This window comes from Hymenobacter segetis (assembly GCF_054776495.1).
The window spans coordinates 288,358-346,028 of sequence record NZ_BAAHBV010000002.1; the positions used below are offsets into that span (position 1 = coordinate 288,358).

Below are 57,671 nucleotides of genomic sequence, written 5' to 3' on the forward strand. Positions count from 1 at the left end.
CGTGCGCTCTTCCCCGAAGCCACTCACCACGCCGGACTTGCCCCAATAGTCGGCGGCAAAGCTGGCGTAGCTGTTGTAGTTCTGGTTGTTGGGCGCAACGGCCCCCTGGCCGCCGGTGTAGTTGGCGGCGGTGATGGCCAGCGCCTGCGCCAGAATGGCATCGGGCTTCACGACCGTGGGAGCGTTGGGGTTTTCGTTGATGTCGATGAAGGTTGAGCAACCCCCAACGGCCAGTGCAAACGCCCCTGCTGCGAGTATCTTAAGTGCTGGTTTCATAAACATGAGCGGTTAGAAAGAGGCCGAAAGTGTGGCACCGTAAAACTTGGTGGGCGGCGTTTGGAGAATGTTGTTGATGCCCACGGCATTGCTCGTCGAGGTGAAGGAGCTGAATTCGGGGTCGGTGTAGATGTTCTCCTTGGGCACCCAGGTGTAGATGTTGCGGCCGTACACATTCAGCGAAAGCCCCTTCACAAAGCCGATTTTCGTGAGCATGGCCGCCGGCAGGGCGTACCCAAGCGAAACCTCCCGGATTTTGAAGAATTTGCCGGAGGTGACGTAGTTCTCGGCCACCGTCCGGTTCCAGGTTGAGTTCTGGGCCCAGAACTCGGCCCCGCCGGGCGTCAGGCCCGAGGTGTTGGGCACGTAGGTCACGCCGCCATCGTTCGAAATGGCCGAATTTGGATACACGAAATCCTGCCGGCCGTACTTAACGCTACGCGCGCCGCTGCCCGTGAAGTCGAGGTCCTCACCAATGGTATTGTACACCACGTAGCCGGTGCGCAGCTCGCCCTGGCCGGCCAGCGTGAAGCCCTTGTAGGCGATGCTGGCGTTCATGCCATACTTATATTTAGGCTGAGTGTTGCCAAAGGTTTGGTTGTCGGAAGCCTTCAGCGGGAAGTAGTAAGTAGTAGGGTCGGTCTTGTCGTAGGCATTTTTCGTGGTGCCCATCTTGACGAGGCCGTCGGCGGTGCGCTGGTAGTGCGAGCCTTGCAGCACCGGGAATGGCTGCCCCGGAATGGCGTAGAGCTGGGCATTGCCGCCGGTGGAAAGCGCCAGCTGTGTGAGACCACCCGGCAGCGAAATCACTTCGTTGTTATTATAGTTGAAGTTGCCGCCGACGGTCACGGTCAGGCCATCCTGGATGCGGACTGGTGTGATATTCAGGTCGGCTTCCAGGCCACGGTTCTGCACCTCGCCCGCGTTCAGCAGCAAGGCATTGTAGCCCGAAGCCGACGATATGCTGGTATTGACGGTTTGGCCGGTACTGCGCTGGGTGTAGTACGTGACGGCCCCCGCCACCCGGCGCTTCAGGAAACTGAGCTCAATGCCCGCTTCGATGGAGCGCGTAGTTTCCGGCAGCAGGCTGGCGTTTACCAAGCCATTATCAGCGGTGAAAGAGGCTGATGACCCGAAGGGGTAGCCCACGCCCAGGGAGTAGGTCGAGTTTAGCCGGTAAGCCCCGCCGGTCTGAAACACGCCGAAATTCACCCCGGCCGGCAGGCTGGCCGGGAGCACGGGCGCGTTGCCCAGGTTCACTTGGCTCACTTTGGTAATGCCGCCCCGGATTTTGCCGTAGTCCAAGAACGACACTTCCTTGAGCGCCGGGATGGCGTTGGTGAAGATGAACGACACATCGGCCCCCGGGTAGAAGAAGCTGCGGTTGGAGGCGCTGAGAATGGACGTATTATCGTAGCGGCCCGAGCCGTGCAGGTACAGGAAATCCCGGTAGCCCAGCGTCAGGTCGGCGTAGAAGGCATACAGGCGCGTGCGGGCCGAGCCATTGAAGCCGTTCAGGTTGCCGATGCGGTTCTGGAGGTTGAACAAGTCAGGCGTAGCCAGCGCCGTCGAGGCCACGTAGTTGAAGCGGCTGTCAAGCTGCTGCACATTATTCCCCAGAATGGCCTGCACCGAAATATCCCCGAAGGTCTTGTCCACGCTCGCAAACAGGTCCGAATTGAGCCGGGTGAGGACGCTGCCCACGTCCTGTACGAAGCCCGGGTCGCCGGTACCGCTTTTGTTGGTGTTGCCGGCACGCACGTAGGGACTGTAATCGAACCGGTTTTGCGTGTAGAGGGCCGTCTGGTTGATATTAGTCGTGCCCAGGCGGTACTGTATCCGCAGCCAGTCAAGCAGCTTGTACGACAGGTCGATGTTGCCCTGCACCGTGTTGCGCTTGTCTTTCAGACGGTTGTTATCGAGAATATAGTAGGGATTGAAATAGAAGGCGTTGGCGTAGCCGTTTGGATTGGCAAACTCGTTGTTGCGCCAGTCGCTGTAGGAAGTGAGCGGCGAAAGCACCGTCGTGTTGAAGACGTTCCAGTACACCGTATTATTCCGGTCGAGGTTGGAAGTCGCATCCACCACTTGCTGCGAGTACGACACATTGAATCCCACCGAGAGCCGGCCAATCTCATGCGAGGCATTGAGGCGGAAAGTATTGCGGTCGAACTTATCCTTCGGAATAATGCCGTTGTTGTGAACGTTCTGGTAGGAGGCAAAAAACTTGCTCTTCTCCGTACCCGCCGAAAACGTGACGCCGTTCTGCATCTGGTAGCCGTTGTTGAAGAACTTCCGCTTCTCGTTGGGGCGGGCTTCGTAGGTTATCATTTGCAGGTCGCCATTAGCCAGCTTTTCGCCAAAGGGCCGGAGGGAGCCATCGAAACGCGGGCCAAACTGCTGGTTCTCGTAGCCGGTGTAGGCGTATATTTCCTGGCTGTCTACGCTGTTGTCGGGGCTGAAGTCCGGCCGTGATTTGGTGCCCGGCCGGGGTCCGTTCCAAGAGTTGGCCCCCGGCCCGAACTCGCTCTGAAACTTGGGCAGAAACGCCAGCGACTCAAACTGCGAGGTTTGCGACAGCGTTACCTGGGGGGCGCCCCCCCCCTGCTTGGTTGTTACAATCAATGCCCCGTTCGAAGCCTGCGACCCGTAGAGGGCCGCCGCGTTGGCTCCCTTCAGCACCGATATCGAGGCGATGTCGTCGGGGTTGAGGGCCGTCAGCACATCGTTCGGCGATATCACCCCGTCGATTACGATGAGGGCTTCGTTGTTGCCCGTGAGCGAGCGCGACCCGCGCAACGTCACCCGCACGCTGGGGTTAATGCCCGCGTTCAGCGTCTGAATCTGCAAGCCCGACACCTTGCCGGCCAGCCCGTTGGTCACGTTCGTTACCCGGGCCTGGTTAATCTCCTTCGTGTCGAGCGTGGCCGTGGCGTAACCCACCTGGCCCGACTGCCGCTGGATGCCCAGCGCCCCGGTCACCACCACCTCACCCAGCTGCTTGGTATCGGAGGCCAGGGCCACGTTGAACGCCGAGTTGGTGCCAATGGGCTGCTCCACCGTGGTATATCCGATGGAACTAATGCTCAGGGTGGTGGCCGTAGGTGGCACACTGAGCGAGAACGAGCCATCGGCGTTGGTGGACGCGCCGATGGTGGTTCCTTTCACCAGGACCGTTACACCCGGCAATCCTTGCCCGGTAGTACGGTCCGTCACACGCCCCGAGATGACCCGGTCTTGCGCTACTGCCTGCTGCAACAGGCAGGTCATCACGAAGATGACCATGAAGTAAAAGCGTTTCATGTAAGGTTGGGAAATAGTGAATGGATGGTTAAAGAGTGGAGAAAAGGCCGCTTACGCCTAATGACTCAACCGTCTGCGGTAGAGCCAGCTATAGCATCAATAATTACAAATACATATTAAATATACATATTTAATATTTTATATATTAAAACACGAAAAATATGCTCCCGAAAACATTTGTGCGGGCGTGTGCAATGCGCAGGCATCGCGCATCAATTCGACGATTGCAACAGGCCGCGGCTTGGCTTCGGCGCAGTTAAAGAGCTGTTAAAGGGAAATATCGCGGCCCTACTGTGGGGAAATTTTCGGCAAATGCCGTACTTTCACCTTTTAAACTGCCACCCCCATACTGTTTTTCCCCTTTTTTCACACACCCACTTTTACAACTCGATGAAGAGAACCTTACTATTAAGCCTGCTCTTGCTGCTGACCCTGGCCGGGCGGAGCTGGGCGCAAACGCGGCAGGTAGCGGGCCGCGTGCTCGACAAAAGCAATAACGAAGGCCTGCCCGGGGTGAGCGTTATCGTGAAAGGCACCACCACGGGCACCGCCACCGATGCCGATGGCAAATTTGAGCTGAATGTCCCGGGCTCGGCGTCAACGCTGCAATTCAAGTACCTGGGCTACATCACTACTGAGCAGCCCATTGGCACCGGTGGGCCGGTGAATGTCTCGATGGCACTCGACAACAAGCAGTTGGACGAGGTTACGGTAACGGCCCTGGGCATCTCGCGCGAGAAGCGGGCGCTGGGCTTTGCCGTGTCCGAAGTGAAGGCGGAGCAGGTAGTGCAGAAGTCGGAGCCCGACATTTTGCGCACGCTCACCGGCAAAGTGCCGGGCGTGAACATCATCAGCTCCAGCGGGGTACCGGGCTCGTCGTCCCGTATCACCATCCGGGGCAACACGTCGCTGCTGGGCAGCAACGAGCCGCTCTTCATCGTGGACGGTGTGCCTTACGACAACTCCCAGACGGATTCGGAGAACTCGCTGGTGCACGGTGCCGGCTACTCCAGCCGGACTTCCGATGTAGACCCCAACAACATTGCCACCATCAACGTGCTGAAAGGTGCGGCTGCCGCCGCGCTCTACGGGTCGCGGGCAGCCGGTGGGGTTATCGTTATCACCACCAAAACCGGTGGTGGTGGCCAGCGCGGTGCCAAAGGCGTGCAGCTGGGCTACACCACGGGCTACTCGATTGAGAAAATCGCGGCCCTGCCCGTGTACCAGAACAGCTACGGCGCAGGTGCCAACTTCGTGCAGACGAACGTGAACGGCTCGTGGGGCCCGCAGTTTGGCAGCTCTTTCGCGCCAGCTACTATTACTCATCCGCAGGCAGGTCTCGCCGATTTTCCCAACATTCCGGCGGGCACCCAGATTCCTTACCAGGCTTACCCCAACAACGTAAAGGACTTCTTCAAAACGGGCCACGTGTTTGAGAACTCGGTTTCGCTGAGCGGCAACAGCGACAACGCTTCGTTCACCACCATTATATCGCGGGCCGACCAGCAGGGCATCATCCCCTACTCGTCGTTCGTGCGCAACAACGTGAGTGCGGGCGGCTCGGGCCACTTCAAGAAGTTCACGGTGAGCGGCAACGTGGCCTACACCAACAGTGAGCAGCACGGCCCGCAACTGGGGGCCAACAACGCCGTCGGCAACAACTCGGCGTTTTCGCGCATCCTGTTCCTGACGCGCAGCCTCGACCTGCAGGGCCTGCCCTACATCAACCCCGTGACCAAGGCCTCGCAATTTGCCTGGCTGACGACGCAGGCCGACAACCCCATCTGGTCGGTAGAGAACAACAGCTACGTGTCGCGCGTCGACCGCGTGGTGGGCAGCGTGGGCCTGGCTTACGCCATCAAAGACTGGCTGACCGTGACCTACACCGGTGGCGTAAACACCTACACCGACTTCCGCCGCACCACCGTGCGACCGGGTTCGGTGGGCTACTCGGGCCTGGGCAACGTGTTGGAAGACAGCTTCCAGAACACTGAGCTGGAGCAGACTCTGCTCGTAAACGTGAACAAGAACCTGACCGAGGACATCAGCCTGACGGCCAGCTTTGGCCAGAACGTGAACCAGCGCAAGTTTGAGGGCCTGTCGTACGCCGGCGGTCCCATCATCGTGTTTGGCATCGATAACATCGAGAACACCGAGCAGAAGAGCACCAACGGCTACGCCTACAGCAAGCGCCGCCTCATGGGCCTGCTGGGCAACGTGACGGTGGGCTACAAAAACTGGGCGTTCCTGACCGCGACCGGCCGCAACGACTGGTCGTCGACGCTGAACAAGAACGGCGTATTCGGCCAGAGCGGCCGCTCGTTCTTCTACCCCAGCGTGAGTGGCTCGGTGGTGCTGAACGAGGCCCTGCAGTTCAACACCTCGTGGCTGGACCTGTTTAAGGTGCGCGCTGCTTACGGCCGCGTGGGCCGCGATGCCTCGCCCTACCAGTCGGGTGCTCCGCTCTACACCATCAACCCGACCTACGGCAACAATACCGGCAACAGCTCATTTCCCTTCAATGGCGTGCCGGGCCTGGCCCTGAGCAACGTTATCAACAACCCTGCCCTGACGCCGGAGTTCACCACGGAACTGGAAGTGGGAACGGAAATCACCCTTTTCCGCAACCGGGTTTCGCTGAATGCCACGTATTACGACAAGCGCACCACCAACCAGATTTTGCCGCAGTACATCGCCGCCTCCACCGGCTACAGCGCCCGGGTAACCAACTTCGGGGAAGTATCCAACAAAGGTGAGGAAATTGCTTTGACGGTAGTGCCGGTTGATAACCGCGGCTTCCGTTGGAGCAGCACGTTCAACTTTACGCACAACAAGAACATTGTGGAAAGCCTGGGGAGCGGCAGCGACAAAGTGACCCAGATTCCTTTTGGCACCAACTTTAACGGGGGGCCTTACTCGGTGCACATTGCCGGCCAGCCCTATGGCGTCATCTTCGGCTCGGTGGCTGCCCGCGACGATAAAGGCAACTACCTGATTGACCCCAACACGGGCCGCATGATTCAGGGCACCAGCCGGATTATCGGCAACCCGAACCCGCAGTTCATCATGGGCTTCATCAACCAGTTCACCTACAAGGGCATCACCCTGAACACGCTGATTGACTTCCGCAAGGGCGGCGACTTGTACTCTACCACCTTGCAGCAGGAGCTGGGCCGCGGCGTAACCAAAGACACCGAAGACCGCAACCGCCTGGTGATTATCAAAGGGGTGCAGGGCAGCCCGGTGACGAAGCAACCCCTCCACGATGCCAGCGGCAGCACCATTCCGAACACCACGGCCATCACCATGAACGACTTCTATTTCGGCTCGGGCTCGGCGGCAATCGGTGCTTTCGATGAGCAGTCGATTTATGATGCCACCACGGTGCGCCTGCGCGAAATCACCCTGGGCTACGACCTGCCCAAATCGCTGCTGGAAAAAACGCCCTTCGGCATCGTCAACTTCTCCGTATCGGGCCGCAACCTGTACTGGTACTCGCCCAACATTCCGAAGTATTCCAACTTCGACCCCGAAACCAGCACCTTCGGTGCCAGCAACCAGCAAGGCTTCGAATACACGAACGCGCCCACCACGCGCCGCTACGGCGTGAACATGCGGGTGACCTTCTAATCCACGACTTTTGGTTTCTTACCTATATGAAATTTCATAAATTACCCGGCACCCTCGCCTTGCTGAGCGTGCTGGCAGCCGCTCCGGGCTGCAAAGACTTCTACGACGTGAACGTGAGCCCCCTGGCTCCGACCAAAGCCGAACTGTTTTCGCTGCTCCCCGTGACGCAGGTGGCCATGGCCACCAGCCTGGGCGACAGCCCGTCGGGCATGAGCCAGTACACGATGGCCCTGATGCAGCAGCTGGCCAACAGCCGCAACATCGGCACTTTCAACCAGAACGGCGATGCTTTCTCCAACGAATGGTCGTCGCTGTACACTGATATGCTCATCAACAACCAGCAAATCATTACGCAGGGCACCACCGAGCAAAGCTGGACCTACGTGGGCATTGCCCAGATTCAGCGGGCCTTCGTGTTCAGCCAGATGGTGGACCTGTGGGGCAGTATCCCCTATTCGCAGGCCTTGCAGGGCGGCACCATTGCCACGCCCCGCTTCGACAGCGATGCGGCCATTTACAACGGCGGGGACGGCATTCAAAGCCTGTTTTCGCTCATTGACGAGGGCATTGGTAATCTGGCTAAGCCGGCCCCCAATACGGGCCTGGCGAGAGCGGACCTCATTTATGGTGGCAACAAAGTCAGTTGGACCCACTTCGGAAACAGCCTCAAGCTGAAGCTGTACAACCAAATCCGGAAAACCCGGAACGTGACCGCCGATGTTACTCCTTTGCTAGCCAACGGCAGTAACCTGATTCAACAGTTCAACGAGGACTTCGAGCTGAACTACGGCACAACCATCACGCCCGATAACCGCAACCTGGGCTTTATTGCCGATTACGCTACCCCTGGCCGCGAAAACCGCATCAATCCCAACTTCTATCTTGCCATGAGCGGTAACGCCGACCCACGGGTGCCGTATTACTTCTTCAACCAAGCATCCACCACCAACTCGTTTTCGGCCCTAACGCAGGATTATGCCCTAGGCAATTTCGTATCGGTGCGTTTTGGCAGCAATGGTCCCTACGCCAGCTCCTCCAACAGCACGATTATTACCCTACCCGGCCTTTACCCCGTGGGCGGACGCTATGATGATGGCAAGGGCGGAGTTGCCAGCGCCTCGTCCAGCATTCCGGGCACGGTAACGGGCAAAGGCGTTGTAGCCCAGCGACTACATACCTATTTCAGCCGCAAATTCACCGAAGCCGAACTGCAATTGACTGTGCTCAACGACAATGCCGCTGCTACCACCGCACTAAGATTAGCGATAAAGGCCTCCTTCGACAAGGTCGACTACGTTGCCGGCAAAGACGGTAGCCCCCTGATGGACCCGGCTCAGGTCGCGGCCTATATCAACACGGCCCTGGCATTGTTCAACCGGCCCGGTGCTACCCTCGATGACAAGCTGGAGGTGCTGATGTACGAGAAATACGTGGCCAGCTTTGGCTACGGCGTCGACATGTACACCGATTTCCGGCGTACCGGCCACCCGCGTATCAAAGTACCCGGCAATGCGGACCCCGCCCGGGGGGTCTTCGACGACAACGACCCCGTTACGGTATCGACCGGCGCATTCCCGCGCCGCCTGAACTACCCGCTGAACGACCTGCTGGTGAACCCCAATGGCCCGCAGACGCAGGATTCGAGTCCCCTTTTCTGGGATAAGTAACCTTGGTCGTTTCCCCCACCCCAACATCCGCCATTTCATGAAAAAGTTATTATTTAGCTTATTGCCCCTGGCCCTGTTAGCCGGGACCAGCAGCTGCCGCGACCAGGCCCGCATTCCGGAGCCGGTAGTGGACAGTGTTCCGCTTATTTTGCCGGAAATCAACCCCAAGAAATCTTATTTTGATGTGACTGCCAGCCGACTGTCCATCAATTCAGCCACGGCGAGCAACATCGCACGCCCGGTTTTCGAATTCGTGGTTAACCCCTCCAAAGGCCAGGCCGAGATTCAAACGGTTGAGCTTTACAAGAGCTACCTGCGGGGCTCGCGGCTGGGCCCGCGGGTGAAAGTGCGGGACCTCACGAGCTTCCCCGTTACCATCACCATGGACAGCCAAGAGGCCATTGCCGACTTGTACCCCAGCAGCCCCATCACCGGGCAGACCGCTCCGCTTCCCATCAAGGCAACCACCGCCTCGGCCATCAACCGGATTGAGCTGCCTACCATCGCGCAAAGTGCCATTGTCTTCACCTTCGAGTACGTGATGAAGGATGGGCGGCGCATCGTACTCACCCCTTTGTCTACCACCGAGGGCACGGTAGGCGCGCCCACCGGTACCATGGTCAATGCGCCGTACGCGGCCGTTGCCCTGTTTAAATAACGGTTGCGGGCCGCAGTATCCGTATCAAAAACCAATCAAAAGACTACCAACAACTTCTGAATGGATATTATATGGTCGGATTAAGCCCTGCTCTTGATAGCGCACTGTAAAATCACAGTTACCGTTTTAAGCGAAAAAGCGTGCCCGGAATTATATAATTCCGGGCACGCTTTTTCGCTTAAAACGGTAACACAAACATCTGGTTATCCGGAAACTACTCTATCAAACCCACCTGCACAATAGCATCACCTATAAGTAAAATGCAACAACCCACCAATCATTAATTTACTTGACAACCTGAATTATCTTCCGATTCTAGCCTAAAAGCCAGGCAAATTTTATCCCCTAATGTTGACCTTATGGCAACTGTATGGGAACAATGGCCTATTTTTGATAGTCTCAACCGTTCCCCCATTTTTTACCTTTTTTCAATTTCAACCTTTAGTCCATGAAAAAAATCTTACTCATGAGCATGCTGCTCATGTTTACACTTCTTCACGGAGCGATGGCGCAAACGCGCACCGTTTCTGGGAAGGTAACCGACCAAGCATCAGGCAACGGCCTGCCAGGCGTTACGGTGCTCCTTAAAGGCACCACCAACGGGGTATCTACCAATGCCGATGGGGCGTATAGCCTCACCGTGCCGGAGAATGGTGGCACACTGGTATTCAGCTCTGTTGGGATGGTATCGCAGGAGCGTGCCATTGGCAGCAACTCGCAGATAACGGTGGCGTTGGCCACGGATAACAAGCAGCTCAACGAAATTGTGGTGACCGGCTACGGCGGCTCGCAGGATGTGAAAGACATCACGGGCTCAGTGGCGCAGGTAAAGGAGGAGAAGCTGTTGCTTCAGCCTGTAACCAGCGTCGACCAGTCCCTGCAGGGCCGCATGGCCGGCGTAATCGTGAACACTACCAGCGGTACGCTGGGCGACCAGGCTGCTATCCGTATCCGGGGTGCTAACTCCATCAGCGGCAGCTCGCAGCCACTGGTTGTGCTCGATGGTGTTCCGCTCAATACTACCGACCAGGGCAACGTTCTCAGCACCCGCTACAACCCGCTGGCCGACATCAACCCCAACGATATTGCTTCGATTGATGTATTGAAGGATGCCTCGGCCGCGGCCATTTATGGCTCGCGTGCTTCGAACGGTGTATTGGTGATTACCACCAAGCGTGGCAAATCGGGCCAAAACCGGGTTGCTATCAACTCGTTTTATGGTTTCCAGCAGGCTATCAAGAAGCCGAAACTGCTGAACGGTGCTGAGTTCATGGATATCAGCAACGAGAAAGCGCTGAACAGCCGGAACGGCAGCACCAACGGCGTTATCAACACGGCAGTCCCCGCAGTTATCGCACGTCCGATTGACGTGAACGGCGACGGTGTGAACGATGAAACGGACTGGATTAAGGAGATTTTCCAGAACGGCACACAGCAAAACTACCAGGCGGCCCTTTCGGGTGGCAACGAGTTTGCTTCTTACTACGGTTCGGGCGACTGGAACGACCAGAAAGGCATCATCCTGAAAAACCGCCTGCGTCGTGGCTCGGCTCGTTTGAACGTAGACCTGACCCCGAAAAAATGGTTGAAATCCGGCGTTAGCCTCAGCTATGCCAAAACCTACAACCAGGGCATCAACGGTGAAACGGCGTTGGCCGGTGCTACCGTATCGGGCTACACCGCACCGCCAAACGTGCCGGCCTACAACCCGGACGGTTCTTATTACCTGAACTCCCTGGGCAACCTGGGCAATGGTAACAACAACATCCCCAACCCAACTTTCGCCCCCAACGCTTACTACCACATCCCGGCTACCTTGTCGTTGAACAAAAACGACAACACGTCGCAGCGTATCATCGGCAACGGCTACCTGACCGTTGAGCCCATCAAAGGCCTGCAGCTCACCACCAAGTACGGCATTGACTACAATACCAACTTTGAGGAGCAGTACAGCAGCGGTATCCTGGGTGGCCTGGGCCGTAGCGCCATTGGCCCCGGCCAATTGGGCCTGGTACAGGACTACAACACCGACCGTACCCAGTTCAACTGGCAGAACTACGCCAACTACGACCGCACCTTTGCTGAGAAGCATACCATTGGGGTAACGGGCGGCGTAGAATACCAGGAAACCCGCACCCGTCGTATCTACACGGTAGCCGGTGGTTTCTCCGACGACAAGTTCCAGTCCATCATCGACAACGTATTCACGTCGGTAGCATCGGGCGGTGGCCAGTTGTTCAACGTTGGCTTCCAGTCCTACTTTGGCCGTCTGAACTACAACTTCGGCAGCAAGTACTACGCTTCGTTCTCGCTGCGCTCGGATGCTTCTTCGATATTCGGTGTTGACAAGCAGCGTGGCTTGTTCCCCGGCGGCTCCATCGGCTGGCGTATCTCGGAGGAAAGCTTCCTGAAGAATTTCTCCGTTCTGAATGACTTGAAACTGCGTGCCAGCTACGGCCTGGTGGGTAACTCCAACGGTCTTAGCTCCTACGCTGCCCGTACCCTGGTGGGCGGTGGCCTGTATGCTGACCTGAACGGTTTCACACCAACTCAGATTGGCAACTCGCAGCTGCAGTGGGAGAAGTCGAAAAAACTGGACATCGGTTTTGACGCTAGCCTGGTTAAAAACCGCATCGGCATAACCTTCGACTTCTTTAACAACGACATCAGCGACCTGCTGCTGCTGGCTCCTACCCTGCGCACGACGGGTGTTCCGAACTCTACCATCAGCCGCAACATTGGCTCGATGTACAACCGCGGCATTGAGCTGACGCTGAACACGACCAACGTGAAGCTGGATAACGGCTTTACCTGGACTTCCTCGCTCAACGGCTCCATCATCAAGAACCGGGTAACGGCGCTTTCGACCCCCAACGACATTATTCAGGCCAACCAGCGCGCCAGCCTCGGCAGCAGCCTGGGCATCTACTACCTCCCCGAGTGGGCTGGTGTGAACCCGGCCAACGGCAATGCCCAGTTTTACGACAAAGACGGCAACATCAAACAATACGATGCTGCTTACGCAGTGCCCAACGCTACTGGCACGGCCTTCACGGCGGGCCGGTGGTTGAACGCCGCTGGCGAGCCAACGACGGCCATTGGTGCTGCTGACTTCAAATACCAGAGCAAAAGCGGTTATCCTACCTTCTTCGGCGGGTTTGACAACACGTTCTCCTTCAAAGGTGTTGACCTCGGTATCTTTCTGCAGTACAGCGGTGGCAACTACATCTACAACGGTTACCGCGCTGCCCTGCTGAGCACGAGCTTCCAGAACAACATCGTCGACATCAAGGACCGTTGGACGACTCCCGGCCAGAGCACGGACATCCAGAAACTGGTACTGCGCGACGTAGTATCGGGCCAGGCTTCCACGCGCTGGTTGGAGAAAGGCGACTTCCTGCGCCTGCGCCAGGTAAGCCTTGGCTACAATCTGCCGGACGGCTTTGTTAAGCGCCTTGGTTTGAACAACGCGCGGATTTATACCCTGGTACAGAACGTGTACACGTTCACCAAATACAAAGGCCTTGACCCGGAAGTTAACTCCAACGTCAACGCTGCCAACACCGGTGCCAACATTGCATTTGGTGTGGATGGCCGTTCGGTTCCCCCCACGCGGAGCTTCACCTTCGGTCTTAACTTGGGCATTTAATCTTGTTTTCTTATCGTAATTATGTTTCATAACTCCACTTTGCGGCGCCTCACGCTTTGCGGCCTGCTGCTCACGGCGGCCACTAGCTGCGACGTTCTGACCCAGGACGTGCCCACGGCCCTGACCAAGGAAGATGCTTTTGCCAACGCGACGAAGATTCAGCAAACGGCGATTGGTATGTACGACCAATTGCAAAATGCCGAATTCCTCGGGGGCCGCGCGCTGATTTACAGCGATATCCGCAGCGATGACACCAACCCGGCGTCTTTCTTCGGCAACATCGGCACGCTCAACCCCCTGGCGGGCGATGGCACGGTGCTCCTCGCCTGGACCGGCGGCTACCGCAGCCTGTACGGTGCCAATTTCTTCCTGCAGGAAATAGCTAAGAATTCGGGCAAAGTACCAGCTGCGCTGGAAGCCAACTACATCGGCGAAGCCAAATTCATCCGGGCTCTTATCTATTTCCACTTGGTGAACCTGTGGGCTCAGCCCTACAACTTCACGCCCGATGCCTCGCACCCTGGCGTGGTGTTGCAGCTCACCGCTCCCGACGCTGGCACTGCCTTCGACGACAGCCAGAGCAAGCCGCGCGCTACGGTGAAGCAAGTGTACACGCAGATGGAAACCGATTTGACGGATGCCATCGCGGCCTTGCCCGAAACGTACGCTACCGATTTTGAAAAGACCGGCCGCGCCACCAAGGATGCGGCTCGTACGCTGCTTTCGCGCATCTACCTCTACGAAGGACGCTACGCCGATGCCGCCGCCATGGCGGGCACGGTAATCAGCGGCGGTCGTCACAGCCTCGGTGCCTCGCCGGCAGTGCCATTCACGGCTGCTACGTTCAACAACCCGGAATCCATTTTCTCCGTGGCCATGAACGTAAATGACAACCCCAATACGAACAACGCATTGGGCCAGCATTACCTGAAGCGTGCCGACATCAGCGTAAACCCTTACGCTTTGATTCCGCTCAGCCAGTTCCCGTTGGCCGACCGTCGTCGGACGCTGTTGCTGTTGCCGACGGCCGTGCCTGCGTCGACTACGTCGCCGCTCATTTTCACGCAGAAATACAAAGAGGCCTCTGCTGACTATGTTCCCATCGCCCGCTACGCCGAAACCCTGCTCAACCGCGCAGAAGGCCTGGCTCAGACGGCTACCGGCGTGAGCCCCGAAGCCATCACATTGCTCAACCAAGTGCGTGACCGTTCGAAGCCTGCAACCTCGGCTTCGTACACCGTGGCTGACTTCGCGGACAAAAATGCCCTCATTGAGGCTATTTTGTTGGAGCGTCGCCTGGAGCTGGCGTTCGAAGGCCACCGTTACTACGACCTGATGCGCTACAAGCGTAACTCTAGCCGTGTGAACTACGGTGCTGACCGTGCGATTCTGCCGATTCCTCTGGTAGACATCCAGCAGAACTCCAGACTGGTACAGAACCCTGGTTACTAACCGGTCTTGTATAGCAAAAAAAAGCCCTGGCCAATATGGCCAGGGCTTTTTTTTGCGCTTGCTCCTCACAAAATGTATTGGCTCAGGTCGCGGTTTTTCACCATGCTATTCAGCCGCTCATCTACCAGGCCGGCGGTGATGAGGATGCGGGCATTGGCCCCAATCTTATCCGGCACGTCGTAGAGAATGTCGTTGAGCAGGCGGCTCATTACGGTGTGCAGGCGGCGGGCCCCAATATTCTCCACCTCAGCGTTGACCTCGAAGGCAATTTCGGCCACGCGCTCCAGCGCAGCGTCTTCGAAGGTTAGTTCTACTTCCTCGGCTTTCAGCAGGGCCTCGTATTGCTTGGTGAGGGCGTTTTTGGGGTCTTTGAGAATGCGGAAGAAGTCTTCCTTGGTCAGGCTTTGCAGCTCGACGCGGATAGGGAAGCGGCCTTGCAGCTCGGGGATGAGGTCGCTGGGCTTGGAGACGTGGAAGGCTCCGGCGGCGATGAACAGGATGTGGTCGGTGTTGACGATGCCGTACTTGGTGTTCACAGCCGAGCCTTCCACGATGGGCAGCAGGTCGCGCTGCACGCCCTGGCGGCTCACGTCGGGGCCACCGCCGCCGCTTTTGCCGCCGCTGCTGGCCACTTTGTCAATCTCATCGATGAAGATGATGCCGGCGTTTTCGCACTGGCGCACGGCTTCGTCCTTCACCTCGTCCAGGTCGATGAGCTTGGCGGCTTCTTCGTCGAGGAGGAGCTTGCGGGCTTCGGCCACGGTCACTTTGCGCTTGCGGGTTTTCTTGGGCATCATGTTGCCCAGCATATCCTGCAGGCCCGAGAGGGTGCCTTCGTCCATGCCGGGAGGCGCGCCCATCACCCCGATGCTGGGGCCGGGCTGCGCCACCTGGATTTCGATTTTGCGGTCTTCGAGCTCGCCGTTTTTAATTTTCTGGCGGAACCGCTCGCGGGTGCGCTCGTTGAGCTCGGCATCGGAATGGGGTACGTCATCCCCTCCCCCACTGCCGAAGCCGAGGCCGGTTTTAGCCCCAGTGGGCTGCGAGATGGCGGGAATGAGGGCGTCAAGAATCAACTCTTCCACGGCGTCGGCGGCCTGGGCTTTTACGGCTTCCTGGCGGCGGGCTTTCACGCGGTTGAAGGACTGCTCGGCGAGGTCGCGCACCATGCTTTCCACGTCGCGGCCTACGTAGCCTACTTCGGTGAATTTGCTGGCTTCGACTTTTACAAAAGGCGCATCGGCGAGGTGGGCCAGGCGACGGGCAATTTCGGTTTTGCCCACGCCGGTGGCCCCAATCATGAGGATGTTGTTGGGCACGATTTCGGCCTGCATATCCAGCGGGGCGTGGAGGCGGCGCCAGCGGTTGCGTAGTGCAATGGCCACGTGGCGCTTGGCCTCGTGCTGGCCGATGATGTACTTATCGAGTTCGGCCACGATTTGGGCCGGGGTCAGGAAATCTTGGTTGAGCATGGGCAGTGTACGGAAACGAGGTAATGAAAGAACGTCATGCAGAGCGCAGCGAAGCAGCTTGCCCGCAATAAGTAATCCAATCGGTGGGTTTACTTACGGCGGGCAAGCTGCTTCGCTGCGCTCTGCATGACGTTCTGGGAAAGCAAAAACTTACGCTTACTCCTTCTTCTTAAACAGTGAATTCAAATTGCGCGAAATGGTGAAATACTCGCTGGAGCCCGCCGCCTGCAAGGTGGCGTGAGTGTAGTCAATCTGAAACGTGCTAATCTTCAGCATCACGCCAAACGACAAGCCGGCGCTGCCGCTGGTGTTGTCGAGGCGCAGCTCGCGGCGCTGCAAGTGGTTATAGGCGGCCCGCAGCTGGAAGCCCTTGCCGAGGATAAGGGCGGCGCTGGCGGTGAAGTGCCGGGCCAGGTTGTCGCCGAAACTCTTGGTGGCCTTCTTCTCATTGCCGCTGGCATCGAGCTGGCCACGGGCGTTGGGGTCGAGGTACTGAATGTCCCACTGCTGCAGGTGGTGGGCCGTGAGCGAGAAGCGCAACGGCATGTGCTCGGGCTTCACAGTGGCCCCGATTTGCACGTCGAGCGGCAGCGGGCCGCGCTCGGTACCGGGGTAGGGCGAGAACTGATAGCCGGCATTTTTCACGGCCAGGCCCGCCGTGAAGTCGGCCGTGGGGTGCTTGTACACCACGCCGGCATCGGCCACGCCGGCCAGCGAGCGGCTGCCCGCAATGCTGGACACGGCCAGCTTGGTGGTGGCCCCAAACGTGAATTTGCCCTTGGTGTAGGAATCCGTCAGGCCCACGGTGTACTCATTCACGCTGAACGTGCCCAGGCTGTTGCCGGCCGGGTCGTAGCTCTCGAAGCTGCCGTAGTTGAGGTAGGTGACGCCCACGCCGAAGCGCCCGGCCTTCTCGGTATTGAAGACGTAGGCGGCGGTGCTCTGCTTGATATCGGCCAGGTAAGCCACGTAGCTCAGGGCCAAGCGGCCGTCCATGTCGGCATTGAGCAGGGCCGGGTTGCCGTAGAGCATGGTGGGGTCGTCGTTGCGGTCCGAGACGCTCATCCCTCCCAGAGCCGCCAGATGGGCGCTGGGCGGCAGGTCCAGAAACGGAAACACGGTGCGCCCGCCCAGCTGCTGGGCCGCCGCCGGCCGCAGCCCCATCACCCCCAACAAAAGGCCAAAACCGGCCACCCGGACAGCGGAAAAATGCTTCATATTGCTAAGATAAGGGGCACCCGCGCCCCCGTTGGCAGCCTAACGCTCCACCGGCCCGAATAAGTACCCCGGTAGCACATTTTACCCCTTCGGAAGGTCCAATAGGTGCTTCGGAAGAGGGTATATGTGCTTCCGAAGCACCAACACCACCTTCCGAAGCACCTATTGGACCTTCGGAAGCACATATAGGTCTTTCCGAAGCACCAATACCTCCTTCGGAAGGACATATATGTCAAAATTTTGACCTTTCCAGCCTCCTGATGCGGTTTTCGGCCCGGCTGCTACTGCACCTCCACGCTGGGGCCGGGGGCGGGCACGGGCTCGTCGCGCACGGGCAGCTTCTGGGGGTGCGGCACCAGCTCATCGAGCAAGGCCACGCGCAGCACGTCGTCCACGCGGTCGGCGTAGTGGATGGTGAGGCCTTTGAGGTAGTCTTCCTGAATTTCCTCAATGTCCTTGCGGTTTTTGGGGCAGAGGATGATGTCCTTCATGCCGGCGCGGCGGGCGGCCAGCAGCTTCTCCTTGATGCCGCCCACGGGCAGCACCTTGCCGCGCAGGGTGATTTCGCCGGTCATGGCCAGGTGAGCGCGCACCCGGCGCTGGGTGAAGGCCGAAGCCATGCTGGTGAAGATGGCAATGCCCGCGCTGGGGCCGTCCTTGGGCACCGCGCCTTCGGGGAAGTGAATGTGCAGGTCGTACTGCTCGAATAAGCGGTAATCGATGCCAATCTCATCGGCCCGCGAGCGCAGGTAGGAAAGCGCCGTAATGGCCGATTCCTTCATTACATCGCCGAGCTGGCCCGAGAGCGTGAGCTTGCCCCGGCCCCGGCTCAGCAGGCTTTCCACGAAGAGAATGTCGCCGCCCACCGAGGTCCAGGCCAAGCCGGTTACCACGCCGGCGGTGTCGTTGTCCTGGTACTGGTCGCGGTCGAAAATAGCCGCGCCGAGGATTTTGCGGATTTCGGCCGGCTCCATCGTGGCGGGCAGGGGCTCTTTGCCGGCCTTGCGGCGGGCCAGGTTGCGCGTCACGGCGGCCAGCTTGCGCTCCAGGCCGCGCACGCCCGATTCCCGGGTGTAGTCGTCGGCCACGCGGTGCAGGGCGGCATCGGTAATTTTCACTTCGTTCTCGCCCAGGCCGTGCTCTTTGAGCTGCTTGGGCCAGAGGTGCTTGCGGGCAATCTGCACCTTCTCCTCCTGCGTGTAGCCGGTGAGGTCGATGATTTCCATGCGGTCGCGCAAGGCGGGCTGGATGGTATCGAGCGAGTTTGCCGTGGCGATGAACAGGACCTTCGAGAGGTCGTATTCTACTTCCAGGTAGTTATCGGTGAAGGTGGCGTTTTGCTCCGGGTCCAGCACTTCCAGCAACGCCGACGACGGGTCGCCGCGAAAATCACTGCTCACCTTGTCAATCTCATCGAGAATGATGACCGGGTTCGAGGCCCCGGCCTTCTTAATCTGGGCGATGATGCGGCCGGGCATGGCCCCCACGTAGGTTTTGCGATGCCCACGAATTTCGGCTTCGTCGCGCACGCCGCCGAGGCTCATGCGCACGTATTTGCGGCCCAGAGCGGTGGCAATGCTGCGTCCCAGGCTGGTTTTGCCCACGCCGGGAGGCCCGTAGAGGCACAGAATGGGCGCTTTCAAATCCTGCTTCAGCTTGAGCACGGCCAGGTATTCGAGGATGCGCTCCTTCACTTTTTCGAGGCCGAAGTGGTCGGCGTCGAGGATTTTCTTGGTTTGCTTGAGGTTGAACTTGTCCTTGGTGTACTCGCCCCAGGGCAGGTCGAGCATGAACTCGACGTAGTTCATGTTCACCGAATAATCGGGGGCCATGGGATTGGTGCGGGTCAGCTTCTCCATCTCCTTTTTGAAGTGGAGCGCCACGGCCTCGGGCCATTTCTTGGTTTCGGCGCGGGCTTTCAGGCGGTGCACGTCTTCCTCGGAGCCGTCCTGGCCCAGCTCGTCCTGCAGGGTTTTGAGCTGCTGGCGCAGGAAATACTCGCGCTGCTGGGCATCGATGCCGGTGTGGGTTTTCGAGCGAATGTCCTGCTTAATTTCCAGCAGCTCGGCCTGGCTGAGCAGGGCTTCGAGGAGCAGGCGGGCTTGCTGCTCGGGGTCGGCCAATTCCAGCAGGCGCTGCTTGGCGGGCAGGTCGAGCTGCACGTTGCTGGACAGGAAGTGCGTGAGGAAGGCCGGCGACTGAATGCCGTCGAGCATGGCCCGGGCTTCCATCGGAATCTCGGGGGTGAGTTCCAATACCTTGGTTGCGGCCTCGCGCAGGGCCTGCAAAAGGCCGAATTCGCCGGGGATTTCGGGGTTCAGCGATACTTCGGGGAAGTAGCTGACGCGGGCCACCAGCGGCGTGAAGCTCAGCTGCTCCTCCACCTTGAAGCGCACCTGGCCTTGCAGGATGATGGTAATCTGGCCATCGGGCTGCTCCAGCAGCTTGAGAATGCGGGCCAGGGTGCCCACGGAGTGCAGCTCTTCGGCGGTGGGCTCGTCGGCATCGGGGTTAAGCTGGGCTACTACGCCGAGGAGCTTGTCATCGGCGTAGGCTTTGCGCACCAGCTTCACGCTTTTTTTGCGCGTCACGGTCACGGGCAGCACCACGCCGGGGAACAGCACGGTGTTGCGCACCGGCAGAATGGGCAGCGTGGACGGGGCGTCGTCGCCGTGGAGGAGGTGTTCGGGGTCGGCGGCCATAATGGCGATGGCTTCGGGTTGGGAGTTAGCGTCGCTAAGCGTGCGAACCGGAGCCGCAGCGGAAGTATAAAAGGAGGCCAGATTCATGAAAGGGGATAAAGCAGAAGCAACGGCCGCAGGTGCCAGATTGGCAGTTTTGGGCCTTTTGATTGGGAAGATACAAGGTACGCTTTCCCGACGCGTTTGGCCTTCAAGGGCCGTGCCAGCAGGCCAAAACCGCCAAAGCGGCGCACCAGCCCCGGCGGCGGGCACCAAATATGGCTAATTCCCTAAATTGTTGGCAACTTGCGCAATATTTCATGTCGAAAACTCTACCCATGTCGGCTTTATTGCGTCGAAGCTGGTTGCTTTTGTTGCTGAGCGTGGCCACCGGGCTGCTGGCCGCGCCTACCGCGCAGGCCCAGCGCCGGCCCGCCAAACGGATTCCCGCCGCCGCCTCCCCTTCCGCCGATACCACCAGCGGCGGGGCATCGGCCGCGCCCAAAAAGGCAGTTGGCGCGCCGGCCAAAGCCAAGCCGGCCATCGCGCCCGGGACCTACCGCGTGCGCGGCCTCAACAGCCGCGTGAGCCGCAAGCTACACCTGCGGCCGGATGGTACGCCCGACTTCATTTTCATCAACAAATACCCGTTTTTTGAGGATAAGAAGGCGCTGAAGGCCATTAACAAGGCCGAAAAACGGCGGCAGTATCACCAGACGCGCCTGCTGCTGGAAGACTATGTGGCCAAGTTCGGGCCGGTCAACTTTGAGAAGAACACCAACATGCTCTGGCGGCTGGGCCAACTGCTGGAGCGCGACAGCCAGACCGTGAAAGCCAAGGCGTACTACCGCCTGGCCCTGAAGCACAGCCGCGCTGATACCAAGCGCGTGCAGCTTTACTACGACTCACTGGAGCAGAAAAACACCGACCTGTACGTGCCCCTGAAAACGTACTACGACCTAGTGGAGTACCGCAAGAATCTCAACACCTTCCACCCGCCCAAGGGCGTGTACACGAGCATGGGCGACGCCATCAACAGCAAGGCCCCAGACTACGGGCCGGCGCTGGCGGGCAATGATTCGCTGATAATTTTCAGCAGCAAGCGTAAGCGGCGCGGGCTGACCGGCGTGGTGGACGAGGACCTCTACACCTCGCACCGCGAGGGCGTGAGCTGGTCCGATGCCGAGCCGCTGCCCAAGCCCATCAACTCGCCCAACAACGAGGGCTCGGCCTGCCTGAGCAAGGACGGGAAGACGATTTATTTTGCCCGCTGCGAGTGCGCCACCTGCCACGGCAACTGCGACCTCTACACCGCCACGCGCGGCAAAGACGGCAAATGGAGCGCGCCCAGAAGCCTGGGGCCGATGGTGAATTCATTGGGCTGGGACTCGCAGCCGACGCTGTCGCAGGGCGAGGACACGCTGTATTTCGCGTCGGACCGGCTGGGCGGGTTTGGGCTGTCGGACATTTATTATACCCGCAAGCTAAAAAACGGGCAGTGGAGCCCGGCCGAGAACGTGGGGCCGGTGGTGAACACCCGCGAGAACGAGGTGAGCCCGTTTTATCACCCGCTCTACCATGTGCTGTATTTCAGCTCGCGGGGGCAATTGCTGAATTTCGGCGACTTCGACATTTACAAAACCTACCGCGTAGGCGGGCGCTGGCAGGAGCCCAAGAACATCGGCCCGCTGGTGAACGGCAAGGGGTCGGAGTATTACTTCACCATTGATAGGGAGAGTAAAAACCTGTACTATGCCCGTTCGGAGGCGCAGGAGATTAATAATCTGGACCTGTATTCCTTCCCTTTGCCGATGGAGGCGCAGCCGCTGGCCACCACCCGGGTGGAGGGCACGCTGCTGGATTCGGTGAACAGCAAGCCGCTGAAGGGCATTGTGAGCATTATTGATACCGATAATGGCGTGGAGGTGGCCAGCAAGTTTATCCGGCCCGATGGCACGTTTGACTTTGAGCTGATTGAGGGCTCGCACTACGCGATGCTGATTCAGAGCAACGATTTTTTCTCGGTGGAAAAGCAGTTTGCGCTGAAGGGCGACACGGTGATGACGCTGCTCACGAACAGCATCGACTACAAGCTGCCGCTGATTTTCAAGAACCTGGAGTTTGAGGCGGGTAAGGCCAACGTGCTGCCCAGCATGCACGCCACGCTGGACCGCATTGCGCTGTTTTTGGTGGACCATCCCACGTTCCGGCTCAGCATTTCGGGCCACACCGACACCAGCGGCGACCCCGATGTGAACGAGAAGCTCTCGCAGGACCGGGCCGAGGAAATCCGGCGCTACATCGAGCGCAAGGGCAAGCTGGCTCCTAATCGCATCGAGAGTTTCGGCTACGGCTCCAGCCACCCGCTCAAGGACGAGGTGACCGAGGCCGATGCCAAGGTAAACCGCCGCGTGGAGTTCAAGCTGGTGAAGCCCGATGGCGACAAGCCGGCCGACGGCGGCGGGGCCTGGAAGTAGGAGCGGCTTCTTCGAGCACTATGAAAACGGGCTCAAAAACAGGTTTCAGCCGCTACTCGACAGCTAATACCCGCACCGTTTTACCATTGAAGGCGGCCTCCTGGCCGGCCCGCAACCCTTTCAGCGCCACGGCGACCGGCGCGGCGGGTGATATGGCGAATACATCCGTCCCATCCAGCTTGCCGGCGCTGATGCTGATGTAGAACCGGCCCAGGCTGGTATGCACGAGGGCCCCGGGGCGCACGGTGTCGCAGGGGGCATCGGGGCTGAGGCGGGCGAGCTCGGCTTGCAGCTGCTGGGCCTGCTGCATGTGAGCGGCGTTGCGGTCGCGCTCGGCGTTGGCCATTTCGCGGCCGGTTTCATACTTGTCGCCAGCGCTGCTCTTGGTTTCGGAGGAGGAGGATTCCTGGGCGGCCTGCATGGCGGTGCGGGCGGCGGCAATGCGCTGCTCGATGAAGGCGTGGCAAAGGGCGTGGAGGGCGGGTTTGGTCATTAATTCGGCTTAATCAATACCCAGGACACTTTGGCGCTGGGAGTAGCTATTTCGGATGGCTCAATTGAATCTCGGTCTTTACCCATTGGGCCCCGTTGGAAGATGTATTCCAAGCCGATGTGCTCTTCTGTGCCAGCCGATGCGATTTGCATATTCTCCACAAATTCGTGCGGAGCTACCCGCACTGCTGGCACGGCAGCTTTCAATTGGCCCGATGTAGAGCCAACGTGAATGCCTGCTGCGGTTTTATAGGTTGGATGCAATACGATAAAGCCACTGACTTTCTTGGTTTGCTCACTCAGAAAGTAGATGAATAGTTTCTGCCCCGCACTGCTTACTGTAATGGCATCGGGCTTGCCGTTGCTGCCATCGAAGCCGTATTTGGCGAGGTAGGTTGGGGTGAAGGAAAAGCCCTGATAGGTCTCTTTTAGCTTCGCAATGGGCATCCCAATCCGCGCCTTGCCCACGGAGGTTTCGGTAATAGTCGGCACATCAGGAAAGGCGGCGGGCGGCGCTTGACTGATGCTGCCGGAGAGTAGCAGCCAGCAGCTGAAGAGGCTAAGAAACTTGCGCATGGGGCTAAGTTAAACGGATAATAATCCCTCCGCCACCTTCCTATCATTCCCCAGGCGCGGCACCTTGTTCTGGCCGCCCAGCCGGCCCAGGCTTTTCATGTAGCGCTGGAAGGCCCCGGTGGGTAGCAACGTGAGCTGTAGCGGCACGAGGATGTTGCCCCGACGCAGGTCGTCGTAGTAAGTGTTGCGGCGGCGAAGGGCCGTATCCAGCGCGGCGGCGAAGGCGGCGGGGTCGTGCGGCTCACGCCCAAACTCCACCAGCCACTCGTGGCGCGAGGGCGTGGCGGGGTCGTCGCTCACGAGCGGGGCCACGGTGAATTCGGTGACTTCGACCTCGGGGGTTTGGGCCATCACTTCGCGCAGGGCCTGCTCCACCTCCTCCCCTATCACGTGCTCGCCGAAGGCCGAGAGGAAGTGCTTGATGCGGCCCGTGACTACCACGCGGTGCGGGCGCAGGCTCACGAAGCGCACCGTGTCGCCGAGGGAGTAGCCCCACAGGCCGGCGTTGGAGGTGAGGACCACGGCGTAGTTGCGGTCCAGCTCCACGTCGGCGATGGTGAGGCGGGGTGCGTCGGGCTCGAAGAACCGCTCAGCGGGGATGAATTCGTAGAAGATGCCGCTGTTCAGCAGCAGCAGCAGGCCGGGGTTGCCGGGCTCGTCCTGGAAGGCCAGGAAGCCCTCGGAGGCGGGGAACAGCTCGATGCTGTCCACCGGCCGGCCGATGCTTTCGAAGAGCTTGGCGCGGTAGGGCTCGAAATTGACGCCGCCGTAGACGAACAGGTTGAAATCGGGAAACAGGTCCTTGATGGGCCGGCCGGTGCGGGCCGTGAGGCGGTCGAAATACATCTGCACCCAAGGCGGAATGCCGGATATCAGGGTCATCCGCTGGCCTAGCGTTTCGTCCACGATGCGCTCCAGCTTGGTTTCCCAGTCCTCGATGATGTTGGTGGCGTAGCTGGGCAGCTGGTTGCGGCGCAGGTACGCCGGCACGTGGTGGTTGGCAATGCCCGAGAGCCGGCCCGTGCGGATGCCGTGGTGCATTTCCAGCTCCGGCGAACCCGACAGGAATATCAGCTTGCCATCGAGAAACCGGCTGCGGCCGGTGCGGTAGATGTAGTACAAAAGCGCATCCCGGGCCCCCTCGATGTGGTTGGGGATGCTGTCCTTCGTAATCGGGATGTACTTGGTGCCGGAAGTGGTGCCGCTAGTTTTGGCCAGATACAGCGGCCGGCCGGGCCAGAGCACGTTGGCCTCGCCGGCCTGCGTGCGGTCGAAGTAAGGTTTTAGGGCCTCGTAGTCGCGCACGGACACCTGCCGGGCCAAATCGGCGGGCGTGCGGATGCTGCCTAGGTCGTGGGCGCGGCCAAAGGCAGTGCCGGCCGCCGTGGCGGTGAGTTTCGCCAGCAGCTCGCGCTGGGTGGTTTCGGGGCGGTGCTGCCAGCGCGCGTAGCGGCGGGCAATGTAGCGGGCCAGGGGCTGGCTCAGGGTGGCTTTCAATCCCATAAATCCGAAGTAAAAGGCCGTTGGAAGGGCTGCGAAGGTACGTTGGCCGAGGCCGGCCGGGGCGGCGTGGGCAACCTGCGTAGCTTGCCGCCGTTAGGGCTTGGGGCGGGCCGTTACGGCGGCAAGCTAAAGCGTAACTCACCACTTCACCATTTCCCAACTTACCACATCATGGCAGACCATGCAGGCAAAGCCGTCTGGAACGGCGACATCAAAGGCAGCGGCACCCTCACCACCGACAGCGGCCTCCTCAACGCGCCCTACTCGGTAGGCAGCCGCTTCGAAGGCAAGCCCGGCACCAATCCCGAAGAGCTCATCGGCGCGGCCCACGCTGGCTGCTACACCATGTACCTCACCAGCGTGCTCACCAAGCACGGCCACTCGGTCGAGAGCATCACCACGACCAGCACCGTGACGATGAACCCCAACAACGGCCACCCCGTCATCGAGCACATCCACCTCACCACCGAGGGCCACGTCACCGGCGGTAATATCACCGCCGACGACTTCCAGAAGCACGCCGAAGATGCCAAGGCCAACTGCCCGGTATCGAAAGTGCTGGCCGCCGTGCCCAAAATGACGCTGGAAGCGAAGTTTGTAGGCTAGGTTTCGCTGGTCGAACAATGAAATAAGAACGTCATGCTGAGCGTAGCCGAAGCATCTCTACCGCAGTAGTAATCAAGTTTACTATTGCGGGCAAGATGCTTCGCTATGCTCTGCATGACGTTCTTGCTTTTGCTGACTCTCGTTCTTTTCGGTCCCTGACAACCGACAACTAGCGACTAGCAACTAAATTTGTCCCTATGCCCACTGGTACCACTCGCATCCGCCTCCGCCCCGCCAACAACTCCCGCGTCCCGTTCTGGGGCCAACTCGCCATCGGCCTGTTCTGGCTTGCCTATGTACTGTTTGGGATATTAAGCAACACCGGCGCGACGGACTACCACTTCCTGCACTGGGTGTTCCTGGTTTTCACGTTCGTATACCTCGGCTACGTGCTGGTGAACAATGCCCCCATTTTTGGCACCCAGAGCTACCTCGAATTCACCCCCGGCTACATCGTGCACAAAAACGGCCTGTTCCGCCCCAAGCAGGTATTCGCCGCCGAGAACATCACCGCCCTGGAGCTTAAGCCCGCAGTATTGCGCGTGCGCCAGAAGGACGGCGAAATCTACGCCCTCAATCTGCGCGAGGTGAAAGGCAAAATGCGCAAAACGCGCTTCCGCGAGCAGGTGCGGGCCTTCGCCACCAAACACAACCTGCCCTTGCAGGAAGTTAGCCCGACGGCAGCCGCCTAAACAACATCCTTCAGCAACGCGAAGGGGCTCCAGATACTAATCTGGAGCCCCTTTGCTATTGATGCTGGTTTGACCGAGAGGCCCTACTTCTTGGCAAACTTCTTCCGCAACTCGTCCACTTGGTCGCGGAATTTCTTATCTGAATCCACCAAGTCCGACACGGTTTGCACGGAGTGCATCACGGTGGTATGGTCGCGGCCACCGAAGTGAAAGCCGATGGTTTTCAGCGTGTGCGCGGTGTGGTGCTTGGCGAAGTACATGGCAACCTGGCGGGCTGTCACCACTTCCTTTTTGCGGGTTTTATCCTTCAGCAAATCGACGGAGATGCTGAAATACGCGGCCACGGTCTTCTGGATGAAGTCGAGGTTGACCTCGGCCTCCACCTCCTCGATGATGTGGCGCAACGCCTGCTTCACCATTTCCAGGTCGATATCGCGCCGCGACAAGCTGCTCTGGGCTACCAGCGAGGCGATGACACCTTCCAACTCGCGCACGTTGGTGTGCACCGAATTGGCGAGGTAATCTACCACATGGTCCGGCGGAATATCGATGCCGTCCTGCTCCATCTTATTGCGGATGATGGCAACGCGCGTCTCGAAATCCGGACTTTGCACGTCGGCCGTCAGGCCCCACTTGAAGCGGTTCAGCAGGCGGTCCTCCAGACCCAGCAGGTCCTTGGGGGGTCGGTCGGAGGTCATCACAATCTGCTTGCCCGACTGGTGCAGGTGATTGAAGATGTGAAAGAACATCTCCTGCGTCTTGCCCTTATTGGCCAGAAACTGCACGTCGTCCAGAATCAGCGCATCAACCTGCAGATAGAAGTTCGCGAAGTCCTGCACCTGCGCACGCTGCACGCTGTCGATGAACTGATTGGTGAATTTCTCGGCCGATACATACAGCACGAACCGCTCGGGCGCGGTGGCCTTGATGTGGTTGCCGATGGCCTGCACGAGGTGGGTTTTGCCCAAGCCCACGCCGCCGTAAACCATTAACGGGTTGAAGCTGGTGGTACCGGGCTTGTTGGCCACGGCAAGGCCGGCCGAGCGGGCCAGGCGGTTGCAGTCGCCCTCGATGTAGTTGTCGAAGGTATAAGAGCCGTTGAGCTGCGACGGGACGAGGTTGCCGTCCATCGGCCGGGCCTGGTCGAAGGGGTTGCGGGGCGGGGCCATCGTATCGGCCCCGCCGCCGTTGGCGAAGTTGTTGCCGCGCGGCGTGGTGCGCACCGCGCCGGAGTTCACGTAGCGGGCCGAGGCGGCACGGGCGCTGCCGGCCAGCGGGTTGCCGGCGGTCGTGCCGGGCATGGGCTGGGGGGCGTCGCGCGGGTCGGGGGCGGCCTGCTTGCGGGTGGGCGGCAGGTGCAGGGCGCGGGGCGGCGTCTGGTCGTTGCCCTGGTCCACGACTACGCTGTATTCGAGGCGGCCTTCGGAGCCCAGCTGCTGGTAGAGGGCGCGGCGCAGCTCGTCCACGTAGTGCTCCTCCAGCCAGTCGTAGAAATAGGCGCTCGGCACCTGAATGGTGAGCACGTTGCCCTTCAGTTCGACCGGTACAATGGGCTGGAACCAGGTTCTAAAGCTCTGCTCCCCGATTTCCGCCGAGATGCTGCGCAAGCAGCCAGCCCAAACCGTGCGAAAATCCTTGAGCATTTGAACGTTTGAAAGGAAACCGGCAACAAACCGGGAGCAAAAAGAAGACCGAAATCAGCCGCCCAAAGCGGGCGTTATTTTTTAGAGGGGGACAAAATTGTGGAAAACTTCGCACTTAAAAAAGCCGAAATGGGCTTGTTTATGTCGTGCTTTTAGCAGGCCGCCCGAACCGGCACTACGGCAGCGCTTGCCAGCCCGGCGCGCTTATTTTTTGTTGAAAATTCATAATCCAACCGGCCCAGGTTGATGCCCGACCAGCCCACCTGATTGATGAGCGTGGAGTGGCCGTCGGGGCTGGCGATGGGCTCGGGCGCGTCCATGAACGTGTGGGTGTGCCCGCCCAGTATGAGGTCGATACCGGAAACCTGCGCGGCCAGCTTGCGGTCATCGAGCTTGGCCTCGGCGTACTTATAGCCGAGGTGCGAGAGGCAAATGACGAGGTCGCACTTTTCGGGGCCGCGCAGCTGGGCTACCATTTCTTTGGCCTTGGCCACGGGGTCGAGGTAGATAGTCTGACCGAAGTTTTTATCGGCCACCAAGCCACTCAATTCGATGCCAATGCCGAATACGCCCACCCGGATGCCCTGCTTGTCGAACACCTTGTAGGGCGCGAAACGGCCGGCCAATGGGGTCTTCGAGAAGTCGTAGTTGGCGATGAGGAAGGGGAAAGTGGCGTGGGGCAGCTGGCGCTGGAGGCCGTCGAGGCCGTTGTCGAAGTCGTGGTTGCCGAGGGTGCTGGCGTCGTAGCCCATCTGGCTCATGAGCTTGTACTCAAGCTCGCCACCGAAGAAGTTGAAGTAGGGCGTGCCCTGGAAGATGTCGCCCGAGTCGAGCAGCAGCACATTGGGCTCTTTGCTGCGAATGTCTTTGATGAGCGCCGCGCGGCGGGCCATACCGCCCAGCCCGGCCCACTGCCCGCCATTGTCGGGAAAGGGCTCGATGCGGGAGTGCATGTCGTTGGTGTGCAGGATGGTGAGTTTGAGCGGAGCCTTGGCGGTAGCGGCGGCTTCGGCCGAGTTGGCCAGGCCGCCCAGCACGGTGAGGCCGGCGGTGCCGAGGAGGGAGTTGCGGAGGAATTCGCGACGCTTCATGATTTAGAATTATGAATTAAAAATTATGAGTTATGAATTAAATTTTTGAAGCACAAACCATTGACTTTGATGGCTCGCAATTCATAATTTCTAATTCATAATTCTTAATTAGCCTTTACCCGGCCTTCGACGCGGGCCGTGATGGGCTGGCCGGCTTTGGTGAGGGCGCGGATGTGGTCGGCGATGGCGGTGCGGAGCAGCACGTTGGTGTGGCGCGGCGTGAGGGTTTTGAAGAACGAGAGGTTGTCGCCGCCAGTCGCCAAATAGTCGGAAATGGCAATGGTGTAGGTGCGGTTTTCGTTCACATCGAAAGGCTTGCCGCCGATGCGAATGTCCTTGGGCATGCCATCGAAAGTGACACTATAAGTAGCGCCGGACACCGCCATCTTGATGTGCGCGGCGTAGTCGAACAGCTGCTGCACCACCGGGCCGGGGGCATCAAGCACGACCAGCTCGTTCTCAAACGGCATCAACTCAAACACCGAGCCCAGCGTGACGGGACCGGCCGCGAAGCCGGCGCGCAGGCCGCCATTGGTCATCACACCCAAGTCCATGGGGGCTTTCAGCTCGGCGCTGGCGCGCTCGCGCTGCAGGTCGGCCACGAAGTTGGAGAGCGGGTTTTCGCCGGGGGCTTTGGTGAGCGGGGCCGGGGCGGTGCCCAGCACCTCGGTCATCTGAGCCGTTACCTTGTCGTGGTAGGGCGCAATGAGGGCGGCAATGGCGGGGTCTTCGGTCTGGGTTTTGCCCACTACCTGGCTCGTGGTGGGCGCGAAATGGGCAGTGGGTGCGAAGGCGGCGCGCTGGCAGCCGGTGGCTAGCGTCAGGGCCAGCAATAGCGGCGTGAAGGTGACCCGCAATGAATGGTGCAACATGAAATATGGAGGAAGCGGACGATACCCGATGGACACCGGGCGAAGTTGATGCAAAGTTACGATGTTAACCCGGCAGGCCGCCGCTCACAGCCGCGTCACCATGGCCGCTTCGGCCCCGGCGCGGTATCTTTCGGCCTGTTTTAACTGAGGTTCGTAGTTGCGGGAACCGCCGCACGCTATCCGTTGAAGCACTTGCTACCTATGTCCGACACCCTCACGGCCGCGCCCGTCTCCTTCGCCGAATTCCCGGCCGTTACCACTGCCGAGTGGCAGGCCCGCCTCACCCGCGAGCTCAAAGGCCAGGACCCGGCCACGCTGCGCTGGCCCCTGCCCGACGGCTTTAGCCTGGAGCCCTTTTACCACCGCGAAGCCCTCACAGCGCTGGGCGGCCCGCCCGCGCCCCTGCCCCACCCCATCGCGCCCTGGCTGAACGTGCCCGCCCTTGCCATACCGGCCGGCACTGACGGCCGCGCCCAGATTGACCAAGCGGCCAATGCCCTCGCCAATGGAGCCGACGGCATCCATTTCATCATTCACGACATCCCGGCGCTGGCCGTGCACTACCTGGCCGAGCAGCTGCCGCTGGCCCGCACCTTCGTGGGCTACACCGTGCTGGCCGCCCCCGATGAGCTCCTGGCTCAGCTGGTAGAAGCCGCGCCCGGCACGGCCCTGCGTGGTTTCCTGCGCTTTGCCCCCGGCCCCGTGCCCGAGGGGGCCGAGCTGGCCGACTACCGCGCCGCCCTGCGCCGCTGCGTGCGCCTGACCACGGGTATGCCCGATTTCCGCGCGCTGGCCGTGAACGGGGCCTTTTTTGGCAACCGGGGCGCTACTGCCACCCAGCAGATTGCCTTCAGCCTGAACACCGCCGCCGCCCTGCTGGCCGACCTGCCCGATGCCGAAACCACGGCCGCCGAAGTAGCCGCCACGCTGCACCTGCACGTGGCCATCATGCCCGGCTACTTCCTCGAAATTGCCAAGCTGCGCGCCCTGCGCCGCCTGTGGGCCACGCTGCTGCACAGCTTCGGCCTGCCGGCTGAGCTGAATGCCCACCTGCGCATCCACGCCATGACGGCCACCTGGACGCAGACCACCCTCGACGCGCACAATAACCTGCTGCGCCACACCACCGAGGGCATGAGCGCCGTGCTGGGCGGGGCCGATTCCTTATCCGTGGCCCCGTTCGACTGCCTGTTTGCCGAGGCCAACGAGTTTTCGGGCCGGCTGGCGCGCAACCTCTCAGTGCTGCTGCGCGAAGAGGCCGGCCTGGGCCGGGTGCAGGACCCCGCCGCCGGCTCTTATTATATTGAAACCCTCACCGACCAGCTGGCCCAGGAGGCCTGGGCCCTGTTTCAGCGCACCGAGGCGGCGGGCGGACTGCCGGCCGTGCGCGGCCAGCTCATCGAAGAAATCAAGGCGGTGGCCACGGAAACCTTCCGGCGCATTGCCAGCGGCCAGCAGGTGATTGTGGGCACCAACCGCTTCCAGAACAAGAACGAGCAGTTCCACTTTCACCCCAAGAAGCTCCTGCGCTCCGCCGATTTCGACGTGACGCGGGCCGCTTACCCCACCGAAGTGCTGCGCCTGGCCACGGCCATGCACTTCGAGCGCCGCGACCGCAAGAGCAAGCGCGCCGCCGTGGTGCTGCTGGGAGCCAACACCAACCAGGTTATCCTGGAAACGTTTCTGCAAACCCTGCAGGACCACGAGCGGCCCGAGCTGGCGGCCAGCCACCCCGCCGGCACGCTCTCGCTGCTCTATTCTTCGGCCGAGGAAGCGACCCTGATGTACGCCACCATCGAGCAGTTCCAGAAATTTGCCCGCTTCATCTACCAGATTCCGACCGAGAAGCAGCACTTCGTCCCGCCGGCGTTGCTCAGCTCTGACCTGGCTACCATGCACGAGGCCGTGCGCGTGTTCGGCTTCCAGGAAATGAAGGTGCAGGGCTATACCACGGAGGAAGTGCTGGCCCGACTGCAAGGGCGGTAGTCTTTCAATTATAAATTTTGAATTATGAATTATGAATGGCTAATCGGCTGCGGCCCACCATTCATAATTCATAATTTATAATTCAGAATTCCCTCATGAAGCCCGACTTCTCTTCGATTCCCTACGACGCCGCCCCGGCCCCCGCCGCTCCCGCTGCGCCCGAAACCGCTGCCACGCTCACGCCCGAGGGCATTGCCATCAAGCCCGTGTACGGCCCCGAGGATGTGGCCCACCTCGACCACCTGGGCTTTGGCGCGGGGCAGGCGCCTTACCTGCGCGGCCCTTATGCCAGCATGTACACCCAGAATCCGTGGACTATCCGGCAGTACGCCGGCTTTTCCACGGCCGAGGAATCGAATGCTTTTTATCGCCGCAACCTGGCCGGCGGGCAGAAAGGCCTGAGCGTGGCCTTCGACCTGGCCACCCACCGGGGCTACGACTCGGACCACCCCCGCGTGCAGGGCGACGTGGGCAAGGCCGGCGTGGCCATCGACTCGGTGGAGGACATGAAAATCCTCTTCGACCAGATTCCGCTCGGCGAAATGTCGGTATCCATGACCATGAACGGGGCGGTGCTGCCCGTGCTGGCCTTCTATATTGTGGCGGCCGAGGAGCAGGGCGTGCCGCCCGAAAAGCTGCAAGGCACCATTCAGAACGACATTCTGAAGGAGTTCATGGTGCGCAACACCTACATCTACCCGCCCGCGCCGAGCATGCGCATCATCGCCGACATCTTCAGCTACACGGCGGCCAAGATGCCCAAGTTCAACTCCATTTCCATCTCGGGCTACCACATGCAGGAAGCCGGCGCGACGGCCGATTTGGAGCTGGCCTACACCCTGGCCGACGGCCTGGAATACGTGCGCGCCGGCCTCGCGGCGGGCATGAAGATTGACGAATTCGCCCCGCGCCTGAGCTTCTTCTGGGCCATCGGCATGAACCACTTCATGGAGATTGCCAAGCTGCGCGCCGGCCGCCTGCTCTGGGCCAAGCTCATCAACCAGTTCAACCCCACCAACCCCAAAAGCCTGGCCCTGCGCACGCACTGCCAGACCTCGGGCTACTCCCTCACCGAGCAGGACCCCTACAATAACGTGGCCCGCACCGCCATCGAGGCCCTCGCGGCCGTGCTCGGCGGCACCCAGAGCCTGCACACCAACGCCCTCGACGAGGCCATTGCCCTGCCCACCGATTTCTCGGCCCGTATCGCGCGCAACACCCAGCTCTACCTCCAGCACGAAACCGACGTGACCAAAGTGGTGGACCCCTGGGGCGGCAGCTACTACGTCGAAACCCTCACCCACGAGCTGGCCGACCGCGCCTGGGCCCTCATCCAGGAAGTGGAAGGGCTGGGCGGCATGGCCAAGGCCATCGAAACCGGCCTGCCCAAGCTGCGCATCGAGGAAGCCGCCGCCCGCAAGCAGGCCCGCATCGACTCGGGCAAGGAAATCATCGTGGGCGTGAACAAGTACCAGACCACCGAGAAAACGGAGGTCGAAGTGCTCGACATCGACAACGACGCCGTGCGCGAAAGCCAGATTGCCCGCCTCAAAACCATCCGCGCCACCCGCGATAATGTGGCCGTGAAGGTGGCCCTGGCCGCCCTCACCGAAGCCGCCGGCGTACGCCTTGAGGAGTTAGGAGTGAAGAGTGAAGAGTTAAGAGTTGATTCAGCCGATGCTTCTGCCCCAACTCTTAACTCTCAACTCTCAACTCATAACTTATTGGCGCTAGCCATAGAAGCCGCCCGCGCCCGCGCCACCCTCGGCGAAATCTCCGATGCCCTCGAAGCCCAGTTTGGCCGCCACCAGGCCACCACGCGCACCGTGGCCGGCGTGTATTCGCAGGAGATGAGCCACAACGCCGCCTTCGAGCAGGCCCGCGCGGCGGCCGAAGCCTTCGCCGCCCGCGAAGGCCGCCGCCCCCGCATGCTGGTGGCCAAAATGGGCCAGGACGGCCACGACCGCGGCGCCAAAATCATCGCCACCAGCTTCGCCGATGTCGGCTTCGACGTCGACATTGCCCCCCTCTTCCAAACCCCCGCCGAAGTAGCCCGCCAGGCCGCCGACAACGACGTGCACGTCGTGGGCGTGAGCAGCCTCGCCGCCGGCCACAAAACCCTGCTCCCCCAGCTGCTGGCGGAGCTGCGGCAGCTCGGCCGCGAAGACATCCTGGTCATCGCCGGCGGCGTCATCCCCGCCCAGGACTACCAGTTCCTCTACGATGCCGGCGTGGCCGGCGTGTACGGCCCCGGCACGGTCATCGCCACCGCCGCGCTAGAGATTCTGGCGAAGCTGGGGGAGTAGTTGCCCCAGCGCGGTTGGCTGGCGTCAATCCATCTTAGTTAAAAGGCCCGCTCCCAACAGCGGGCCTTTTTTGTTCGCCATAATTTCTGAGCTTGCAGGCTAATCCCCTTTCTTATGAATCTCTTTACCACGCTCGACCGCCTCAAAGCCGACCTCGATGCCCTGCGCCCCCTCGCGCCCGAACAGGAGCAGCGGGTGCTGCAAAAGTTTCGGCTCGACTGGAATTATAACTCCAACGCCATTGAGGGCAACTCCCTCACGCTGGGCGAAACCCGCTCGCTACTCCTGCACGGCCTCACGGCCGAAGGCAAGCCCCTGCGCGACCACCTCGACATCAAAGGCCACAACGAAGCCATCCTCGGCCTCGAAGAAGTGGTGCACGACGACCGGCCCCTCACCGAGCAGTTCATCCGCGAAATGCACCAGGTACTGCTCGGCGAGGAGCACTACAAGCCCGCCCACACGGCCAGCGGCCAGCCCACCCGCCAGCGCATCGTGCCCGGCCAGTACAAGTCCAGCACCAACAACGTGGTCACCGCCACCGGCGAAACCTTCTATTTCGCCAGCCCCGAGGAGACGCCCGCCCGCATGCACGACCTCCTCACCTGGTACCGCCAGGAGACGGAAGCGCCCACGCTACACCCCGTCGCGCTAGCCGCCGAGTTTCATCACCGCTTCGTCAGCATCCACCCCTTCGATGACGGCAACGGCCGCATGTCGCGCCTGCTCATGAACCTCATCCTCATGCGGCACGGCTACCCCATCACCGTCATCAAAGCCGACGAGCCCACCCGCAACCGCTACCTAGCCGCCCTCTCCGCCGCCGATGCCGGCGACCCCGAACCTTTCCTCCGTTTCATCATTGAAAACGTGGAAGCCTCCCTGCAACTCATGATTCGCGCCGCGAAGGGCGAATCCATCGAAGAACCAAGTGACTTGGATAAGAAGCTTGCGCTGCTGAAGAAGCAGGTGTTAACTAATGAGGATACAATCGAAAAATCTTGGAATATGGACCTCCAAGTATCTTTTTTCGATGCACTTATTGATAGATTGATTAGTGACCTCACGACCCAAACAAGCCGCTTTGACGCTTTTTTTCTGGAGAAGTTTTTCTCAGGAGGGGTGTTCTATGTAGGTGCTAAATTGCCAGTAATTAAGGAATTCTCTATGATATCTAATGTAAAAGAGACTATCAAGAGGGGTCTAAATAAATCAGCTGTTTTAGCCGATACAGTAACCTTTAGTATAGCATGGACTGGTTTTCGTCAACGTCGTAAGTCGTTTGACTTACGTTTACTAATTGATTTCCTTTTTGCAGAACACGAGTTTGGAATAGCTGTAAGTATAGATGAGTTATTAGATGGAAAGCCTGCTTATTCTGACCATGACAAAGCACTAGTCTTTTTTGATTCTATTTACTTAAATGATTATGCTTCGATAGATTATTACGACCTCAACTACCAGTTCGCCAACAAAGTCTACGACTTCATCGCTGCCAAAGTAGCCGAAGCCGACTCCTCCCCCAGCTAACCCCAGGCCCGCCCCACCCGGCGGGCCTTTTGCGTGCCCGCGCCGCCTTCCGGGCTGCCCCTGGGCCTTGCCGGGCCTCCCCGGTGCCTTGGCGGGCCTCCCCTGCGTCTTTACGCCCTCCCCCGGTGGGTTTACGCCATTCCCCGGTGGGTTTACGTGGGCGTAAGGGCGCGGGGGAAGGGCGTAAACCCACTAGGGAAGGACGTAAACCGATGGGGCAAGGGCGTCGAGGCGTGGGGGAATGCCTACATTGGGTGCTCAACTTTACCCATTCATTGTCAACCCCATGAAAAAAGCTACCACTGTGCTGCGGCACTATTCGTCCTCGGCGGCGGCCATGCGCCAGGACATGCGCACCATGCAGGCGCATTACCTCAGCCACCAGGCCGCTTTCCAGGCCTTCAATCCGGAGTTTGATGCGGCATTTGGAACCGATTGGCTGGCCGCGATTGACCTGGCCGATACCACCCCCGACAACACCGTGCGGGTGGGTGAGCTGATGGAGGACACTGCCGAAGTGGCCAGCGCCATGGCCCAAGCCCAAGGGGCCCTGCAAAGTCTGTTTTACTTCGTGGGCCGCGCCTATCCACACAACGTCGGGCGCATGGCCACCTACGGCCGCAGCAATTACGAAACCGCCCGCAACAGCCACGACAAGATGCGGACGCTGCTCCAAACCGCTTTTGCCTCGGCCACCCGCGACAAAACCGACCTCGCCGCCAAGGGCTACACCGCCGCCCAGCTGGCCACGCTGGGCACCCTCGTCACGGAGCTGGCCGATACCAACACCACCCAGGAGGTGAAAAAAGGCACCAACCAGGAGGGCACCGACCACTACCTCACCACCCAAAACCTGGCCTACGGCTTCGGCCAGGAGGCGAGCGCGGCGGCCAAGGTGCTCTTCGCCGCCGATGCGGCCACGCTGAAGCTGTTTCGGCTGAGCGGGCCGGCCGCGCCCGCCGGCCCCGAAACCCACGAGCTGACCGTGGCCGCCGGGGCGCTGGGCAGCGTCCTGTTCAGCACGCCGCTGCTGGCCACCACCCGGCTGCACCTGCGCTTGGCCGTGCCCCAGCCCGCGCAGGTGGCGCTGGTGGGCCGCGTGCTGGCGGCCGGCAACAGCCTCCGCGCCCACGCCACCCTCACCACCAGCGGCAGCGAGCTGGACACCACGGCCGAGGCCCTGGGGCCGGACGGCCAGTGGCTGGAGGTGTTCAACGACAGCGATACGCCGGTGCGCGTCGAAATCGCGGTGCTGCACTAAGCCGCATTGCTTTTCATCCATCAAAAAAAGGCCCGGATGCTATATCCGGGCCTTTTTTTGATGAAACAAAACCGTGCCTAGCGCACCAGCAGCGGGGCCGTGGCGGGCTGGCCATTGCCCAGGGTAGCGCGCAGCTGGTAGAGGCCGGGGGCCAGCCCGGCCAACGACACCGGGCAGTCGCCGGCCGTGGCGGGCAGCGCCTGCTGGCGCACGGTGCGGCCCAGGGCATCGAGCACAGCGAGCTGGCCGCCGCCCACCGGCAGCCGCAGCGTGACCGAGCCGCTGGCCGGGTTGGGGTAGGCGGCCAGGGCCAGGCCGGCCGCAGCCGGGCGGGCGGCCGTGAGGATGCCGCCGGCCGTGAGCTTGGCCATCAGCACATCGGCTAAGCCCGTGGAAGCGGCGGTGGGCAGCGCCCCAAACGCGACCGTGCCCCCGACATCGCCCACGAGGTAGGCATTGCCGGCCGCATCGGTCCCGATGCTGGTGGCCTGGCACCCATCGGCACCGGGGGTAGTGGTGGCACCCACGCCCTGGCTGGCCCACACGGCATTGCCCTGGCCGTCGTAGCGCACCACAAACAGCTGCGGGTTGAGGGCGTAGAGGGTGGTGGCCCCGAAGACGGCCGTGCCCCGCAGGCGGCCGACGAGGTAGCAGCCGCCGCGCCCGTCGTAGGCCACGCCGAAGGCCAGGCTGGGGCCGGAATTGGTGCCCGCGCCGTTGGCCGCGCCGGTGGGGTTGATGCGCCGTTCCCACAGCGGTGCGCCCTGAGGCGTGAAGCGGGTCAGGAACAGGGTGCTGCCCAAGGGGCCGCCAATCCCGCCCCCGGTCGCCACGTATTCGCTGGTGGCACTCACCACGGCCGAGCCGCTGGCGTCCACGGTTACGGCTTCGGCGAATTCGTCGGAGGCCCCGCCCACCGACGCGGCCCAGACGGGGGTGCCGGTGGCATCGAGCTTGCACAGGAAAATGTCCAGGGTGCCATAGAGGCTGGTCACGGTGGCAGTCCCGAACTGCCGGGTGCCGCTGAACGAACCCACGAGGTAGGCATTGCCGGCGGCATCCAGGGCCAAGCCCCGGGTGGTGTCGCCCCCGCCGCCGGTACCCACGATGCGACTTTGCAGGATGCCGCCCGCCGGCGAAAACTTATAGTAGAACACGCCCGTGCCCGCCACGGCCGGCCCGCCAAACGCCACGGCCGTGCTGGCGTTGCCGGCCACGGCCACGTTGCCGCTGGCATCGGTGGCCAGGCTGCCGACAGAGGTGCCGGCCCCGCCCTGGCGCACCCACTGCGGCTGGCCCTGGGCATCGAACTTGGCCAGGTAGGAGTCCTCGAAGGCGCTGGTGAGGGTGGTGCCGCCCACCGTAACGGTGTTCCTGAAGGAGCCCGCGAGGTAGGCATTGCCGGCCCCGTCCACCGCCACGCGGCCGTCGAGGGTATTAGGGTATCCGCCGCCCTCTACCGGGCGCGCCCAGAGCACGGTGCCCGTGGCGCTGTATTTGGCCAGAAAGTAGTGCGCCGCCCCGGAGCCGGCCGTGAGCACGGTGGTGCCCAGGGTGAGGGTGCCGGTGTAGTTGCCGGCCACGTAGCAGCTGCCATCGGCCGCCACGGCCAGGTGGCGCCCGCTGCCGAAGCTGCCCGTGGGCGAGGTGCTGCGCTGAACGCGGGCCCAGGCGGGGTCGGTTTGGGCCCGGGCGGTGGGAGCGGCCAGCAAGCCGGCGGCAGCCAGCACGGTGAGGCAGGGCAGCGCGCATGGGAACAAGGTAAAAAGGGACATAAGCGGAATGGGGAAAGGGATGAAAGGAAACCAGCAAAGCCGCCGGTCAGGGGCGACCTTATTTCGAATATACTCCCGCCGGGCCAGCAAGTTGCGGCCCCGGCAACTGCCGGGTTTACTTTAAAATCAAATATATTATTTATATGATTCTATAAAATTCTTATCTAAGTTTAAGGTAGAATCGTGTCGCCCGGCCCTTGAGGTGCCGCTGGGCCGTTGGCTATGCTGCTGAAGGATGCCCTGGAGCAAGGCGGGTCGGTTTAATCAATCCTTCTCATTTCCCCACAATTCCCACACTCCCTTACCGCTATGAAACACTTCCTCCTCTCCGTATTGCTATTGATTGGCCTGGGTGCCTGGGCCCAGCCCACCGCCTGGACCTACGCCCTGCCCGCCACCGCCGGCGTGGCCGCCGTGGCCGCCGATGCCGACGGCAATACCTACGTCACGGGCAGCTTCGTGGGCGGCACCGCGCAGCTGGGCGGCACCACCATCAGCAGCAGCCTGCCCGGCCGCTGCCTCTACATTGCCAAGCTCAACCCCCAGGGCCAGGTGCTGCGCGTGACCAAGCTGGAAGGGGCCGAAGAAGGCAGCAACACCACCGACATTGTAGTGGATAAGGACGGCAATACCTACATCAGCGGCCGGCTGCACGGCACCATCACCTACGCCGGCGGCCAAACGGTGGGCGTCATCGCCGAGAATTTCGGCTACTCCGTGATGCTGGTGAAGTGCGGGGCCAACGGCCGCGTGCGCTGGGTGAAACAGGCCAGCGGCAACCAGGGCGGGGCCTACGGCTCCAGCCACGGCACGGGCGTGGCCGTGGACCGGGCCGGCAACAGCTACATCAGCGGCGACGTCACGGGCGGCAACGTTACCGCCGATGCCATTGTCATCGGGTCGCGCCGCCGCGATGGCTTTTTGGCGAGCTACGACCGCAACGGGCAGATACGCTGGGCCAAGGCCCCGTTCAGTCTCAAAGGGGCTTTGGGCTCGAGCTTTGCGCTGGGCGTGGCCGTGGACAATGCCGGCCACTGCTACCTCAGCGGCCACACGGCTGGCGGCTGGCACCTGGATAACGTGTCGCTGCCCATTGGCCCCGATTCCGACTATTTAGCACTGTTCGACTCGGGCACCGGGCAGGTGCAGTGGGGCAAGTACGTGCCCAGCAACAACTGGGGCGGGGCCCTGGCCATCGATAAGCAGGGCGACGCCTGCATCGGCGGCGATTTTATGGGCACGGCTGACTTCGGCAACGGCGTCACCCTCACCAGCACCGCCCCCACCGGCTACGTGGCCCGCTACGATGCCACCGGCGATGTGGACTGGGCCACGGCCGTGAATACCTCGGTAAAAGGCATAATTGTCGACCAGCAGTCGCGCAAGGTATTCGTGACGGGCAGCGCCGGTACGCAGGCCTACCTGACCCGCCTCAATGCCAATGGCCGCGTGCAGCAGCAGGAATTGGTGGACGGCCCCGGCACCAGCGGCGGCACCAGCATTGCCATCGATGACCAGAACAACGTGTACACCGCCGGCTCCTTTACCGGCAGCTGCCACTTCGATGCAATAACCCTGAACAATACCACCACGCAAGGCTATGTGGCCCGCTATGGCAGCCGCCTGCGTGGCCACGGCCGGGACGACAACGACTTTCGCGCCCCGGCCCTAAACCTCTTCCCCAACCCCGCCCAAAACCAGCTCACCCTGCGCCTCGATAACCAGGCCCCGGCCGGCCAGGCCACGCTGTACGACCACCTGGGCACCCCGGTAGCCACCCGTTCCATCCAGGCGGCCGCGGCCGATATCCACTTCGATACCTCGGCCCTGCCCGATGGCCTCTACGTGCTGCGGGTGGCCACGCAGGGCAAAACCACCTCCCAGCCGGTGGTGGTGCAGCATTAGCGCGGGCAGCGCTTACCTTGTGCGCTCCGGCCGGCTGATGCAGCGGGCCGGGGCGTCACTTTTTTCCCGCGTTGCTATGCACCTGCTCAGCCAACTGCTCATCGGCCTGGTGGCCCTCATTCACGCCTACATTCTGTGGCTGGAAATGTTTGCCTGGACCACCCGTGGCCCCAAAACCTTCCGTTCCCTGCGCCCCGAGCTGTTTGCGCCCACCAAAGTGCTGGCCGCCAACCAGGGCCTCTACAACGGTTTTCTGGCCGCCGGCCTCGTCTGGGCGCTGCTGATAACGGACCCGGCCTGGCACCGCAACGTGGGCGCGTTCTTCCTGGGTTGCGTGGCCGTGGCCGGCATCTACGGCGGATTCACGGCCGGCAAGCGGATTATTTTGGTGCAAACCGTGCCCGCCCTGCTGGCCCTGGCGGCCCTGCAAATGGCCTGATTCTGGCGCTTGCCTTAGTCGCGCGAGCGGAAGGCAAACGGCACCGACATGGTGCGGGCCACGCGCACGGGCTTGCCACCCACAAGGCCGGGTGTCCACCAGGGCATGAGGCGAATCACGCGCAGGGCTTCTTCGTCGAAGCCATGGCCGCAGCCCTTGGCCACTTCCGCATCGACGATGCGGCCCTGCTGGTCCACTACAAAGCTCACGTACACCATGCCCGACAGGCCTTGCTTGAGGGCTTCTTCGGGGTAATGGGCCGTTTGGCGCACGAAAGCGTAGTAGGCCGACTCACCGCCCGGAAAGGACGGCAGCACCTCTGAGAACTTCAGTACGGTGGATGCGTTGGCGGCTTCCGCTTCGGGGGCCGGGGCTACGGGCACCGGGCCGGTGGGCGCGGCCACGGCTTTGGTGAGCGACTGCATTTTCACGGTCAGGGAGTTGCCGGCCGCCACCGCCAGCGTCTGGTCGCGGTAGCCCTGGCATTTGAACAGCAGCACGGATTTGGTGCTGGTGAGGGCCAGCAGGAAATCGCCGGCGGCGTTGGTGCTGGTGGCCTGGGGAGTGCCCTGCACCGCCACGAATACGCCCGGCAGCGGCACTCCTACCTCGTTGGTAACGCGGCCCGCCACGGCCGGGGCCGCCGAAGCGGTGGCCGGGCCTGCGGTGGATTTCGAAGCCGGTGATGGGCCGGCAACCAATAATTGCGCAACGACAAGCAGAGTAGAGAGCAGCATAAGCGGTGGGATTTTGGTGAAGAGAATGAGTGTTTGCAAAGCAGGGGCACGGGAAAGTTCATTGCCTGACCAGACCACAATCGTTTTCAGTAGAAAACGGCGAATGGACGGTTGAAACAGGCTAAAAACCTGTTTCCATCAATTGATTTTTTCCGGGCACAAGGCAAATAATTCGCAGAAGGCAAACGTTTGCCCTTCTTACTTTCTTTATAAAGAAGGAGCTGTCAGCGAAAGGGATTCGTTCGTTAACTGCGTTTATTTCAAAGCAAATTAACAATAAAATGCCCACAAATCAAATCAATAGCCTTTTGTACAGGACTCACGTTTTCGAAAAATATTCATAATCCCTGATTAAACCGAGCCGCATTTACAAATGAACTATTCCAAGTAAAATTTATCGCGAAGCCAATTTCACAAAAACATGGCGTGACAAGGGCAGTGTGCACAAAAAAGCCCTGCCACCACGCCGGCAGACGTGGTGGGCAGGGCCGGAGCGGCAGATGCCGCCTTGTTTTCAGGAAATTACGTTGAGGCTATTGCGCCGGCTGGGGCTCACCGCCCAACAGGGCCCAGGCTTGCGCGTTGCCCTGCTGGCCGGCGAGGTGCAGGGCGGTGAGGCCCCGGGCATCGGCAATGGTGCGGTCGGCTCCGGCATCAAGCAGGAGTTGCACCAGCTCGTTGCGGCCAAACATGGTGGCGAACATGAGGGCCGTGCCGCCGCTGGCGTTTTGAATATTGAGGCCAGCCCCGTGGGCAATGAGCTGTCGGGCAATGCCGGGGTAGCCCTTGAAGCTCACGCCCATCAGGGCAGTGTTGCCGCCGAGGTCCTGGGCGTTGGGGTTGGCCCCGGCATCGAGCAGGAAGGTGGTGGCATCGGGGTGGTTGTCGTAGGCTGCCAGCACGAGGGGGGTGAAACCCTTGGGGTTGGCCGTGTCGACAGCGAGGCCGGTGGCCAGCAGGTCGCGCAGGGCGGGCACATCGCCACGCCGGGCGGCATCAAACAGGAGGTCTTCGGAAGGGGCAGCGGTGGAATCCATGAATGGCAGGAATCTGGTAAGAAATACGGAACGGGCGTGGCCGGGCGGACACCCCGGCAGCGCTTACGGATTGCGCGGGCATTTGATATGCGGCACGGGACTGACGGCGGGTTTCCGGCCTCAAAAACAAAGCAGCACCACGAGCGCGAGCACGGTCAGCAATGCGCCCACGGCGGCGGTGTTCACGTAGGTTTCGGGGGAGTGACCGGGCCAGGTGCCCACGGCCGCTACGGCCGCCAGCAGCAGCGGCAGCAGAAAAAAGGCCCCGTAGATGGTGCCGCCGTAGGGCCGAAAAGGGGCCGGGCCGTCGGGCGAGGCGGGCGCGCTGATGCGCTGCACAATGCCCAGAATGGGCGTTTGCCACACGGTGATGGCCTGGCCGGTGCGCACGCGGTGGCCGATGGCGCTGGGCAGCCGGAAGCTGGTGTGCGCCGTGTGCACGCGGTAGGCCACCTCGGGGGCGGAAAGCGCGGACGGCACCGATACCGGGAAGCGGCTCTGGACGGTTTCGTGGGCGTATTGGCGCAGCGGCAGGGTCCAGTCGAGGCCCAGCAGCAGGCAGCAGGCCAGCAGCGCCACGTTGAGGCTGCGGGCAATGCGGGCGTAGTGGTGCCAGCGCGCCTCGGCGGCGGCGTAGTGGGCTGGCAGCGCGGCTTCGGCGGGCTCCTGGGCCAGCAGCACATCGTAGGCCAATCGGCGGCGCGGGTGGCTGATGATGCCGTAGCCGGCCTCTACCTCGGCGAGGCGGGATTTCATGGCGGGGTCGGCGGCCAGGCGCTTGAGGCGGGTGCGCTGGGCCAGGTAGGCCTGCACGATTTCCGACGCAGTGGCCGTGGAGTCGACGCCCAACAGGCGGTAATAATTCTGCATATCGAAAGCGCGGCGAAGCCCTAAAATACAGAGTGCCGGGCTATTTCAAAACGCAACTCTGCCACGGGCTATTGTTTGGGCAACACCAAACCCCGCGCTAGGCCGTGGCAACAGCAGCCACGATGCGGAATTGGCGGCCGGCCGGCCGTACTTCGCATTCTTATGACGACTGATTCGGCCACTGCCCTTGCACTGCATCCACCCGCCCAGGCCGCCGCGCCCGCCTGGAGCGTGCTCGACGTAGCCGAGGTGCGCGGCCGCTCGCGGCTGGTGGCCTGCAAAAACATTCAGCCGCTGAAGCTGCTGCAACCGGCCTCGCCCAGCCGCGCCGCCCACGTGGTGCTGAGCAGCTACGGCGGCGGCCTGGTAGCGGGCGACGTCATCCGGCTGCGCATCACGGGGCGGGCCGATTCGCGGCTCATCATCAGCACGCAGGCCAGCACGAAGGTTTTTCGGTCCATCGATGGGGCCGTGGCCGAGCAGCACACCGTGGGCGAGCTGGGCGAAAATGCCCTAGCCGTGGTATTCCCCGACCCCGTGGTATTGCAGGCCGAAAGCCGCTACCGGCAGGTGCAGGCGTGGCAGTTGCAGCCCACTTCCCTCCTGCTGCTGGTCGATTGGTTTCACTCCGGCCGGATGGACCAAGGCGAGCGGTTTGCCTTCACATCCTTACACTCGGAATTGCGCGTACGGGTGGCCGGCCGGCTGGTACTGCTGGACAGGTTTGGGTTTGAGCCCGCGGAAAATATTGCCACCTCACCGGCCAATTTCGCGGGGTATCAAACCTTCTTCTCAGTGTTTCTGGTGGGTAGTCCCGGCGATGCCAAGTTTCAGAAACTGTCTGAGATGCTGGCGCGGCAAAAGATGCCTGGTGGCACGGGGCCGCATTTCAATATCAATAGCCAAGAATGCGCGATTTCGGTGGCGCGGGCGCGGGAGAATGTGTGGGTGCTGCGAGCCGCCGCGCACAGCCGCATGGCCTTGCAGCCGCTGTGCGATGAGATTCTGGCGGCGCTGGCCGATGGGGAATTGCTGGGCTATAACCCGCTGGCGCGGAAGTATTAGCGCCGGTCTTCGCGCACGGCGGCCAGGGCGCGGGCTTTGGCGGCTTTGATGTGGGCAATGATTTCATCCAACCCGTAGCCGTCGGTGGCGCGGGCGAAGAGGAATGGGCCTTCGCCGCGCATCTTCTTCGAGTCGCGCTCCATCACACCAAGGTCGGCTTTGATAAGGTCTTTGAGGTCGATTTTGTTGATAATGAGCAGGTCGGACTGCGTGATGCCGGGGCCGCCCTTGCGCGGGATTTTGTCGCCACCCGACACGTCGATGACGTAGATGGAATAGTCCACCAGCTCGCGGCTGAAGTGGGCGGCCAGGTTGTCACCGCCGCTTTCCACGAAAAGGTAATCGAGCCCGTAGTCGAAGCGCTGCATGAGGCCTTCGAGCGCGTCCATGTTCAGGGAAATATCCTCCCGAATGGCGGCGTGCGGGCAGCCGCCGGTTTCGACGCCTACAATGCGGCTCTCATCCAAAGCGCTGTGGCGGATGAGAAATTCGGCGTCTTCGCGGGTAAAAATATCGTTGGTGACCACGCCCAGTTCGAACTCGTGGCGCAGGCGCTCGCACAGGGCTTTGAGCAGCGCCGTCTTGCCCGTGCCCACCGGCCCGCCGATGCCCACCGTGAAGGCGCGCTTGCGGAAGTTGCGGTAGCTGGGCAGCCGCCGCGTTTCGCGCTCATTGAAGTCGCCGGGGGATTCGTAGGCTTCGTGCTGGTGGCCGTGGAGGAGAAGGGCAAGTTTTTCGACAAAAGCCATTTGGAGAAAGTTAATTGTAGGGGCGGGGCTTGCCCCCGCCCGTCGTTGGACGGAATCGTTGAACAAGTGCGAACGTCCGGGCGGGGGCAAGCCCCGCCCCTACTCAGTTCTGGAATAATTTTGAATAAATATCCTCGTGCAGCACCTGCGCCGCATCCAGCAAAAACGCCGAACGGGTAGCTTCGCCGTACTCCTTTCCCGCCTGCACCGCCAGAATATGCTCGAACACCGCGTAAAAATCGTGCTGTAGCTGGTGCCCCTCCAGCGGCCCCAGAAACCCGAGGCGAATGGCAGCGCTGAGTTGGTCGCGGAGGAGCATATGCAGGTACATGGCCTGCAATTCCTTTAATTCGAAGCCAACCCGCTGCAAGGCCAGCGTGAAAACCAGCGTGAAATGCGGCGGAATATTTTGACTTGTAAACCACTGGATAATGGTTTCCAAAGCAGCTTCCGGGTAGAAAGTGGCCAGCAGTTTCAGCCAGTTGCGGCCCTGCACAGCGCTGGCTTTGTAGAGGCTGGGGACGAGCAATTGCGCGTCGTATTCTTCGGCGACGATTTGAAAATTGGAGCTTTTTTCAGTGAGGTGGAATGTGGAAGTGATGAAGGGTAATTCGGCGCTGCCGGCTTGCTGCAAATAGGAATACAGGTAATTCCGCAGCGCAAATGGCGTATTTATGAGGCCGAAGGTGATGCTGCTTTCCAGACCGTAGGAATAGGCGAATGAGCCAGTGGGGATGGCCGAATCGACGAGGTGCAGGAGGCGGGCGAATTGCATGAGATGTAGCGCGGACTTTGTAGTCCGCGAGTGGATTTGTTTAACTCGCGGACTACAAAGTCCGCGCTACATCTTAAAACAAGTTATAAAGCTGCGCCAGCGGCAGCACCTCCGCCGGCTCACACGTCAAATGCACCCCATCCACCATCACGCGGTACGTCTCGGGGTCGACGGAAATATTGGGCAAGTAGTCATTCAACGCCATGTCCTTTTTGCCAATATTTCGGCAGTTCTTCACCGCTACCACCTGCTTGGTGAGGCCATAATCGGCCCGCACTCTTTCAACAGAAGCATCCGACACAAACACCATCGAAGACTTCCCGATGGCCCCGCCCAGCGCGCCGAACATGGGGCGCGAGAATGACGGCTGCGGCGTGGGAATGGAGGCGTTGGCGTCGCCCATCTGGGATTGGGCGATGATGCCGCCTTTGAGTATCATCTCGGGTCGGGCGCCGAAAAAGGCGGGTTTCCAGAGCACAAGGTCGGCCAGCTTGCCGATTTCGACGGAGCCGACTTCGTGCGAGATGCCGTGGGCGCGGGCCGGGTTGATGGTGTACTTGGCCACGTAGCGGCGCACGCGGAAGTTGTCGGCGGCGCCGGTGGCAGCGTCTTCGGGCAGGGGGCCGCGCTGCTGCTTCATTTTGTGGGCCGTTTGCCAGGTGCGGGTGATGACCTCGCCCACCCGGCCCATGGCCTGCGAATCGGAGCTGATGATGCTGAGGGCGCCCAGGTCGTGCAGGATGTCCTCGGCGGCGATGGTTTCGCCCCGGATGCGGCTTTCGGCGAAGGCGACGTCTTCGGGAATGTTGCGGTCGAGGTGGTGGCAGACCATGAGCATGTCGAGGTGCTCGTCGATGGTGTTCACCGTGAAGGGCCGCGTGGGGTTGGTGCTGGAGGGGATGACGTTCGGCTCGCCGCAGATTTTGATGATGTCGGGCGCGTGGCCGCCGCCCGCGCCTTCGGTGTGGTAGGAATGGATGGTGCGGCCCTTAAACGCGGCCGTGCTGGTTTCCACGAAGCCGCTCTCGTTCAGCGTATCGGTGTGGATGCAGACCTGCACGTCGTATTCCTCGGCAATGCTCAGGCACATGTCGATGGCCGCCGGGGTGGTGCCCCAGTCCTCGTGCAGCTTGAAGCCCAGCGCCCCGGCCTCGGCCTGCTCGCGCAGCCCCTCCGGCTTGGAGGCGTTGCCCTTGCCCAGGAAGCCGAAGTTGAGCGGGTAGGCCTCGGTGGCCTTCAGCATGGTTTCGAGGTAGAACGCGCCGGGCGTGCAGGTGGTGGCGTTGGTGCCGGCCGCCGGCCCGGTGCCGCCCCCAATCATGGTCGTCACGCCCGAAGCCAGCGCTTCGGGAATCTGCTGGGGGCTGATGAAATGGATGTGGCAGTCGATGCCGCCGGCGGTGAGCAGCTGGCCTTCGCCGGCAATGACTTCGGTGGTGACGCCCACCACCATGCCGGGCGTCACGCCGGGCATGATGTGCGGGTTGCCGGCCTTGCCGATGCCCACGATGCGCCCGCCCTTGATGCCAATGTCGGCCTTGAAAATGCCGGTGTAATCGACCACCAGCGCGTTGGTGATGACCAAATCCAGCGCATCGGCCGGCCCGATTCCGGCCGCCTGGCCCATGCCGTCGCGCAGCACCTTGCCGCCGCCGAACTTGCATTCCTCGCCGTACACGCAGTAGTCGCGTTCAACTTCAATCAGCAGGCCGGTATCGCCGAGGCGCACCCGGTCGCCGGTGGTGGGGCCGTACATGTCGGCATACGCGCGACGGGAGATGGGGAGGGACATGGTGGTTTTGAATTAATGCTTGGGCAATGGAAATTCTTTTTCAACTACATTAGTCACTCAAAACAAAAAGCCGTTCACCATGAGCATCTTATCCATTATTGGTCTTGTCGCAGTTGTGATATTCGGAAAATTTATTTGGGATACATACATCACTGGAAAAACTGAAAATGATGCAAAAGCAAATGAAAAGCGTAATCCAGAAGAGGCTACCAGAATGGAGCTTAATGTGAAGAGAGGGCAGCACTTGAACTTTGATTATTCACCTAAAAGGAATGCTGACAATCGCAAAAAGTCACTAAATATTTTGGTTGAGTTAATAGGATGCGAAGCATCTGATATAGAAAAAATTTACAAAGCCACGTTGGCTAAAGAGATAATCGATATCCATGCAAATCCAATATCTTTTTTGAAGACAAGAATTGAAGACTTAAGAAAGCTTAAAACAAGAGATGCGTTGAGCATGAATTTTGACCCGGATGATACTCCTGCCGCATTCATGTGCGAATGGGCAGTTGAGATGCTTGAGTCAACAATTCGTCAGAAGGAGAAAATTGAATTAGAAATTTTTGTTGATGACGAAAGAGAGAGAATACGGCAAGAAATGCGTCGTATATCCATAGCGACTATCGCTGAGAATCTAGATTGCGAGGAAAAATATGCAGAACTCTGCTTTAAACAGCAGATTAAAAATGATGCGACAGTTGGCATGATTGAGAATGGAATTGATATTCTTGATTTCTTGAATCACGCAAAGAGCACATTTGAAGAAACGAAAGAAAGTCAAGCTATTGAATTAGGAATCAGTGAGGATGTTACGCCCGCAGGCATTGCTTGCCTTTGGTTAAATGATTTAATTATAGAACGACAAAATAGAACTCCATATGATGACTATGTTGAAAACATGGGTGTGTAACCGTCTTGCATCATAGTTTCTCCAGCGCCTGCTGCTTCTTTCCAGCCTCATCCAGCTTCCCATCAATGAGCCCATTGCCGCCGTACACGATGCGCTCGCCGGCCAGGGCCACCAGGCGCACGCGCTTGCGCTCGCCGGGCTCGAAGCGCACCGCCGTGCCGGCCGGGATGTTGAGGCGGAAACCGTAGGCGGCGGCGCGGTCGAAGTGCAGCGCCGCGTTGGTTTCGAAGAAGGGATAGTGTGAGCCGACCTGCACGGGCCGGTCGCCCATGTTCACAACGTCCACGTCCACCGTGGCGCGGCTTTCGTTGAGGACGATGTCGGCCGGGTGCAGCTGGTATTCGCCGGGCTGGGGGTGGCTGGCGTTGGCGGGCGCGGCGCCGGGGGCCGGGGTGCGGCTCAGGCCGGAGCCGTAGAGGGCCAGGGCGGCATCGCCGGTTTCGCGGCAGATGGGGTGGTGCACGGTCACGAGCTTGGTGCCGTCGGGGAAGGTGCCTTCGATTTGGACTTCGTGGAGCATGTCGGCCACGCCGGGCAGCACGTCGGCCAGGCCCAGCAACTGCTTGCCCTTGTCCATGAGCACGGCCACCCGCTCGCCGTCGCGGATGAACTCGAGCAGCTGCGTGGCGATGAGGGCCAGGGCTTCGGGGTAGTTCAGGAGCAGGCCGCGGGCGTAGCGCTTCTGCGCCACGAAACCGGCCTGGTGGAGAACGAGCTTGTCGAGGTCTTTGGGGGAGAGGTGCATCTGGGAGAACTGTGTAGAGACGCAATATTTTGCGTCTCGTCGTTGCTGATGTTGTTATGACTGTGCGGCTTTGTGTGGTTTGGCGCGGTTCCGGTCGTTCAACGACGAGACGCAAAATATTGCGTCTCTACATCGTTCTGGCGGCTTACCATCGCACGTTCCCATAAATCATCCACCCACCGTATCCAATGCACAGCAGCGACGACAAGGTAACGGTACTAAACTTCAACGTCCGACTGATTTTCATGCGCTTGGTGAACGGCACGCTGCACAGCCCGGCCACGATGAACATGCCCAGAATGGAGCCGATACCGAACACCGCGAAATAGCCCATGCTCAGCCACGGGTCGCGGATTTCGCTCATCACCAGCAGTACCAGCGCGCCGCTGCCGGCCAGGCCGTGCAGCAGGCCCACGGCGTAGGCCGCCCGCGAGGGCGACGCGCCGGGCCGCACCTTGGCGGGCGGGCGGCGCTGGTCGAGCAGGCGGCTGATGCCCATTATGATGAGCATCAGGCCCACGGCCGCTTCGAAATAACCGGAAGTGAGAAAGGTGACGCGGCCCAGCAGAATAATAGCGCCCACGACCACCAGCGTGGTGGTGTGGCCCAGGCCCCAATAGATGCCGTCGCGCAGGGCTTCGGCAAGTGTGTCACGGCGGGAAATGAGGTTGCCCACGGCCAGCAGATGGTCGGGTTCGAAAGCATGGCCCATTCCGGCCACGGAAGCGAATAAAATGGGCAACAGGCCTTGCATTTGGCAGGGTATTATGGGATAAAAAGCGCTGAAAACGTTTGTTGTCTTCTGATTTCCGGGCATTTTGGAATTTACCGAAAAAGTAACCTAAACTTCTTGGATTAGCTGCTGAATCTGGAAAAAGCTCCCGTAACTTTCAATTTCGGGCCGCCTGACGGAGGCGTGGAAACGTTCATTTAGCGGCTGTGCAACGTGCTAACAACTGGTTTTGGCATTGTATAAACACCGTATACAAAATACTATCCATCAATAGTTTACCATCAAAACCAACGAGCTGAAAATAGTAAATCAGCAGATAACGCCACTTTGGCTCCCGGCAAGGGTCCGTTACTTGTAAATGACTGTGTGCAGTTGGCTGATTTTACGTCTGCCCGAGCTGACATTCCCGCCGAGCGGCGGCACCCTTTTTTCCTGAATTTCTAGAATCCCGATGCAATCCACTGACACTCCTCAGGGCCTGTACCGCCCCGAATTTGAGCACGATGCCTGCGGGACTGGTTTCATCACCTACCTCAACGGCCGCAAAACCCACCAGGCCGTCATCGACGCGCTAACCATGCTCGAAAACATGGAGCACCGCGGGGCCTGCGGCTGCGATACCGACTCCGGCGACGGGGCCGGCCTGCTCATTCAAATTCCGCACTGGTTTCTGCTGGAAGAATGCACCGCCCTCAGCATCCGCCTGCCAGAGCCGGGCAGCTACGGCGTGGGCACGGCCTTTTTGCCGAAGGACGATAAGCTGCGCGCCGCCTGCCACGACGTGATAAACGGAGCGGCGGCGCGGCTGGGCTTTCCGCTGCTGGGCTACCGGCCGGTGCCGGTGAACCCGGCCGGCATCGGCCCCACCGCGCTGGCCGCCGAGCCGGTGATGGAACAGGTGTTTTTCGGCCGCCCGGCCGGAATTGTCACCGCGGAGGATTTTGAGCGCAAGCTTTACGTGCTGCGCCGCCTGATTTTCAAGACGGTGCGCGAAACCGTGCCGGCCGCGATGGACGTGTTTTACCTCGCCTCGCTCTCCTGCAAAACCATCGTGTACAAGGGCCAACTGACTACCTACCAGGTGCGCGGCTACTTCCCCGACCTCAGCGACGAGCGGGTGGTGTCGGCCTTTGGGCTGGTGCATTCGCGGTTTTCGACCAACACCTTCCCGAGTTGGAAGCTGGCCCAGCCCTTCCGCTTCCTGGCGCATAATGGCGAAATCAACACGCTGCGCGGGAATCTGAACTGGTTTTACGCGGGCCTGCGCAACTACGTGTCGCCCTATTTCTCGGCCGAGGAAATGGACATGCTGCTGCCGGTAGTCGATGCCGGGCAGTCGGACTCGGCCTGCCTCGATAACGTGGTGGAAATTCTGCTGCACTCGGGCCGCCCGCTGCCGCACGTGATGATGATGCTGGTGCCCGAAGCCTGGGACGGCAACACCCAGATGGACCCGCTCAAAAAGGCCTTCTACGAGTTTCACGCCACGTTTATGGAGCCCTGGGACGGTCCGGCCGCCCTCATTTTCACCGACGGCCAGCAGATTGGGGCCATGCTCGACCGCAACGGCCTGCGCCCCCTGCGCTACCTCGAAACCACCGACGGCCGCGTGCTCGTCGCCTCCGAGGCCGGCGTGCTCCATATCGACCCCGCCACCGTGGTGCAGAAAGGCCGCCTGCAGCCCGGCAAGATGCTGCTGGTGGATACCGTGGCCGGCCGCATCGTCACCGACGAGGAATTGAAGGCCCAGGCCGCCGGCCGCCAGCCCTACGGCGCGTGGCTGAACGAGTACCAGATTCGCCTCGAAGAGCTGCCCGAGCCGCGCCAGATGTTCACAGATTTGGCGGCGGATGCGGTGTTCAAGTACCACCAGGTGTTCGGCTACACCCGCGAGGACATCGACGTGCTCATCACGCCCATGGCCGTGGAGGGCAAGGAGCCCATCGGCTCGATGGGCGTGGACGTGCCCCTGGCGGTGCTGTCGGACCAGCCCCAGCACCTGAGCAGCTACTTCAAGCAGTTTTTCGCGCAGGTCACTAACCCGCCCATCGACCCCATTCGGGAGCGGCTGGTGATGAGCCTGGCCACCTTCCTGGGCAACAACGGCAACATCCTCGATGAGGACAAGCACCACTGCCACTGCGTGGCCCTGCGCCAGCCCATCCTCAGCAACCACGAGCTGGAAAAGCTCCGCAGCATCGACACCGGCATGTTCAATGCCAAGACGCTGCAAACCTATTTCAAGGCCGACGGGCTGCCCGGCGCGCTGGAGCGCGGCCTCGCCCGCCTCTGCCGCTACGCCGAGGACGCGGTGAACGACGGCTTCGAAGTGCTGATTCTGTCGGACCGCGCCGTGGATTCGGAGCACGCGCCGATACCCTCGCTGCTGGCCGTGTCGGCCGTGCATCACCACCTCATCAAGCTCGGTTTCCGGGGCTCGGTGGGGCTGGTGGTAGAGGCCGGCGATGTGTGGGAGGTGCACCATTTCGCCTGCCTGCTCTCGTTCGGAGCCACGGCCATCAACCCCTACCTGGCGCTCTCCACGGTGCGGACCATGCGCGAAGCCGGGCATTTGAACACCTCCCTCGACCAGTCGCAGCTCACTTACAACTACATCAAGGCCGTGTGCGACGGGCTGCTGAAGATTTTCTCGAAGATGGGAATTTCGACCTTGCAGTCATATCACGGCGCGCAGGTGTTCGAGATTCTGGGTTTGAATCAAGCGGTAGTCGATTCTTATTTCTGCGGCGCGGTCACTCGAATTGGCGGACTGGGACTGGATGAAATTGCCCGCGAAACGCTCTACAAGCACTTCCAGGGCTTCAAAACCACCACGCCCGAGGAGCAGACCCTGCTGCCTGACGGCGGCCTCTACCACTGGCGGCGGCGCGGCGAGGCGCACATGTTCAACCCCGAAACCGTGCACCTGCTGCAACTGGCGACGCGGACGAATAACTACGCGACTTATCAGCGTTACGCGAAGCTGATTAACGAGCAGCCGGAGCGCATGTTTACGCTGCGCGGGCTGCTGGATTTTGCGCATCACCGCGAGGCTATTTCGATTGAGGAAGTGGAGCCGGCGGAAGTCATCATGAAGCGTTTCGCCACGGGTGCCATGTCGTTTGGCTCGATTTCGCACGAGGCGCACAGCACCCTGGCCATTGCCATGAACCGCATCGGCGGCAAGAGCAACACCGGCGAGGGCGGCGAGGACCCGATGCGCTACGAAGTGATGGAAAACGGCGACTCCATGCGCTCGGCCATCAAGCAGGTAGCCTCGGCGCGCTTCGGCGTTACGGCGCACTACCTCACCAACGCCGACGAGCTGCAAATCAAGATGGCCCAGGGGGCTAAGCCCGGCGAGGGCGGCCAGCTTCCCGGCCACAAGGTGGACGAGTGGATTGCGAAAGTGCGCCACGCCACCCCCGGCGTCGGCCTGATTTCGCCCCCGCCTCACCACGACATCTACTCCATCGAAGACCTGGCCCAACTCATCTTCGACTTGAAAAACGCCAACCGCGCCGCCCGCATCAACGTGAAGCTGGTGAGCAAAGCAGGCGTGGGCACCATCGCCGCCGGCGTGGCCAAGGCCCACGCCGATGTCATCCTCATCGCCGGCTACGATGGCGGTACGGGGGCCTCGCCCATCAGCTCCATCAAGCACGCTGGCCTGCCCTGGGAGCTGGGCTTGGCCGAAGCCCACCAAACGCTGGTGCAGAACCAGCTCCGCAGCCGCGTGGTGCTGCAGGCCGACGGCCAGCTGAAAACCGGCCGTGACCTGGCCGTGGCCGCCCTGCTCGGGGCCGAAGAATGGGGCGTGGCCACCGCCGCGCTGGTAGCCGGGGGCTGCGTGATGATGCGCAAATGCCACCTCAACACCTGCCCCGTGGGCGTGGCCACCCAAGACCCGGAGTTGCGCAAGCTCTTCACCGGCCAGCCCGAACACATCGTCAACCTGTTCCGTTTCCTGGCCGAGGAGCTGCGCGAAATCATGGCCGAGTTGGGTTTCCGAACGATAAATGAGATGGTGGGCCGGCCCGAATTCCTGAAAGTGCGCGAAGGCATCACCCACTGGAAAGCCCGCCACCTCGACCTCTCCGGTATGCTACACCCGGCCGCCAACATCTCCGGTGGCACCTTGTACCAGAGCGAAGCGCAGGACCACGGCCTCGGTAACATTCTGGATTGGCAGCTGCTGGAACACGCCCAGCCGGCCCTGAATGAGCAGACGCCGGTGTACGGTGAGTTTGAGGTGCACAACACCGACCGCACCATCGGCACGCTGCTCTCGAATGAGATTGCCAAGCGCTACCACGCCGCCGGCCTGCCGCCCAACACCATCAACTACCGCTTCCACGGCTCGGCGGGGCAGAGTTTCGGCGCGTTCAGCGTAACGGGTTTATCATTCACGCTGGAGGGCGAGGCCAACGACTACGTGGGCAAAGGGCTGAGCGGAGCGCAGCTGGCCATTTTTCCATCGGCCGAAGCCCGGTTTGTGCCCGAGCAGAACATCATCATCGGCAACGTGGCGCTGTACGGTGCCACCTCCGGCGCGCTGTTCGTGCGCGGACAGGCCGGTGAGCGGTTCGCGGTGCGCAACTCCGGGGCTACGGCCGTGGTGGAAGGCGTGGGCGACCACGGCTGCGAGTACATGACCGGCGGCCGAGCCCTCATCCTAGGCCAGACGGGCCGCAACTTCGCCGCCGGCATGAGCGGCGGCATCGCCTGGATTTACGACCCCAACGGCACATTCCCCACCAACTGCAACCCCGAAATGGTAGAGCTCGACCCGCTCGACGCCGATGACGAGGACCAGATTCAGGCGCTGCTCCGGCAGCACGCGGAGCTAACAGGCAGCCAGGTGGCGGCCTTCCTGCTGGGGAATTGGGGCGAGGAAGTCGGGAAGTTTGTGAAGGTGTTTCCGAGTGAGTATAAGAAGGTGCTGCAGAAGGCGCGGTATGCGGAGGTGGGGTGAACGAAGTAGAGACGCAACATTTTGTGTCTCGTCGTTGTACGACCGGAACCGCTCATAACCGTGCAGTTATAACAACATCAGCAACGACAAGACGCAAAATATTGCGTCTCTACTTCGTTCCAATTATCCGCAACGATTGAGACGCAAATGGGCGTCTCTACATAGTTCTAGAAGATGGCCAACCCCACCGGTTTCAAAGAATTTTCCCGCGAGTTGCCGCCCAAAGCCGCACCGCAGGAGCGCGTGGCCCACAACCGCGAATTCGTGGGCGCTTACGCCGAAAGCCAGCTCACGCAGCAGGCCGCCCGTTGCATGGATTGCGGCATTCCGTTCTGCCATTCGGGCTGCCCGCTGGGCAATATCATCCCCGAATTCAACGACGCCGTGCGGGAGCAGGATTGGGGAAATGCTTACCAGATTCTCTCCGCCACCAATAATTTCCCGGAGTTCACCGGCCGCATCTGTCCCGCGCCGTGCGAGGCGGCCTGTGTGCTCAGCATCCACAGTAGCCCGGTGGCGATTGAGGAAATCGAGAAGCACATCATCGAAATCGCCTTCTCGAAAGGCTACGTGCAGCCCACTTCGCCGGTGCTGAAATCGGGCAAGACGGTGGCCGTGGTGGGTTCCGGCCCAGCCGGACTGGCAGCGGCGGCGCAGCTGGCGCGGGCCGGCCACACCGTCACGGTGTTCGAGCGCGACGACCGGCCCGGCGGCCTGCTCCGCTACGGCATCCCCGATTTCAAGCTCGATAAATGGGTGATTGACCGCCGCATCAAGCTGCTGGAAGACGACGGTATCAGCTTCCGCTGCAACACCGAAATCGGCCGCGATATTTCTGGTGCCGAGCTTACCGCGAGCTTCGATGCCGTGGTGCTGGCCGGCGGGGCCAGCGTGCCGCGCGACCTATACATTCCCGGCCGCGAATTGCCAGGCATCTACTTCGCCATGGACTACCTCACCCAGCACAACCGCCGGGTGAGCGAGCTGGGCATTGAGGACGATGAAATCTGGGTTGAGGGCCAGGACGTGGTGGTTATCGGCAGCGGCGACACGGGCTCCGACTGCGTGGGCACGGCCAACCGCCAGCGGGCACGCTCCGTCACGCAGTTTGCCCTGATGCAGCAGCCCGGCACCGAGCGCCCCGCCCACACGCCCTGGCCACAGGAGCCGCACATTTTCCGCAGCAGCACCTCCCATGAAGAAGGCTGCCAGCGCTACTGGGGCATCAATACCAAAGCGTTTCTGGCCGATGAGTACGGCCAGCTCCGCGCCCTGCGCGTGAGCGACGTGACCTGGGAAACTGACGTCATGGGCCGCCGCATCCGCTTCGAAGAGGTGCCCGATTCTGACCGTGAAATTCCCTGCCAGCGCGTGCTGCTGGCCCTGGGCTTCACCGGCCCCCGCGTAGACGGCCTACTCACCGAGTTGGGCGTGGCCCTCGATGAGCGCGGCAACGTGCACGCCGATGAAAAAGCTTACCTCACCTCCCGCCCCAACGTGTTCGTGGCCGGCGACATGCGCCGCGGCCAGTCGCTGGTCGTCTGGGCCATCTCGGAGGGCCGCGAGGCGGCGCGGGAAGTCGACGTGTTTCTGACGGGCAAGACGGCCCTGCCGAGCAAAAATGCGGTGGGCATGTTTGCATAGCTTGCCGCATTGCGCGTCGCATATTCTAAACACCTGGCGGAATATGTTACGCGCAGCAAACAAAGGATAGCATCGCGAATGCTTCCTCACCCGGCGAATAGGCGGATACTATAAACAGCCCCGGCATTTGGGAATGCCGGGGCTGTTTGCGTTTACGGAAGCCGCCACGCTAGCCGGCGCATATCGGTTCAAGTCGGGTGGGCTTTCTGTCGTCGGCCAGCAATGCGGGGCTGCACTTGCGCCTGCCGGGCCGAGCCAACATAGGTCGCTCCAGCGGGGCATCTGAAAACGAATGGACCACCGGTGAGCCGGACCGCTGGCGTGCGGCTCCACCCTGGCAATTGATAGCCGGCCCGTAGTGGGCCACCGCCGGAATTGATTGCAAAACGCCGTTTCATACTATATTAGAGAAACGGCTAGTCACGACAAAATACAAGTCAATCAAGCGGCTTACACTTACATCACACGTTCACCGC

The 57,671-nt window shown here is 61.0% G+C and carries 38 protein-coding genes (1 of these 38 running past the window's edge); 18 read left to right on the forward strand and 20 right to left on the reverse strand.

Features of this window, described 5'->3' with window-relative positions; all coding sequences use genetic code 11:
- Together ACYU70_RS11860 and ACYU70_RS11865 are read right to left on the reverse strand one after the other, a co-directional pair.
- Positions 1-276 carry the 5' portion of a SusD/RagB family nutrient-binding outer membrane lipoprotein gene (locus tag ACYU70_RS11860; protein WP_342297420.1) on the reverse strand. 1,335 nt of this gene lie to the left of the window's left edge, so the window shows 276 of its 1,611 coding nt (coding positions 1-276); its start codon is at positions 274-276; the stop codon falls past the left edge of the window.
- A gap of 12 nt (positions 277-288) precedes the next feature.
- Positions 289-3,579, reverse strand: coding sequence for a SusC/RagA family TonB-linked outer membrane protein (locus ACYU70_RS11865; protein WP_342297421.1), 3,291 nt, complete (start codon positions 3,577-3,579; stop codon positions 289-291).
- A gap of 390 nt (positions 3,580-3,969) precedes the next feature.
- On the opposite strand from ACYU70_RS11865, the gene ACYU70_RS11870 reads away from it, so the two are divergent.
- The 5 genes from ACYU70_RS11870 (at position 3,970) to ACYU70_RS11890 (ending at position 14,635) form a co-directional block, all read left to right on the forward strand.
- A complete protein-coding gene (locus ACYU70_RS11870; RefSeq protein WP_342297423.1) occupies positions 3,970-7,209 on the forward strand; it encodes a SusC/RagA family TonB-linked outer membrane protein in 3,240 nt (1,079 codons plus the stop codon).
- Between the two features lie 26 nt (positions 7,210-7,235).
- Positions 7,236-8,876 (forward strand): SusD/RagB family nutrient-binding outer membrane lipoprotein, encoded by a 1,641-nt coding sequence (locus ACYU70_RS11875; RefSeq protein ID WP_342297425.1) that lies wholly within the window; start codon positions 7,236-7,238, stop codon positions 8,874-8,876.
- 37 nt (positions 8,877-8,913) lie between these two features.
- On the forward strand, positions 8,914-9,534 hold the full coding sequence (locus ACYU70_RS11880; protein WP_342297426.1) for a hypothetical protein: 621 nt from the start codon (positions 8,914-8,916) through the stop codon (positions 9,532-9,534).
- A gap of 448 nt (positions 9,535-9,982) precedes the next feature.
- A complete protein-coding gene (locus ACYU70_RS11885) occupies positions 9,983-13,183 on the forward strand; it encodes a SusC/RagA family TonB-linked outer membrane protein (protein ID WP_342297428.1) in 3,201 nt (1,066 codons plus the stop codon).
- 21 nt (positions 13,184-13,204) lie between these two features.
- Complete coding sequence (locus tag ACYU70_RS11890) at positions 13,205-14,635, forward strand: RagB/SusD family nutrient uptake outer membrane protein (protein ID WP_342297429.1); 1,431 nt, start codon at positions 13,205-13,207, stop codon at positions 14,633-14,635.
- 65 nt (positions 14,636-14,700) lie between these two features.
- Here the strand turns inward: ACYU70_RS11890 and hslU are convergent, their stop codons facing one another.
- From hslU to lon, 3 genes are all read right to left on the reverse strand, one after another.
- Positions 14,701-16,107, reverse strand: coding sequence for an ATP-dependent protease ATPase subunit HslU (gene hslU / locus ACYU70_RS11895; protein WP_342297430.1), 1,407 nt, complete (start codon positions 16,105-16,107; stop codon positions 14,701-14,703).
- Positions 16,108-16,263: 156 nt separating this feature from the next.
- Positions 16,264-17,325 carry a type IX secretion system protein PorQ gene (gene porQ / locus ACYU70_RS11900; protein ID WP_342297431.1) on the reverse strand — a complete coding sequence of 354 codons (1,062 nt, stop codon included), beginning with the start codon at positions 17,323-17,325 and terminating at the stop codon, positions 16,264-16,266.
- Positions 17,326-17,606: 281 nt separating this feature from the next.
- The gene (lon, locus tag ACYU70_RS11905; RefSeq protein ID WP_425293326.1) at positions 17,607-20,114 is read right to left on the reverse strand and encodes an endopeptidase La; all 2,508 of its coding nucleotides are present in this window, start codon (positions 20,112-20,114) and stop codon (positions 17,607-17,609) included.
- Positions 20,115-20,326: 212 nt separating this feature from the next.
- Between lon and ACYU70_RS11910 the strand changes: the two genes are divergently transcribed.
- Positions 20,327-22,483 (forward strand): OmpA family protein, encoded by a 2,157-nt coding sequence (locus tag ACYU70_RS11910; RefSeq protein WP_342297433.1) that lies wholly within the window; start codon positions 20,327-20,329, stop codon positions 22,481-22,483.
- 52 nt (positions 22,484-22,535) lie between these two features.
- Here the strand turns inward: ACYU70_RS11910 and ACYU70_RS11915 are convergent, their stop codons facing one another.
- Genes ACYU70_RS11915 through ACYU70_RS11925 form a run of 3 tightly spaced genes read right to left on the reverse strand, consistent with a single transcriptional unit; the run spans position 22,536 to position 25,054 of the window.
- A complete protein-coding gene (locus ACYU70_RS11915) occupies positions 22,536-22,976 on the reverse strand; it encodes a 3-oxoacyl-ACP synthase (protein ID WP_342297435.1) in 441 nt (146 codons plus the stop codon).
- Positions 22,976-23,551 carry a hypothetical protein gene (locus ACYU70_RS11920; protein ID WP_342297436.1) on the reverse strand — a complete coding sequence of 192 codons (576 nt, stop codon included), beginning with the start codon at positions 23,549-23,551 and terminating at the stop codon, positions 22,976-22,978. Before ACYU70_RS11920 ends, ACYU70_RS11915 begins: the two co-directional genes overlap by 1 nt.
- A gap of 9 nt (positions 23,552-23,560) precedes the next feature.
- The gene (locus tag ACYU70_RS11925; RefSeq protein WP_342297438.1) at positions 23,561-25,054 is read right to left on the reverse strand and encodes a GH3 family acyl-acid amido synthetase; all 1,494 of its coding nucleotides are present in this window, start codon (positions 25,052-25,054) and stop codon (positions 23,561-23,563) included.
- Positions 25,055-25,225: 171 nt separating this feature from the next.
- On the opposite strand from ACYU70_RS11925, the gene ACYU70_RS11930 reads away from it, so the two are divergent.
- Positions 25,226-25,660, forward strand: a complete 435-nt coding sequence (locus tag ACYU70_RS11930; protein ID WP_342297439.1) for an OsmC family peroxiredoxin — start codon at positions 25,226-25,228, stop codon at positions 25,658-25,660.
- Positions 25,661-25,857: 197 nt separating this feature from the next.
- On the forward strand, positions 25,858-26,352 hold the full coding sequence (locus ACYU70_RS11935) for a hypothetical protein (protein ID WP_342297441.1): 495 nt from the start codon (positions 25,858-25,860) through the stop codon (positions 26,350-26,352).
- 83 nt (positions 26,353-26,435) lie between these two features.
- Here ACYU70_RS11935 and dnaA read toward each other — a convergent pair whose 3' ends face one another.
- From dnaA to ACYU70_RS11950, 3 genes are all read right to left on the reverse strand, one after another.
- Entirely contained in the window at positions 26,436-27,995 is a 1,560-nt protein-coding gene (gene dnaA, locus ACYU70_RS11940) for a chromosomal replication initiator protein DnaA (RefSeq protein WP_342297443.1), read from the reverse strand.
- Positions 27,996-28,147: 152 nt separating this feature from the next.
- Positions 28,148-29,086, reverse strand: a complete 939-nt coding sequence (locus ACYU70_RS11945; RefSeq protein WP_342297444.1) for a bifunctional metallophosphatase/5'-nucleotidase — start codon at positions 29,084-29,086, stop codon at positions 28,148-28,150.
- Between the two features lie 104 nt (positions 29,087-29,190).
- Positions 29,191-29,958, reverse strand: coding sequence for a 5'-nucleotidase C-terminal domain-containing protein (locus ACYU70_RS11950; RefSeq protein ID WP_342297445.1), 768 nt, complete (start codon positions 29,956-29,958; stop codon positions 29,191-29,193).
- A 201-nt stretch (positions 29,959-30,159) separates the two neighbouring features.
- On the opposite strand from ACYU70_RS11950, the gene ACYU70_RS11955 reads away from it, so the two are divergent.
- The 4 genes from ACYU70_RS11955 to ACYU70_RS11970 all read left to right on the forward strand — a co-directional run bounded on the left by ACYU70_RS11955 (position 30,160) and on the right by ACYU70_RS11970 (position 37,041).
- Positions 30,160-31,944, forward strand: coding sequence for a methylmalonyl-CoA mutase family protein (locus ACYU70_RS11955; RefSeq protein WP_342297447.1), 1,785 nt, complete (start codon positions 30,160-30,162; stop codon positions 31,942-31,944).
- 95 nt (positions 31,945-32,039) lie between these two features.
- The gene (gene scpA, locus ACYU70_RS11960) at positions 32,040-34,250 is read left to right on the forward strand and encodes a methylmalonyl-CoA mutase (RefSeq protein WP_342297449.1); all 2,211 of its coding nucleotides are present in this window, start codon (positions 32,040-32,042) and stop codon (positions 34,248-34,250) included.
- Positions 34,251-34,364: 114 nt separating this feature from the next.
- Positions 34,365-35,780, forward strand: coding sequence for a Fic family protein (locus tag ACYU70_RS11965; protein WP_342297450.1), 1,416 nt, complete (start codon positions 34,365-34,367; stop codon positions 35,778-35,780).
- A 286-nt stretch (positions 35,781-36,066) separates the two neighbouring features.
- Complete coding sequence (locus tag ACYU70_RS11970) at positions 36,067-37,041, forward strand: hypothetical protein (RefSeq protein ID WP_342297452.1); 975 nt, start codon at positions 36,067-36,069, stop codon at positions 37,039-37,041.
- Between the two features lie 77 nt (positions 37,042-37,118).
- Here the strand turns inward: ACYU70_RS11970 and ACYU70_RS11975 are convergent, their stop codons facing one another.
- The gene (locus ACYU70_RS11975; protein WP_342297453.1) at positions 37,119-38,816 is read right to left on the reverse strand and encodes a hypothetical protein; all 1,698 of its coding nucleotides are present in this window, start codon (positions 38,814-38,816) and stop codon (positions 37,119-37,121) included.
- Positions 38,817-39,125: 309 nt separating this feature from the next.
- Between ACYU70_RS11975 and ACYU70_RS11980 the strand changes: the two genes are divergently transcribed.
- Entirely contained in the window at positions 39,126-40,721 is a 1,596-nt protein-coding gene (locus ACYU70_RS11980) for a T9SS type A sorting domain-containing protein (RefSeq protein ID WP_342297455.1), read from the forward strand.
- 76 nt (positions 40,722-40,797) lie between these two features.
- Positions 40,798-41,160 carry a DUF1304 domain-containing protein gene (locus ACYU70_RS11985; RefSeq protein WP_198067815.1) on the forward strand — a complete coding sequence of 121 codons (363 nt, stop codon included), beginning with the start codon at positions 40,798-40,800 and terminating at the stop codon, positions 41,158-41,160.
- Between the two features lie 14 nt (positions 41,161-41,174).
- On the opposite strand, the gene ACYU70_RS11990 is transcribed toward ACYU70_RS11985, so the two are convergent.
- The 3 genes from ACYU70_RS11990 to ACYU70_RS12000 form a co-directional block, all read right to left on the reverse strand.
- Positions 41,175-41,897 (reverse strand): TonB family protein, encoded by a 723-nt coding sequence (locus ACYU70_RS11990; protein WP_342297456.1) that lies wholly within the window; start codon positions 41,895-41,897, stop codon positions 41,175-41,177.
- A 533-nt stretch (positions 41,898-42,430) separates the two neighbouring features.
- On the reverse strand, positions 42,431-42,934 hold the full coding sequence (locus ACYU70_RS11995; RefSeq protein WP_342297458.1) for an ankyrin repeat domain-containing protein: 504 nt from the start codon (positions 42,932-42,934) through the stop codon (positions 42,431-42,433).
- Positions 42,935-43,054: 120 nt separating this feature from the next.
- Positions 43,055-43,804, reverse strand: coding sequence for a J domain-containing protein (locus tag ACYU70_RS12000; RefSeq protein WP_342297459.1), 750 nt, complete (start codon positions 43,802-43,804; stop codon positions 43,055-43,057).
- 162 nt (positions 43,805-43,966) lie between these two features.
- On the opposite strand from ACYU70_RS12000, the gene ACYU70_RS12005 reads away from it, so the two are divergent.
- Entirely contained in the window at positions 43,967-44,869 is a 903-nt protein-coding gene (locus ACYU70_RS12005) for an urease accessory protein UreD (RefSeq protein ID WP_342297461.1), read from the forward strand.
- Here the strand turns inward: ACYU70_RS12005 and ureG are convergent.
- From ureG to ureC, 3 genes are all read right to left on the reverse strand, one after another.
- Positions 44,866-45,618: an urease accessory protein UreG gene (gene ureG, locus ACYU70_RS12010; RefSeq protein WP_342297463.1), complete on the reverse strand. Its 753-nt coding sequence runs from the start codon at positions 45,616-45,618 to the stop codon at positions 44,866-44,868. The genes ACYU70_RS12005 and ureG overlap by 4 nt on opposite strands.
- A 103-nt stretch (positions 45,619-45,721) precedes the next feature.
- A complete protein-coding gene (locus ACYU70_RS12015; protein ID WP_342299033.1) occupies positions 45,722-46,393 on the reverse strand; it encodes an urease accessory protein UreF in 672 nt (223 codons plus the stop codon).
- 73 nt (positions 46,394-46,466) lie between these two features.
- A complete protein-coding gene (gene ureC / locus ACYU70_RS12020) occupies positions 46,467-48,185 on the reverse strand; it encodes an urease subunit alpha (protein WP_342299035.1) in 1,719 nt (572 codons plus the stop codon).
- Between the two features lie 79 nt (positions 48,186-48,264).
- On the opposite strand from ureC, the gene ACYU70_RS12025 reads away from it, so the two are divergent.
- Positions 48,265-49,098: a hypothetical protein gene (locus tag ACYU70_RS12025; RefSeq protein WP_342299036.1), complete on the forward strand. Its 834-nt coding sequence runs from the start codon at positions 48,265-48,267 to the stop codon at positions 49,096-49,098.
- A 10-nt stretch (positions 49,099-49,108) separates the two neighbouring features.
- On the opposite strand, the gene ACYU70_RS12030 is transcribed toward ACYU70_RS12025, so the two are convergent.
- On the reverse strand, positions 49,109-49,843 hold the full coding sequence (locus ACYU70_RS12030; RefSeq protein WP_342299037.1) for an urease subunit beta: 735 nt from the start codon (positions 49,841-49,843) through the stop codon (positions 49,109-49,111).
- 145 nt (positions 49,844-49,988) lie between these two features.
- Positions 49,989-50,597, reverse strand: coding sequence for an urease accessory protein (locus ACYU70_RS12035; RefSeq protein WP_342299038.1), 609 nt, complete (start codon positions 50,595-50,597; stop codon positions 49,989-49,991).
- Positions 50,598-51,027: 430 nt separating this feature from the next.
- Between ACYU70_RS12035 and gltB the strand changes: the two genes are divergently transcribed.
- Both gltB and ACYU70_RS12045 read left to right on the forward strand, forming a co-directional pair.
- Positions 51,028-55,551 carry a glutamate synthase large subunit gene (gltB, locus tag ACYU70_RS12040; protein ID WP_342299040.1) on the forward strand — a complete coding sequence of 1,508 codons (4,524 nt, stop codon included), beginning with the start codon at positions 51,028-51,030 and terminating at the stop codon, positions 55,549-55,551.
- A 174-nt stretch (positions 55,552-55,725) separates the two neighbouring features.
- A complete protein-coding gene (locus tag ACYU70_RS12045; protein ID WP_342299041.1) occupies positions 55,726-57,195 on the forward strand; it encodes a glutamate synthase subunit beta in 1,470 nt (489 codons plus the stop codon).
- Positions 57,196-57,671: the final 476 nt, after the last annotated feature.

Coding starts and splice junctions, on each gene's coding strand:
- ACYU70_RS11865 (WP_342297421.1), bottom strand. CDS start 3,579: ATGAAACGCTTTTACTTCATGGTCATCTTCGTGATGACCTGCCTGTTG.
- ACYU70_RS11870 (WP_342297423.1), top strand. CDS start 3,970: ATGAAGAGAACCTTACTATTAAGCCTGCTCTTGCTGCTGACCCTGGCC.
- ACYU70_RS11875 (WP_342297425.1), top strand. CDS start 7,236: ATGAAATTTCATAAATTACCCGGCACCCTCGCCTTGCTGAGCGTGCTG.
- ACYU70_RS11880 (WP_342297426.1), top strand. CDS start 8,914: ATGAAAAAGTTATTATTTAGCTTATTGCCCCTGGCCCTGTTAGCCGGG.
- ACYU70_RS11885 (WP_342297428.1), top strand. CDS start 9,983: ATGAAAAAAATCTTACTCATGAGCATGCTGCTCATGTTTACACTTCTT.
- ACYU70_RS11890 (WP_342297429.1), top strand. CDS start 13,205: ATGTTTCATAACTCCACTTTGCGGCGCCTCACGCTTTGCGGCCTGCTG.
- hslU (WP_342297430.1), bottom strand. CDS start 16,107: ATGCTCAACCAAGATTTCCTGACCCCGGCCCAAATCGTGGCCGAACTC.
- porQ (WP_342297431.1), bottom strand. CDS start 17,325: ATGAAGCATTTTTCCGCTGTCCGGGTGGCCGGTTTTGGCCTTTTGTTG.
- lon (WP_425293326.1), bottom strand. CDS start 20,114: ATGAATCTGGCCTCCTTTTATACTTCCGCTGCGGCTCCGGTTCGCACG.
- ACYU70_RS11910 (WP_342297433.1), top strand. CDS start 20,327: ATGTCGAAAACTCTACCCATGTCGGCTTTATTGCGTCGAAGCTGGTTG.
- ACYU70_RS11915 (WP_342297435.1), bottom strand. CDS start 22,976: ATGACCAAACCCGCCCTCCACGCCCTTTGCCACGCCTTCATCGAGCAG.
- ACYU70_RS11920 (WP_342297436.1), bottom strand. CDS start 23,551: ATGCGCAAGTTTCTTAGCCTCTTCAGCTGCTGGCTGCTACTCTCCGGC.
- ACYU70_RS11925 (WP_342297438.1), bottom strand. CDS start 25,054: ATGGGATTGAAAGCCACCCTGAGCCAGCCCCTGGCCCGCTACATTGCC.
- ACYU70_RS11930 (WP_342297439.1), top strand. CDS start 25,226: ATGGCAGACCATGCAGGCAAAGCCGTCTGGAACGGCGACATCAAAGGC.
- ACYU70_RS11935 (WP_342297441.1), top strand. CDS start 25,858: ATGCCCACTGGTACCACTCGCATCCGCCTCCGCCCCGCCAACAACTCC.
- dnaA (WP_342297443.1), bottom strand. CDS start 27,995: ATGCTCAAGGATTTTCGCACGGTTTGGGCTGGCTGCTTGCGCAGCATC.
- ACYU70_RS11945 (WP_342297444.1), bottom strand. CDS start 29,086: ATGAAGCGTCGCGAATTCCTCCGCAACTCCCTCCTCGGCACCGCCGGC.
- ACYU70_RS11950 (WP_342297445.1), bottom strand. CDS start 29,958: ATGTTGCACCATTCATTGCGGGTCACCTTCACGCCGCTATTGCTGGCC.
- ACYU70_RS11955 (WP_342297447.1), top strand. CDS start 30,160: ATGTCCGACACCCTCACGGCCGCGCCCGTCTCCTTCGCCGAATTCCCG.
- scpA (WP_342297449.1), top strand. CDS start 32,040: ATGAAGCCCGACTTCTCTTCGATTCCCTACGACGCCGCCCCGGCCCCC.
- ACYU70_RS11965 (WP_342297450.1), top strand. CDS start 34,365: ATGAATCTCTTTACCACGCTCGACCGCCTCAAAGCCGACCTCGATGCC.
- ACYU70_RS11970 (WP_342297452.1), top strand. CDS start 36,067: ATGAAAAAAGCTACCACTGTGCTGCGGCACTATTCGTCCTCGGCGGCG.
- ACYU70_RS11975 (WP_342297453.1), bottom strand. CDS start 38,816: ATGTCCCTTTTTACCTTGTTCCCATGCGCGCTGCCCTGCCTCACCGTG.
- ACYU70_RS11980 (WP_342297455.1), top strand. CDS start 39,126: ATGAAACACTTCCTCCTCTCCGTATTGCTATTGATTGGCCTGGGTGCC.
- ACYU70_RS11985 (WP_198067815.1), top strand. CDS start 40,798: ATGCACCTGCTCAGCCAACTGCTCATCGGCCTGGTGGCCCTCATTCAC.
- ACYU70_RS11990 (WP_342297456.1), bottom strand. CDS start 41,897: ATGCTGCTCTCTACTCTGCTTGTCGTTGCGCAATTATTGGTTGCCGGC.
- ACYU70_RS11995 (WP_342297458.1), bottom strand. CDS start 42,934: ATGGATTCCACCGCTGCCCCTTCCGAAGACCTCCTGTTTGATGCCGCC.
- ACYU70_RS12000 (WP_342297459.1), bottom strand. CDS start 43,804: ATGCAGAATTATTACCGCCTGTTGGGCGTCGACTCCACGGCCACTGCG.
- ACYU70_RS12005 (WP_342297461.1), top strand. CDS start 43,967: ATGACGACTGATTCGGCCACTGCCCTTGCACTGCATCCACCCGCCCAG.
- ureG (WP_342297463.1), bottom strand. CDS start 45,618: ATGGCTTTTGTCGAAAAACTTGCCCTTCTCCTCCACGGCCACCAGCAC.
- ACYU70_RS12015 (WP_342299033.1), bottom strand. CDS start 46,393: ATGCAATTCGCCCGCCTCCTGCACCTCGTCGATTCGGCCATCCCCACT.
- ureC (WP_342299035.1), bottom strand. CDS start 48,185: ATGTCCCTCCCCATCTCCCGTCGCGCGTATGCCGACATGTACGGCCCC.
- ACYU70_RS12025 (WP_342299036.1), top strand. CDS start 48,265: ATGAGCATCTTATCCATTATTGGTCTTGTCGCAGTTGTGATATTCGGA.
- ACYU70_RS12030 (WP_342299037.1), bottom strand. CDS start 49,843: ATGCACCTCTCCCCCAAAGACCTCGACAAGCTCGTTCTCCACCAGGCC.
- ACYU70_RS12035 (WP_342299038.1), bottom strand. CDS start 50,597: ATGCAAGGCCTGTTGCCCATTTTATTCGCTTCCGTGGCCGGAATGGGC.
- gltB (WP_342299040.1), top strand. CDS start 51,028: ATGCAATCCACTGACACTCCTCAGGGCCTGTACCGCCCCGAATTTGAG.
- ACYU70_RS12045 (WP_342299041.1), top strand. CDS start 55,726: ATGGCCAACCCCACCGGTTTCAAAGAATTTTCCCGCGAGTTGCCGCCC.